This window comes from Lentzea sp. NBRC 105346 (assembly GCF_030269605.1).
GTDB lineage: Bacteria > Actinomycetota > Actinomycetes > Mycobacteriales > Pseudonocardiaceae > Lentzea.
Map to the genome: position 1 here is coordinate 77,601 of NZ_BSTQ01000008.1, position 55,961 is coordinate 133,561.

58 protein-coding genes and 1 riboswitch (1 of these 59 only partly in view) are annotated in these 55,961 nt (G+C 69.8%); of the genes, 37 read left to right on the forward strand and 21 right to left on the reverse strand.

What is annotated here, in order from left to right; translation table 11 throughout:
* The first annotated feature begins 258 nt into the window (after positions 1-258).
* Positions 259-900, forward strand: coding sequence for an HAD family hydrolase (locus QSK35_RS18575; RefSeq protein ID WP_502881686.1), 642 nt, complete (start codon positions 259-261; stop codon positions 898-900).
* Here the strand turns inward: QSK35_RS18575 and QSK35_RS18580 are convergent.
* The 3 genes from QSK35_RS18580 to QSK35_RS18590 all read right to left on the reverse strand — a co-directional run bounded on the left by QSK35_RS18580 (position 883) and on the right by QSK35_RS18590 (position 2,727).
* A complete protein-coding gene (locus QSK35_RS18580) occupies positions 883-1,617 on the reverse strand; it encodes a CbtA family protein (RefSeq protein WP_285747759.1) in 735 nt (244 codons plus the stop codon). The genes QSK35_RS18575 and QSK35_RS18580 overlap by 18 nt on opposite strands.
* A 13-nt stretch (positions 1,618-1,630) precedes the next feature.
* Entirely contained in the window at positions 1,631-1,819 is a 189-nt protein-coding gene (locus QSK35_RS18585; RefSeq protein WP_285747761.1) for a CbtB domain-containing protein, read from the reverse strand.
* 29 nt (positions 1,820-1,848) lie between these two features.
* Positions 1,849-2,019, reverse strand: a riboswitch (cobalamin riboswitch).
* Positions 2,020-2,067: 48 nt separating this feature from the next.
* Complete coding sequence (locus tag QSK35_RS18590; RefSeq protein WP_285747763.1) at positions 2,068-2,727, reverse strand: (2Fe-2S)-binding protein; 660 nt, start codon at positions 2,725-2,727, stop codon at positions 2,068-2,070.
* A gap of 83 nt (positions 2,728-2,810) precedes the next feature.
* Between QSK35_RS18590 and QSK35_RS18595 the strand changes: the two genes are divergently transcribed.
* On the forward strand, positions 2,811-3,104 hold the full coding sequence (locus QSK35_RS18595; protein ID WP_285747764.1) for a holin: 294 nt from the start codon (positions 2,811-2,813) through the stop codon (positions 3,102-3,104).
* Here QSK35_RS18595 and QSK35_RS18600 read toward each other — a convergent pair.
* Positions 3,024-3,863 (reverse strand): phosphotransferase, encoded by an 840-nt coding sequence (locus QSK35_RS18600; protein WP_285747765.1) that lies wholly within the window; start codon positions 3,861-3,863, stop codon positions 3,024-3,026. The genes QSK35_RS18595 and QSK35_RS18600 overlap by 81 nt on opposite strands.
* A gap of 40 nt (positions 3,864-3,903) precedes the next feature.
* Here QSK35_RS18600 and QSK35_RS18605 point away from each other — a divergent pair, with 40 nt between their 5' ends.
* The 3 genes from QSK35_RS18605 to QSK35_RS18615 are packed head-to-tail and all read left to right on the forward strand — an operon-like array spanning position 3,904 to position 5,326.
* Complete coding sequence (locus tag QSK35_RS18605) at positions 3,904-4,167, forward strand: phosphoribosyl-ATP diphosphatase (protein ID WP_285747766.1); 264 nt, start codon at positions 3,904-3,906, stop codon at positions 4,165-4,167.
* 14 nt (positions 4,168-4,181) lie between these two features.
* Positions 4,182-5,042 carry an ATP phosphoribosyltransferase gene (hisG, locus tag QSK35_RS18610; RefSeq protein WP_285747768.1) on the forward strand — a complete coding sequence of 287 codons (861 nt, stop codon included), beginning with the start codon at positions 4,182-4,184 and terminating at the stop codon, positions 5,040-5,042.
* Positions 5,039-5,326 (forward strand): antibiotic biosynthesis monooxygenase family protein, encoded by a 288-nt coding sequence (locus tag QSK35_RS18615; protein WP_285747771.1) that lies wholly within the window; start codon positions 5,039-5,041, stop codon positions 5,324-5,326. The genes hisG and QSK35_RS18615 overlap by 4 nt, the downstream gene beginning before the upstream one ends.
* Here QSK35_RS18615 and QSK35_RS18620 read toward each other — a convergent pair.
* The 3 genes from QSK35_RS18620 to QSK35_RS18630 form a co-directional block, all read right to left on the reverse strand.
* Positions 5,311-5,922, reverse strand: coding sequence for a phosphoribosyltransferase (locus QSK35_RS18620; protein ID WP_285747773.1), 612 nt, complete (start codon positions 5,920-5,922; stop codon positions 5,311-5,313). The two genes, QSK35_RS18615 and QSK35_RS18620, sit on opposite strands and share 16 nt — an antisense overlap.
* Positions 5,922-6,707, reverse strand: a complete 786-nt coding sequence (locus QSK35_RS18625) for a thioesterase family protein (protein WP_285747775.1) — start codon at positions 6,705-6,707, stop codon at positions 5,922-5,924. The genes QSK35_RS18620 and QSK35_RS18625 overlap by 1 nt, the downstream gene beginning before the upstream one ends.
* Positions 6,708-6,780: 73 nt before the next feature.
* Positions 6,781-7,650: a RecB family exonuclease gene (locus QSK35_RS18630; RefSeq protein ID WP_285747777.1), complete on the reverse strand. Its 870-nt coding sequence runs from the start codon at positions 7,648-7,650 to the stop codon at positions 6,781-6,783.
* Positions 7,651-7,811: 161 nt separating this feature from the next.
* Here QSK35_RS18630 and QSK35_RS18635 point away from each other — a divergent pair, with 161 nt between their 5' ends.
* Positions 7,812-8,945, forward strand: coding sequence for a site-2 protease family protein (locus QSK35_RS18635; RefSeq protein WP_285747779.1), 1,134 nt, complete (start codon positions 7,812-7,814; stop codon positions 8,943-8,945).
* Between the two features lie 17 nt (positions 8,946-8,962).
* Positions 8,963-9,790 (forward strand): tRNA (adenine-N1)-methyltransferase, encoded by an 828-nt coding sequence (locus QSK35_RS18640; RefSeq protein WP_285747781.1) that lies wholly within the window; start codon positions 8,963-8,965, stop codon positions 9,788-9,790.
* A 15-nt stretch (positions 9,791-9,805) separates the two neighbouring features.
* Here QSK35_RS18640 and QSK35_RS18645 read toward each other — a convergent pair whose 3' ends face one another.
* Complete coding sequence (locus tag QSK35_RS18645; protein ID WP_285747783.1) at positions 9,806-10,450, reverse strand: Rv0361 family membrane protein; 645 nt, start codon at positions 10,448-10,450, stop codon at positions 9,806-9,808.
* Between the two features lie 195 nt (positions 10,451-10,645).
* Between QSK35_RS18645 and QSK35_RS18650 the strand changes: the two genes are divergently transcribed.
* The gene (locus QSK35_RS18650; protein ID WP_502881687.1) at positions 10,646-11,773 is read left to right on the forward strand and encodes an IS30 family transposase; all 1,128 of its coding nucleotides are present in this window, start codon (positions 10,646-10,648) and stop codon (positions 11,771-11,773) included.
* A gap of 51 nt (positions 11,774-11,824) precedes the next feature.
* On the opposite strand, the gene QSK35_RS18655 is transcribed toward QSK35_RS18650, so the two are convergent.
* Positions 11,825-12,565 carry a hypothetical protein gene (locus tag QSK35_RS18655; RefSeq protein ID WP_285747785.1) on the reverse strand — a complete coding sequence of 247 codons (741 nt, stop codon included), beginning with the start codon at positions 12,563-12,565 and terminating at the stop codon, positions 11,825-11,827.
* A 47-nt stretch (positions 12,566-12,612) separates the two neighbouring features.
* Positions 12,613-13,335: an Rv0361 family membrane protein gene (locus tag QSK35_RS18660; protein ID WP_285747788.1), complete on the reverse strand. Its 723-nt coding sequence runs from the start codon at positions 13,333-13,335 to the stop codon at positions 12,613-12,615.
* 569 nt (positions 13,336-13,904) lie between these two features.
* On the opposite strand from QSK35_RS18660, the gene arc reads away from it, so the two are divergent.
* Positions 13,905-15,704, forward strand: a complete 1,800-nt coding sequence (arc, locus tag QSK35_RS18665; protein ID WP_285747789.1) for a proteasome ATPase — start codon at positions 13,905-13,907, stop codon at positions 15,702-15,704.
* Positions 15,705-15,751: 47 nt separating this feature from the next.
* Here arc and QSK35_RS18670 read toward each other — a convergent pair whose 3' ends face one another.
* A complete protein-coding gene (locus QSK35_RS18670) occupies positions 15,752-16,387 on the reverse strand; it encodes a response regulator (protein ID WP_285747791.1) in 636 nt (211 codons plus the stop codon).
* Positions 16,388-16,395: 8 nt separating this feature from the next.
* Positions 16,396-17,436: a sensor histidine kinase gene (locus QSK35_RS18675; protein ID WP_285747793.1), complete on the reverse strand. Its 1,041-nt coding sequence runs from the start codon at positions 17,434-17,436 to the stop codon at positions 16,396-16,398.
* 112 nt (positions 17,437-17,548) lie between these two features.
* Between QSK35_RS18675 and QSK35_RS18680 the strand changes: the two genes are divergently transcribed.
* The 5 genes from QSK35_RS18680 to QSK35_RS18700 all read left to right on the forward strand — a co-directional run bounded on the left by QSK35_RS18680 (position 17,549) and on the right by QSK35_RS18700 (position 21,774).
* Positions 17,549-18,268, forward strand: coding sequence for an ABC transporter ATP-binding protein (locus QSK35_RS18680; RefSeq protein WP_285747795.1), 720 nt, complete (start codon positions 17,549-17,551; stop codon positions 18,266-18,268).
* Entirely contained in the window at positions 18,265-19,014 is a 750-nt protein-coding gene (locus tag QSK35_RS18685; protein WP_285747798.1) for an ABC transporter permease, read from the forward strand. The genes QSK35_RS18680 and QSK35_RS18685 overlap by 4 nt, the downstream gene beginning before the upstream one ends.
* Positions 19,015-19,123: 109 nt before the next feature.
* Entirely contained in the window at positions 19,124-20,176 is a 1,053-nt protein-coding gene (locus QSK35_RS18690) for a glycoside hydrolase family 5 protein (protein WP_285747800.1), read from the forward strand.
* A 56-nt stretch (positions 20,177-20,232) separates the two neighbouring features.
* Entirely contained in the window at positions 20,233-21,120 is an 888-nt protein-coding gene (locus QSK35_RS18695; protein WP_285747802.1) for an aldo/keto reductase, read from the forward strand.
* Between the two features lie 39 nt (positions 21,121-21,159).
* Positions 21,160-21,774 carry a hypothetical protein gene (locus QSK35_RS18700; protein WP_285747804.1) on the forward strand — a complete coding sequence of 205 codons (615 nt, stop codon included), beginning with the start codon at positions 21,160-21,162 and terminating at the stop codon, positions 21,772-21,774.
* Here QSK35_RS18700 and QSK35_RS18705 read toward each other — a convergent pair.
* On the reverse strand, positions 21,740-22,231 hold the full coding sequence (locus QSK35_RS18705) for an NUDIX hydrolase (RefSeq protein ID WP_285748279.1): 492 nt from the start codon (positions 22,229-22,231) through the stop codon (positions 21,740-21,742). The two genes, QSK35_RS18700 and QSK35_RS18705, sit on opposite strands and share 35 nt — an antisense overlap.
* 112 nt (positions 22,232-22,343) lie before the next feature.
* Between QSK35_RS18705 and QSK35_RS18710 the strand changes: the two genes are divergently transcribed.
* The 8 genes from QSK35_RS18710 to QSK35_RS18745 all read left to right on the forward strand — a co-directional run bounded on the left by QSK35_RS18710 (position 22,344) and on the right by QSK35_RS18745 (position 30,293).
* Entirely contained in the window at positions 22,344-24,716 is a 2,373-nt protein-coding gene (locus QSK35_RS18710; RefSeq protein WP_285747806.1) for an FtsX-like permease family protein, read from the forward strand.
* A gap of 120 nt (positions 24,717-24,836) precedes the next feature.
* Positions 24,837-26,330 carry a depupylase/deamidase Dop gene (dop, locus tag QSK35_RS18715; RefSeq protein WP_285747808.1) on the forward strand — a complete coding sequence of 498 codons (1,494 nt, stop codon included), beginning with the start codon at positions 24,837-24,839 and terminating at the stop codon, positions 26,328-26,330.
* A gap of 80 nt (positions 26,331-26,410) precedes the next feature.
* On the forward strand, positions 26,411-26,605 hold the full coding sequence (locus tag QSK35_RS18720) for a ubiquitin-like protein Pup (RefSeq protein ID WP_285747810.1): 195 nt from the start codon (positions 26,411-26,413) through the stop codon (positions 26,603-26,605).
* Between the two features lie 45 nt (positions 26,606-26,650).
* Positions 26,651-27,496, forward strand: coding sequence for a proteasome subunit beta (gene prcB / locus QSK35_RS18725; protein ID WP_285747812.1), 846 nt, complete (start codon positions 26,651-26,653; stop codon positions 27,494-27,496).
* 43 nt (positions 27,497-27,539) lie between these two features.
* Positions 27,540-28,301 (forward strand): proteasome subunit alpha, encoded by a 762-nt coding sequence (prcA, locus tag QSK35_RS18730; RefSeq protein WP_285747814.1) that lies wholly within the window; start codon positions 27,540-27,542, stop codon positions 28,299-28,301.
* A gap of 170 nt (positions 28,302-28,471) precedes the next feature.
* Complete coding sequence (locus QSK35_RS18735; RefSeq protein WP_285747816.1) at positions 28,472-28,855, forward strand: FAD-dependent oxidoreductase; 384 nt, start codon at positions 28,472-28,474, stop codon at positions 28,853-28,855.
* On the forward strand, positions 28,843-29,526 hold the full coding sequence (locus QSK35_RS18740; RefSeq protein WP_285747818.1) for an FAD-dependent oxidoreductase: 684 nt from the start codon (positions 28,843-28,845) through the stop codon (positions 29,524-29,526). Before QSK35_RS18735 ends, QSK35_RS18740 begins: the two co-directional genes overlap by 13 nt.
* Positions 29,523-30,293 (forward strand): bestrophin-like domain, encoded by a 771-nt coding sequence (locus tag QSK35_RS18745; protein ID WP_285747820.1) that lies wholly within the window; start codon positions 29,523-29,525, stop codon positions 30,291-30,293. Before QSK35_RS18740 ends, QSK35_RS18745 begins: the two co-directional genes overlap by 4 nt.
* A gap of 96 nt (positions 30,294-30,389) precedes the next feature.
* On the opposite strand, the gene QSK35_RS18750 is transcribed toward QSK35_RS18745, so the two are convergent.
* Genes QSK35_RS18750 through QSK35_RS18765 form a run of 4 tightly spaced genes read right to left on the reverse strand, consistent with a single transcriptional unit; the run spans position 30,390 to position 34,964 of the window.
* Positions 30,390-33,056: an FtsX-like permease family protein gene (locus tag QSK35_RS18750; RefSeq protein ID WP_285747822.1), complete on the reverse strand. Its 2,667-nt coding sequence runs from the start codon at positions 33,054-33,056 to the stop codon at positions 30,390-30,392.
* Positions 33,053-33,760: an ABC transporter ATP-binding protein gene (locus tag QSK35_RS18755; RefSeq protein WP_285747824.1), complete on the reverse strand. Its 708-nt coding sequence runs from the start codon at positions 33,758-33,760 to the stop codon at positions 33,053-33,055. The genes QSK35_RS18750 and QSK35_RS18755 overlap by 4 nt, the downstream gene beginning before the upstream one ends.
* Positions 33,757-34,308, reverse strand: a complete 552-nt coding sequence (locus QSK35_RS18760) for a PadR family transcriptional regulator (RefSeq protein ID WP_285747826.1) — start codon at positions 34,306-34,308, stop codon at positions 33,757-33,759. The genes QSK35_RS18755 and QSK35_RS18760 overlap by 4 nt, the downstream gene beginning before the upstream one ends.
* A gap of 26 nt (positions 34,309-34,334) precedes the next feature.
* Complete coding sequence (locus QSK35_RS18765) at positions 34,335-34,964, reverse strand: maleylpyruvate isomerase family mycothiol-dependent enzyme (RefSeq protein ID WP_285747828.1); 630 nt, start codon at positions 34,962-34,964, stop codon at positions 34,335-34,337.
* A gap of 75 nt (positions 34,965-35,039) precedes the next feature.
* Between QSK35_RS18765 and QSK35_RS18770 the strand changes: the two genes are divergently transcribed.
* The 3 genes from QSK35_RS18770 to QSK35_RS18780 all read left to right on the forward strand — a co-directional run bounded on the left by QSK35_RS18770 (position 35,040) and on the right by QSK35_RS18780 (position 38,551).
* Positions 35,040-35,474: a MarR family winged helix-turn-helix transcriptional regulator gene (locus QSK35_RS18770; protein WP_285747830.1), complete on the forward strand. Its 435-nt coding sequence runs from the start codon at positions 35,040-35,042 to the stop codon at positions 35,472-35,474.
* Positions 35,475-35,483: 9 nt separating this feature from the next.
* A complete protein-coding gene (locus tag QSK35_RS18775) occupies positions 35,484-36,350 on the forward strand; it encodes a hypothetical protein (protein ID WP_285747832.1) in 867 nt (288 codons plus the stop codon).
* Between the two features lie 524 nt (positions 36,351-36,874).
* Positions 36,875-38,551 carry a PfkB family carbohydrate kinase gene (locus QSK35_RS18780; RefSeq protein WP_285747834.1) on the forward strand — a complete coding sequence of 559 codons (1,677 nt, stop codon included), beginning with the start codon at positions 36,875-36,877 and terminating at the stop codon, positions 38,549-38,551.
* Here the strand turns inward: QSK35_RS18780 and QSK35_RS18785 are convergent.
* The 4 genes from QSK35_RS18785 to QSK35_RS18800 all read right to left on the reverse strand — a co-directional run bounded on the left by QSK35_RS18785 (position 38,537) and on the right by QSK35_RS18800 (position 43,231).
* Entirely contained in the window at positions 38,537-40,051 is a 1,515-nt protein-coding gene (locus tag QSK35_RS18785) for a glycerol-3-phosphate dehydrogenase/oxidase (RefSeq protein ID WP_285747836.1), read from the reverse strand. The two genes, QSK35_RS18780 and QSK35_RS18785, sit on opposite strands and share 15 nt — an antisense overlap.
* Positions 40,052-40,126: 75 nt before the next feature.
* Complete coding sequence (locus QSK35_RS18790) at positions 40,127-41,026, reverse strand: bifunctional helix-turn-helix transcriptional regulator/GNAT family N-acetyltransferase (RefSeq protein ID WP_285747838.1); 900 nt, start codon at positions 41,024-41,026, stop codon at positions 40,127-40,129.
* Positions 41,027-41,042: 16 nt separating this feature from the next.
* Positions 41,043-41,849, reverse strand: coding sequence for an alpha/beta fold hydrolase (locus QSK35_RS18795; protein WP_285747840.1), 807 nt, complete (start codon positions 41,847-41,849; stop codon positions 41,043-41,045).
* Positions 41,846-43,231, reverse strand: a complete 1,386-nt coding sequence (locus tag QSK35_RS18800) for a bifunctional phosphatase PAP2/diacylglycerol kinase family protein (RefSeq protein WP_285748281.1) — start codon at positions 43,229-43,231, stop codon at positions 41,846-41,848. Before QSK35_RS18800 ends, QSK35_RS18795 begins: the two co-directional genes overlap by 4 nt.
* Positions 43,232-43,344: 113 nt before the next feature.
* On the opposite strand from QSK35_RS18800, the gene pafA reads away from it, so the two are divergent.
* From pafA to QSK35_RS18860, 12 genes are all read left to right on the forward strand, one after another.
* The gene (gene pafA / locus QSK35_RS18805) at positions 43,345-44,703 is read left to right on the forward strand and encodes a Pup--protein ligase (protein WP_285747842.1); all 1,359 of its coding nucleotides are present in this window, start codon (positions 43,345-43,347) and stop codon (positions 44,701-44,703) included.
* Positions 44,704-45,156: 453 nt separating this feature from the next.
* Positions 45,157-46,188, forward strand: a complete 1,032-nt coding sequence (locus QSK35_RS18810; protein ID WP_285747844.1) for a beta propeller repeat protein — start codon at positions 45,157-45,159, stop codon at positions 46,186-46,188.
* A gap of 9 nt (positions 46,189-46,197) precedes the next feature.
* Positions 46,198-47,049 (forward strand): alpha/beta fold hydrolase, encoded by an 852-nt coding sequence (locus QSK35_RS18815; protein WP_285747847.1) that lies wholly within the window; start codon positions 46,198-46,200, stop codon positions 47,047-47,049.
* 48 nt (positions 47,050-47,097) lie between these two features.
* The gene (locus QSK35_RS18820; RefSeq protein WP_285747848.1) at positions 47,098-48,063 is read left to right on the forward strand and encodes a helix-turn-helix transcriptional regulator; all 966 of its coding nucleotides are present in this window, start codon (positions 47,098-47,100) and stop codon (positions 48,061-48,063) included.
* The gene (locus QSK35_RS18825; protein ID WP_285747851.1) at positions 48,050-49,021 is read left to right on the forward strand and encodes a helix-turn-helix transcriptional regulator; all 972 of its coding nucleotides are present in this window, start codon (positions 48,050-48,052) and stop codon (positions 49,019-49,021) included. Before QSK35_RS18820 ends, QSK35_RS18825 begins: the two co-directional genes overlap by 14 nt.
* An 18-nt stretch (positions 49,022-49,039) precedes the next feature.
* Positions 49,040-49,303, forward strand: coding sequence for a bacteriophage holin (locus QSK35_RS18830; protein WP_285747853.1), 264 nt, complete (start codon positions 49,040-49,042; stop codon positions 49,301-49,303).
* Positions 49,296-49,583, forward strand: a complete 288-nt coding sequence (gene tatA / locus QSK35_RS18835; protein ID WP_285747855.1) for a Sec-independent protein translocase subunit TatA — start codon at positions 49,296-49,298, stop codon at positions 49,581-49,583. The genes QSK35_RS18830 and tatA overlap by 8 nt, the downstream gene beginning before the upstream one ends.
* Before the next feature lie 113 nt (positions 49,584-49,696).
* Positions 49,697-50,572, forward strand: coding sequence for a twin-arginine translocase subunit TatC (tatC, locus tag QSK35_RS18840; protein WP_285748283.1), 876 nt, complete (start codon positions 49,697-49,699; stop codon positions 50,570-50,572).
* Positions 50,569-51,438 (forward strand): diacylglycerol/lipid kinase family protein, encoded by an 870-nt coding sequence (locus QSK35_RS18845; protein ID WP_285747857.1) that lies wholly within the window; start codon positions 50,569-50,571, stop codon positions 51,436-51,438. The genes tatC and QSK35_RS18845 overlap by 4 nt, the downstream gene beginning before the upstream one ends.
* A 55-nt stretch (positions 51,439-51,493) precedes the next feature.
* The gene (locus QSK35_RS18850; protein WP_285747860.1) at positions 51,494-54,235 is read left to right on the forward strand and encodes a DEAD/DEAH box helicase; all 2,742 of its coding nucleotides are present in this window, start codon (positions 51,494-51,496) and stop codon (positions 54,233-54,235) included.
* Positions 54,236-54,318: 83 nt separating this feature from the next.
* Entirely contained in the window at positions 54,319-54,993 is a 675-nt protein-coding gene (locus QSK35_RS18855) for a DUF4333 domain-containing protein (RefSeq protein WP_285747862.1), read from the forward strand.
* Positions 54,994-55,047: 54 nt separating this feature from the next.
* Positions 55,048-55,961, forward strand: the 5' portion of a protein-coding gene (locus QSK35_RS18860; RefSeq protein ID WP_285747864.1) for a GNAT family N-acetyltransferase. 250 nt of this gene lie beyond the right edge of the window; only the first 914 of its 1,164 coding nucleotides appear in the window; it begins with the start codon at positions 55,048-55,050; its stop codon lies off the right edge, out of view.

Sequence of the window (55,961 nt, forward strand, 5' to 3'; positions counted from 1 at the left end):
CCTGGCGCTCGCCCGACGTGTGACCTGGCGCTCGCCCGACGTGTGACCTGGCGCTCGCCCGACGTGTGACCTGGCGCTCGCCCGACGTGTGACCTGGCGCTCGCCCGACGTGTGACCTGGCGCTCGCCGGCCGGAATTGTCGGTGCTGTCTGGGAGAATGGAATCAAGGGGGACCCCCTTCGCCGGGGGACGCCCGATTGAGCGTGTCGTGACTTGGGGAGTGTGTCCGTGGTTCGTCCTGCCGCCGTCCTGTGGGACATGGACGGAACGCTGCTGGACTCGGAGAAGCTGTGGGACATCCCGCTCTACGAGTACGCCGAGAAGCTCGGCGGCCGGCTGTCGCTGGCGACCCGGCAGAAGATGGTCGGCACGAACGTGCCCACGACGATGTCGCTGCTGTTCGGCGAGGTCGGCATCACGCCGACCGCGGACGACCTGGCGGACGGCGCCGCGTGGATCCTGCGGCGCACGGAGGAGGTGTTCCGGTCCGGGCTGGTGTGGCGGCCGGGCGCCCAGGAGGCGTTGCGGACCGTGCGCGCGTCCGGCGTGCCGATGGCGCTCGTGACGTCGACCGACCGCGGGCTGACCGAGATCTGCCTCGACACGATCGGGCGTGAGCTGTTCGATGCGACGGTGTGCGGTGACGAGGTCGACGGGCTGAACAAGCCGCTGCCGGAGCCGTATCTGAAGGCCGCGCGGTTGCTCAATGTCGAACCGCGTTCGACAGTGGCGATCGAAGACTCTCCGACGGGCGTGCGTTCCGCGGTCGCGGCCGGGTGCACGGTGCTGGTGGTGCCGTGTGACGTGCCCGTGGACGAAGGCGAGCGCCGCGTGTTCCGCGACTCGCTGGTCGGTCTGGAACTCGCGACGCTCGCTTCGCTGCTAGACGGTCGTCTTTAGCTTCCGGACGGCCGGGTCGACCAGGAGGCCGAACACCAGCCCGAGGCCCACGTACATCGTGGCCGTCTCGGCCAGCGACGAGAGCCGGAACTGCCACAGCACCGCGGTCGGCATGTCCGCCGGAATCGCGTCCGGGGACGCCGGGAACACCAGCAGCACGATCGCCGTCGCGGCCACGACCGCGAGCAGCACTGCCGTGGTGCGGACCGGTGCGGCGAGGTGCTGCAGCCGTGCCGCGAGCCGGCTCGCCCCGTAGACGATCACCAGACCCGCGGCGATCACGCCGAGGTAGAGGACCGTGCGGAAGTCGACCGTGTCCGGGTCGCCGACCGCGGGCGGGTTGGGCGGGTACTTGAGGAACGGCAGCAGCGCGGCCGCCCCGAACACCGCGACGCCCAGCGAGAGGCTGCGGCTGAACGGCGTTCGATCCACGAACCAGCGGTTCGCCATGGCGTACGCGGTGGCGAACACCAGGCCGATCGCGAGGCCGACGATCACCGGTGCGAGCACGCCGCCGACCAGCTGCAGCGGCCGGCTGACCAGTGCTTCCTCATGGGAGTGCTCGCCACCACCGGTGTGCTGGCGGGACTCCTCGACGGCCAGCGCCGCGCGGATCGGGATCTCGACCAGGAGGAGACCGACCAGGCCCGCGGCGAGCCCGGAGATCCCTCCGGCCGCGACCCCGCGCAGCGCCAGAGACCTGTATGTGGTTGTCATGCGGGCCCCGGGATCAGTGGCAGGGAACGCCGAGCGCGTGCCGGCCGTCGTGGAAGAACTCGTGCAGCAGTTCGGATGAGGCGCCGAGCGCGAGTCCGTTCTCCTGCAGCACCAGGTAGGTGACCAGAAGACCGAGCAGTGCGACGGCGAACGCCCACTTCGGTACCTGGACGGCGGACAGATGGGCAGCGGGGCTCGTCATGACGGGCTCCTCCATACCTCGTGGAAGGTCAACTGTTCAGCGCCGCAGCCGGTCTCCTGACTCCCGGATCGACACCGCCCCCGCGTCTTCCCAGCCCTTCGGCCAGTGACGTGCTCGGCGGGGTTGGCTCCCCGGTCACAGTGGCGAGGACCGCGCCGGATTTTCACCGGCTTCCCGTCACTGCGGCGCCCGAACCGTACGGGTTTTCGCCGGGAATGCACAACCGGCCATAAGAGTTGTCGCGTTGATCACTTCGTCAGTGGACAGTCGCCGCAGGTCCCGCCGCCCTCGAGGCGGTAGTACAGACAACAGCTGCGGCGCCGGAACGCCACCTCACCGGGAAACGCGATGAACTCTCCGGTTCCGTTCCACGGTGCCTGTTCGAGTACGTGCTCACCCCGTTTTGTGGCTTCTTCCGCGCTGATCGTGTTCGTGACCGCCATGGTGCGCAACGCGCCCGCGATCGCCGACACGGCGTTGCCCCACAGCAGTCCACGTGCGACCGGAACGATCTTCCGGATCGCGTCGATGATCGGTGCGAGCGCTTCCGCGGGCTCCGGACCCTGCTGCGGTGTGTCGATGCGGAGGGAGAGTCCGCTGCCGTCGTAGCGCCACCAGAGGTTGCCCGGCCGGATGTCCGGTGTGATGCCGTCGAGCGCGTTCGTCGCCGTGACCGGGCACAGCAGGCGCGCGGTGTAGCTCAGGAAGAACAGGCTCGCGGCCACTCGTGGTTCGTTCGTGCGATACCGCCGCGCGATCGTCTCGATGGTTTCGGCGAGGAGGGGGCCTTCGAGCAGAGCGGTGCCGGGGTGCCAGGAGTCGTCCGGGCGGCCGACGTCGAGCACGAAGAACGGGCTGATGCCGCGCACCTTGCGCAACGACGCGAGGGTCTCGCCGAATTCGGACACTTTTCGCTACTCCGTGTATCTCGGGCGCTCTGCCGCCGCTCTCATCCAGTAACAATGCACCATCATCCGGGGGGATGATCATCATGACCAGCAAGGAGTTCTGGCGAGACACCGCTGAGCGTGCCATCCGCACCTTCCTGCAGACGTTCGCCGCGATGTTCAGCGCCGGCGGGCTCGGCCTGCTCGACGCGCCTTGGGTGACCGCGCTGTCGACGGCCGGGATGGCCGCGCTGCTGAGCGTCATCAACTCGGTGCTCGCCTCGCCGTTCGGGCGGGAGAACTCGGCGAGCGTCCTGTCAGATCCGGTTCGCCGCGACCTGCCGCGCCGCCAGGGCACGGACGCGGCGGCGGACGAGACTGTCGGGGCGGGGCGCTAGGAACTGCGCCAGGCTCAACAGGTCCAGCCGTCTCCCGCGGTCGAGGGCGTCCTCGTCGGCTCCGGTCGCTTCGAGGACGCCCATCTCGAACGGCGTTCGACAATGTCGGTGTTCGAAGCGCAACAGGTTGCCCAGGTCCGTCTCGCGCGGACCGGCGAACGTGAACTCCCAGTCGAGTAGCGCCGCGACGCTTCCGTCCGGTTTGAGCAGGACGTTCTTCGGGTTCAGGTCGGCGTGCACGCGCACCGGGTCCGTCTCCAGGTCGACCGCGTGTTCGGCGGCGAGCTCGCGCCATCCCGGCGGGGCGTCGGTCGCCTGGGTGAGCAGCTCGTTCAGCATTGTCGAACCGTCCGCTGGCCACGGCGTGATCTGCCAACCGTCGTTCGACCATGTCAACTCACCGGCGCTCGGACGCTTCCGTTCCCACACGCTGTTCGCCAATTCGCCCAATGTCCGGCCGAGCGTTCGACCATGTCGAACGGTGTCCGCGCGCACACCGTCCACCCAGGACAGCACGGCCCGATCTCCGGACGCGGCAAGCACTTCCGGCACCGGGACGCCGTCCTCGCGAGCTTCCCGCAACGCCGCGATCTCCAGGCTCGCCACACCGGGCCGGGTCCATCGGCGCAGCACCACCCGTCCGTTCACCCGCAGCACGTCGTTGATGTATCCGCCCGACACCCGTTCGACATTGTCGACCCGTGTGATGCCGGCGGTCCTGAGCAGCTCGACGTCCACGGGTTGGAACTCAGTGCCCACGTTGCAAGCGTCCGTTCGGGGGATGGGAGGATGCGGAGCCGTGAAGACCTTCGACGAGCTGTTCGCCGAACTCAGCGAACGCGCCCGCACCAAGCCAGAGGGATCAGGCACCGTTGTAGCACTCGAGGCCGGCGTTCATGCGCAGGGCAAGAAGGTGCTCGAGGAGGCCGGCGAGGTGTGGATCGCGGCGGAGCATGAGAGCGACGAGCGGCTGGCCGAGGAGATCTCGCAGCTGTTGTACCGGCTGCAGGTGTTGATGCTGGGCCGCGGGCTGACCCTCGACGACGTCTACAAGTACCTGTGACTGGAGACCGGAAGATGCTGCGCGTAGCGGTTCCGAACAAGGGTGCGCTCGCCGAACGCGCCTCCGCCATGCTCACCGAGGCCGGCTACCGCCAGCGGCACGAGCCGCGGGACCTGACGGTGCTCGACCCGTCCAACGACGTCGAGTTCTTCTTCTTGCGCCCCAAGGACATCGCGATCTACGTGGCGTCCGGCGACCTGGACCTCGGCATCACCGGCCGCGACCTCGCCGAGGACTCCGGCGCCGACGAGAACGGCGACGCCGTCGAGGAGCTCCTCGCGCTCGGGTTCGGCGGCTCGACGTTCCGCTACGCCGGTCCGCGCGGGACCGACTGGAAGGTCGAGGACCTCGAGGGCAAGCGCCTCGCCACGGCCTACCCGAGGCTGGTCGGCAAGGACCTGCGCCGGCGCGGCATCACCGCCAAGGTGATCCGCCTCGACGGAGCCGTCGAGATCTCGATCCAGCTGGGCGTGGCCGATCTGATCGCCGACGTCGTCGGGTCCGGCCGGACGCTGCGCCAGCACGACCTGGTGCCGTTCGGTGAGCCGATCTGCGAGTCCGAGGCCGTCCTCGTGCACCGGCGGGGGTCCGACCTCTCGGCGGCGAAGCAGCAGCTCACGGCACGCCTGCAGGGCGTCGTGTTCGCGCAGCAGTACCTGATGCTCGACTACGACTGCCCGCGCTCGCTGCTGGAGAAGGCCATCGCGCTGACCCCCGGCCTCGAGTCGCCCACCGTCGCGCCGCTCGCGCACGAGGACTGGGTGGCCGTGCGGTCCATGGTGCCGCGCAAGGACGCCAACCAGGTGATGGACGAGCTGGCCGCCCTGGGAGCGAAGGCCGTGCTGGCGTCGGACATCAGGTTCTGCCGCCTGTGATCCTCGAAGTCGCCCCGCTCGACGTCGTCCCCGGTCGCGAGGACGACTTCGAGCGGGCCTTCGCCGAGGCCAGGGAGTTGATCTCCGCGTCGCCGGGTTTCGTCGATCTCGAGCTGCAACGATGCGTGGAGCGGCCCAACCGGTACCTGCTGCTGGTGCGGTGGGAGACGCTCGAAGATCACACGGTCGGGTTCCGGCAGGGGCCGCTGTACCCGAAGTGGCGGGAGCTGCTGCACCACTTCTACGACCCGTTCCCGACGGTCGAGCACTACAGGAGTCTCTGAACCTCGCGGTCGGCGACCTGGTCGAAGCTGTCGTACCAGCGGCTGACCGCCCCGAAGTGGTGCGGCGCGTGGACGGCCACCACCTCGTCGGTGAACGCGGTCATCGAGTCCGCGGCCGCGACCGGCACGGCCAGCACGATGCGCGCGGGCTCGTGCCCCCGCACCCACTCCACGGCCGCGTGCGCGGTGACGCCGGTGGCGAGCCCGTCGTCGACGATGATCACGTCGCGCCCCGCGAGCCGCAGGGCCGGCCGGTCGGCCCGGTAGAGGTCCATGCGCCGCCGCGCCTCGGCGCGTTCCTGCTCGCAGACGGGCCGCAGGCCTTCGCGCGTGAGGCCGAGCGCGCGCAGGGCGCGGTCGTCGTAGATCGGGTCGCCGTCGGCGGTCACGGCGCCGACGCCGTACTCGGGGTGCCCAGGCACGCCGATCTTGCGGGCCACGACGACGTCCAGCTCGGCGCCGATCGCGTCGGCGACCGCGCGGGCCACCGGGACGCCGCCTCGGGGGAGTCCCAGCACGACCGGGTCCGTCCAAGCCCGCCGGGCGAGCAGCTCGCCCAGTCGCTGGCCTGCGTCGGCGCGGTCGGAGAATCTCATCAGCTGCCTCGGTTACCCCTTTCGCGGACGAACAACGCCTGTGCGGTGCGGCCGACCGGGCCCGTGAGGTCGTGCAGCACGCTGGAAGCGACGCCGGCGCCGTCCGGCCCGATGACGGTGTTCGCCTCCAAAGCGAACCACTCACCCTCGGGCTGGCGGAACAGGTGCACGGACAGATCGGTGTTGATCGCGAACCACTTGCGGATGTCCAGCCGGCTGGACACGCCACTCGCCGAGTCCGCGATGGAGAAGAGCTTCTGCAACGGCGTCGACTCGTCTCCCTCGACCGTCTCGACCTTCGGGCGGCCCCACACGACCGCGTCGCCGGGCGCGAAGATGCCCCCGCTCAGCGACAGCCACTCGATGGCCGCCAGGTAGCCGCCCGACCACCCCTCGGGCACCAGCATCGGTTCCGCGTCCGAAGGCGGCCCGACCGCGGGCGACGCCCCGCCCCGCACCGCGTCGGTGTCGCCGACGCTGATCCGCCACGCCTTCGCGGTCATCACCGGCCGGCCTTCGTGGCTCAGCGTGCCGGTCAGGAGCTCGACGCTGCGGCCCGGCCGTTCGACTGCCGCCTGCACCTCGAGGTCGGCGACCGGCACCGGTCCCAGCACCTCGAACGTCACACGCGCCAAGTGCGCGTCGCGCGGTTCGGTGCGCTCGAACTCGCGCACCAGCAACGCCGAGGGCGGGCCCAGGTGCTGACTCTCGTTGTTCCACGGGCCGATCGTGTGCTCGGTCGACCGGTAACGGCTGCCGCCAAGGGGAACGAAGAAGGCGTTCATCGCGCGGCCCCATCGAAGATCGTCACTCCGGCTGGCCGGGGTGTGGTGCCGGAGGCGGGGCGGAAGGCGCGCATCAGTCGGCCCGGTCCAGGATCGTCTCGTCCTCCTCGGGCTCCGGCCAGCCCGGATACGGCGGAGGAGTGCCGTCGAACGCGGGACACAACGCCTTGTGGTCGCAGTAGTCGCACAACCGGCTCGGGCTCGGCCGGAAGTCACCCGTCGGCGCCGCGCGCATGATCGCCGCCCAGATCGCCTCCAGCGTCCGCTCGAACCGGCGCAGCTCCGCCTCGTCCGGCTGGTACGCGAGCGCCTGCCGGTCCGCGAGGTACATCAGCCGCAGCTGCCGGGGCACCTCGCCGCGCAGCCGCCACAGCACCAGCGCGTAGAACTTCATCTGGAACAGCGCCTTGGCCTCGCCGACCTCACGCGGCGCCGCGCCCGTCTTGTAGTCGACGACCCGGATCTCACCCGTCGGCGCGACGTCCACCCGGTCGATGTACCCGCGCAGCAACACGCCGCTCGGCAGCTCCGACTCGACGAGCAGCTCACGCGACTCCGGTTCCAGCCGGCGCGGGTCCTCGAGTCCGAAGTAGCCGTCCAGCAGGGACTCCGCCGAGCGCAGCCACTCCAGTTCCTCCGCCGACTCGGAGAACAGGTCGGCGAACTCGGGCCGTTCCGCACGGACCCGTTCCCACGCCGGGGCCAGGAGTTCCTTGGCACGGTCGGGAACCCGTTCGGCCGCGGGCAGAGTGAAGAGGTCTTCGAGCACCGCGTGCACCACGGTGCCGCGCACCTGGGCCTGGGTGGGTTTCTCGGGCAGGCGGTCGACGGCGCGGAACCGGTACAGCAGCGGGCATTGCTTGAAGTCTCCGGCCCGGGAAGGCGACAGGGCCGGTCGTCGAAGAGGCCGCGTCGCAAGATCCGCCTGCAGTGGTTCCGCCATGCCGAGAAGGCTAGGGGAAGGGTCTGACAGTGTTCGATTGCCGCGCCTCCGGCGCGGCGGCGAGGTCGCCGGGCCGCGCGAAATGACTCGGTCCAGACACCGACGCGACCTCGCGGGGCGAGATCACTGCGGCCCTACACCCGCCCACCTAGGCTGTTCGGGTGGCCACGACGGGCAGTTGGCGGCGGCAGGTCGACCGGGACGGCGGTCTGCTGCTGTTCCGCGCCGCCGGCGTCCCCGTCCTCCTCGCCCCCTCGTGGTGGCTGGGCAGCCTGGTGGTGATCGCCCTCTACGCCCCACTGGTCGACGACCTGGCCCCCGGCACCCCACCACTCATCGGCCTGGCGATGGCCGTGAGTTTCGCGATCTTCCTGGCGCTCAGCGTCCTGGCCCACGAGCTGGGCCACTGCCTGGCCGCGATGCGCCTGGGCATCCCGGTGCGCCGGCTGCGGCTGTTCCTGCTCGGCGGCATCTCCGAGATGCGCACCCCCGGCGTTCCGGGCCACGAAGGCGCCGTGGCGGGCGCGGGCCCGGCGGTGTCGATCGGGCTCGCACTGGTCTTCGGGGCCGGCGCACTGGTGATGGAGCCGAACAACGTCATCTGGCTGCTCGTCGCCCAGATCGCGGCGGCGAACCTCGCGGTGGCCGTGTTCAACCTGCTGCCGGGCCTGCCGCTGGACGGTGGGCGCATCCTGCGGGCCGGCGTGTGGGCCGCGACCGGGCAACGCGGCACGGGCACGCGCGCGGCGGTGTTCGGCGGCGTGCTGGTGGCGTTCGCGCTGGTGCTGTGGGCGCTGATGGGGCTCGCGGAGGGCAGTGAGGACCGCTGGCTGCGGTTCGGCGTGTGCCTGCTGACCGCGTGGTTCGTGTTCGCGGGCGCGCGCGGCGAGCTGGCGGCCGAGCAGCGGCGGACGTGGCCGGCGGGCGTGCGGCTCGCCGACCTCATGCGGCCGGTGCTGCAGCTGCCCGCGGAGAGCCCGGTGTGCGACGCGCTGAGCACGTCCGCCGGGCGTGGGGTGGTGCTGGTCAGAGCGGACGGCATGGCCGCCGGATTGCTGGACACCGAGGCCGCGCAACGGCTCGCGGCCGACTCGCCGTTCGCGCCCGCCGAGCTCGCGGCGGAGCCGATCCGGCCGGACACCGTGCTGCTGGAGAACGAGCCCGGCGAGCAGATCGTCGAACGGGTGCAGGGCACGGCGGCCTGGCAGTTCCTCGTGGTCGACCTGGAGGGGCGGCCGAGCGGCGTGCTGCACCGCGACGACCTCAAGAGGGCCATTGAAGAAGCCCGGCGCTGATCTGCGAAGATTTCGCGGTGAACAGCGTGAGTGGCCCGTTCCAGCCGGGCGATCGGGTGCAGCTGACCGACCCGAAGGGCCGGCACTACACCGTGGTTCTGGAGCCGGGCAAGGAGTACCACACGCACCGCGGCGCGATCCCGCACGACGCGTTGATCGGGCAGCCCGAGGGATCCGTGGTCGCCTCCGTCGGCGGCACGTCGTTCCTGGCCCTGCGGCCGTTGCTGGCGGACTACGTGCTGTCCATGCCGCGCGGCGCGCAGGTGATCTACCCCAAGGACGCCGCGCAGATCGTCATGTACGGCGACATCTTCCCCGGCGCGCGCGTGCTGGAGGCCGGTGCCGGGTCGGGTGCGCTGTCGTGCTCGCTGCTGCGGGCCGTGGGGGAGAAGGGCAGCGTCACCTCCTACGAGGTGCGGCAGGACCACGCGGACCACGCGATCCGCAACGTCGAGCAGTTCTTCGGTGAACGGCCGGGCAACTGGTCCATCACGGTCGACGACGTCAAGAACCACCAGGGCGAGGTCGACCGGGTCATCCTCGACATGCTGTCGCCGTGGGACGTTCTGCCGACCATCGCGAAGAACCTCATCCCCGGCGGCGTGCTGGTGGTCTACGTGGCCACGACGACGCAGCTGTCCACGGTCACGGAGGCGCTGCGCGAGCAGACCTGCTGGACCGAGCCGCACGCGTGGGAGACGCTCGTGCGCCCGTGGCACGTCGTGGGACTGGCGGTGCGGCCGGAGCACCGGATGATCGCGCACACGGCGTTCCTGCTCACCACCCGCAAGCTCGCGGATGGCGTCGTGGCGCCCAAGCCGCAGCGCCGCCCCAGCAAGGGTTAGTACGGCAAGGGCTGATCAGCCGGTACCGGAGAGGTAGGACGGGTCGCAGAGCTGCCAGTCGGACCCGTTCTTCTTCCACGTGTAGGTGACGTCGCGGTTGACCGGCTGGTCGGCGACGGTGCCCTCGATGTGGAACGTGACGCGCGCCGAGTCGCCGTTGTCCTGGACGTCCTTGACCGTCGCGGTGGTCTTGCTCTCCCGCTTGATCTTGTCCAGCTGTTCCTTGGTGCGCGGGTTGCTGTTGGCCTGCTCGAGGGCCTTGTCGACCTGCGACTTGATCTCCGGGCACAGCATGGACATGTACTTGGACTCGTCCTTGTTCGTGACGGCCGTCGCGTACTGCTCGGCGGCGCCACGGGCACCGCCTCCGGTGAGCAGGAAGAACGCCGCGATGCCGCCACCGACGAGGACCAGCGCGCCGACGATGATGCCGATGATGAGGCCGGTCTTGCCCTTCTTCGGTTGCGGCGCCCCGTATCCGTAACCGGGCGGTGGTCCGTATCCGGGCGGGGGCTGCTGCCCGTACTGGCCCGGCATGCCGGTACCGGCCGGGGGACCCTGTTGGGGCGTTTGACCCGGCTGACCGTACGGCCCTGGCTGCTGAGGCGGCTGGCCGTACGGGCCCGGCTGCTGTGGCGGCTGTTGCGGGGGATACGTCATGGGGCCACGTTGCCGCATTCCGGGCTTGTTCGCCTGACGAAACGGCCCCGCCACGCCGGGCTTGGGTTCTAGGGGTCGTTGCAACACCTGAGTTCAGGGGTTGCAGTGTTCGAGATCCGCGAGGACCGGTCGCCGCAGGGACGTAAGAAGTTGGTGGCGGAACGCCGGCAATATCTTGATCTTGTGGCGAAGGGTGTGGGCGCCGCCGAGGCGTGCCGGGTGGTCGGGATCAACCGGCGGACCGGGTACCGGTGGCGGTACGGACGAGCAAGTAAGGCCAAGGCCGGACGGAAGGCGAACCTGCCTCCCGCCCGGCCTGAGCCGTCCTCGGGCCGGTTCCTGACGGTCGACGAGCGGATCGTGATCGCCGATGGGCTGCGAGCGGGCCGCTCGCAACGGTCGATCGCGGTCGAGCTGGGCCGCCCGCCGTCCACGATCAGCCGGGAGATCGCCCGCAACTCTCATCCCGGCTCGGGTGACTACCGGCCGCACGCGGCCCAGGACCGGGCCGAGCAGCGGCGCCCACGGCCCAAGATCGGCAAGATCACCGCCTGCCCCGAGTTGCGCGATCTCGTGCAGGGCATGCTGGACGACCGGTGCAGCCCTGAGCAGATCAGCCGCCGGCTGCGCCGCGACCATCCCGACCGGCCGGAGCTGCACGTGACCCACGAGACGATCTACCAGACTCTCTACCTGCAAGGCCGCGGCGAACTACGCCGCGAGCTCGCACGAGCGCTGCGCACCGGCCGCACCATCCGCAAGCCCCGCCGTGCACCAGAGCGGCGCCAGCCCCGGTTCACCCACCCGATGATCATGATCAGTGAACGGCCCGCCGAGGCCGAGGACCGCGCCGTCCCCGGCCACTGGGAAGGCGATCTGATCATCGGCGGTGGCGGCACCTCGGCAATCGGCACCCTGGTCGAACGCGCCACCCGCTACGTGCTGCTCGTGCATCTGCCCGAACGTCATGACGCCGAGACCGTCCGCGACGGCCTCATCCACACGATCTCCACCCTGCCCACTCATCTGCGGCAGTCCCTGACCTGGGATCAAGGCTCGGAAATGGGTCGCCACCACGAGTTCAGCGTCGCTACCGGCATGCCCGTCTACTTCTGCGATCCCCACAGCCCCTGGCAGCGTGGTTCCAACGAGAACACCAACGGCCTGCTACGCCAGTACTTCCCCAAAGGCAGCGACCTGTCCGTCCACACCCCCGACGAGCTGGCCGCCGTCGCCGCCCAGCTCAACCGCCGCCCACGCAAAACGCTCGGCTGGGACACCCCAGCCGAGCGCTTGACCAAGCTCCTGGCCGAAGCCAGTTGACCACCTGTGTTGCAACGACCCCTGGAATTCGCCGGGCGGGGCCGTTCGCGTTCAGCGTGACGCCGTCGTCGAGGGGGCCGTGGAGGTGGCAGCCGCGTCGCCGCACACGTACCACTTGCCGCCCTGCTTCTCCAGCTTGTAGTCGGAGTCCTTGTCCGCCCTGGGCTTGCCGTCGTCCTCGACCGCGCCGGACAGCTTCATCCCGAACGTGCCCTTGTCGCCCGACGTCTTCACGTCGTGCACCTCGGCCTTCACGCCGGTCTGCGGCTTGCCCGTCCTGGCGTCGCCCTTGATCAGCGAGTCGCACACGACGCCCCGGAAGTCCTGGGGGTCGATCTTGCCCGCGTGGATGCCGTCGACGAACGTGTCGGCGAACTTCTGCGCCACCTGCTTGGCGGCACTGTCGCTGCCGCTCGAGCTGTTCGAGCTCGTCGTGGGCTTGCCGCTGCTGGTCGTCGGCGCGCTGCCGGTGCTGGAGCTCGTGGCCGACGCGGTGTCGTTCTTGTCGTCCTTGAACACGAACACGGCCGCGATGCCACCGCCGACGAGCACGAGCACGCCGACGATGATGCCGATGATCAGGCCGGTCCGGCTCTTCTTCGGCGGCGGGGCGCCGTAGCCGAAGGGCTGCTGGAAACCGGGCTGCGGCTGGCCGTACGGGCCCTGCTGGGCGGCGTACGGATCGGGCTGCGGCTGGCCATAGCCGGGCTGTGGCTGCTGACCGTAAGGCTGCTGCCCGTAGGGGCCGGGTTGCTGCCCATACGGTCCGGGCTGCTGCGGCGGGTACGTCATCGGGCTCCCCCCAGTGCGGACATGGTGATCACTCGCACGCTATGAGATCACTTCGGGAGCCCCGGCGTCTTGATGTCGGCCGCACGGGTGCAGTACTGCCAGTCGCCCGACACCTTCTTGAACTTGAAGTCCGTGTCGAACGTCTGGTCCGAGCCGCCGAAGCTCGACTTCAGGGTCACCGCGACGGTCGCGGTGTCGCCGGAGACCGAGGCGCTCTTCACGGTCACCTGGGGCACCGGAAGCGTCTTGGCCTTCTCGGCCATCTCCTTCTGCTCCGGCGTGAGGTTGCGCTTGGCCTGCTCGTACTCGTCCCAGACCTCCTTGCAGGTCAGCGACTTGACCTTGCTCTCGTTCCGCGACGCCGACGCGGCGAAGTACTCCTCGGCGGCCTGCTTGGCGTCGGCGTCGTCACTGCCACCGGAACTGTTGGAGTTGGTGTTCGTGCTGCCGCTGTTGCCGGACGCGCTGCTGCCGGACCCGCCGTCCGAGTTCATGGCGACGACGCCGATGACGCCACCGACCAGCACCAGCACGCCGATGATCACACCGACGACGAGACCGGTGTTCGTCTTCTTCGGCGGCGGGCCGTAGCCGTAGGGCGGCTGGCCATACCCCTGCGGCGGCTGCTGCTGGCCGTAGCCGGGCTGCTGACCGTAAGGCTGCTGACCGTAGGGCCCCGGCTGCTGGGGCGGCTGGCCATAGGGCTGCTGCCCGTAACCGGGCTGCGGCTGCTGGCCGTAGGGCCCCGGCTGCTGTGGCGGGTAGGTCATCGAATCTCCCCCGATTTGGTGTGCTGGCAGTGATAACGATTGGGCCAACCTCGGGTCTCCGACGGGCGGTCACCGGGAGGTGGGCCGGATGCGCGGCCAAAACCACCCGGTTGGCCGCACGGTCGCTGACCGTACTGGCCCTGTCTGTTCGAGTGGGATGCGACCCGTCCGACAGCTCGTCCTCGCTGTCGGTGACGGCCGGCTCGGCGGGCTTTGGTCCACTCTGTGGGAATCCGGCGGCTACGGGCACGTTGTGGCCTTGTACCACGGGAAAACGGGACGTTCGTCCGTTGCGCTGCGTGCGGAACCCGGTCCCCGCACCGGCCGAACATCCGATCTCCCCAGCCTTTCCGCAGGTTGCGGGCGTGTTACGAGATCGACACGGCGCCGCGAGTTACCGGACGCACCGTAGTGGGTATGCCCACGCCCTCGACACCGAGATGGAGCAGTTCACCCGCCGAGCGGGGGGATTGTTGCGTTACACGCCCGAAGATGATGTTGTGGGTGGCCCATTTTGTCGGTGATCGCCGGTACCGTAACTGGTACGAACACGGGAGGAGGGTGCCGACATGCAGCACGGTCATCCCGGCAGCCAGCCCGACGAGGGCGGCGAGCTGAACCAGGGCAACAATTCTGAGCTCACGGCGCAGATCAGGTTCCTCGAGGACGAGATCGCGCTGCTGCGCCGCAAGCTGACGGAATCACCTCGACACGTCCGCTTGCTGGAGCAGCGTTTGGCTGAGGCGTCGGAGCGCGTCAGCCAGCTGACCGAGCGCAACACGAAGCTCATAGACACCCTCCGCGAAGCACGAAGCCAGTTGCTCGCGTTGCGTGAGGAGGTCGACCGGCTGGCCCAGCCACCCAGCGGGTACGGCGTCTTCATGGCGCGCTTCGACGACGGGACCGTGGACGTGTTCACGTCCGGTCGCCGCATGCGCGTCGCCGTTTCCCCCGCGGTGGAGGCCGACAGCCTCTTCTTCGGCCAGTCCGTGCGTCTCAACGAGGCGCTCACGGTGGTCGAAGGCGGCGGCTATGAGCGCTCCGGTGAGGTCTGCGCGTTGCGCGAGGTCCTCACCGACGACGGAGCCCCCGAGGGCTCCATCGCACGGGCGCTCGTGGTCGGGCACGCCGACGAGGAGAGAGTGGTCTGGCTCGCCCAGCCGCTGCTCGACTCGCCGCTCAAGCCCGGCGACTCGCTCCTCGTCGACACCAAGGCGGGCTTCGCCTACGAACGGGTGCCGAAGGCCGAGGTCGAGGACCTGGTGCTGGAGGAGGTGCCGGACATCGACTACAACGACATCGGCGGCCTCTCCCGGCAGATCGAGCAGATCCGCGACGCGGTCGAGCTCCCGTTCCTGCACGCCGACCTGTTCCGCGAGTACCAGCTGCGGCCGCCGAAGGGCGTCCTGCTCTACGGCCCGCCCGGCTGCGGCAAGACGCTCATCGCCAAGGCGGTGGCGAACTCGCTGGCCAAGAAGGTGCAGGAGGCCCGCGGGGAGACCGACAAGCAGGCGAAGTCGTACTTCCTCAACATCAAGGGCCCGGAGCTGCTCAACAAGTTCGTCGGCGAGACCGAGCGGCACATCCGGCTGATCTTCCAGCGGGCGCGCGAGAAGGCGTCCGAGGGCACCCCGGTGATCGTGTTCTTCGACGAGATGGACTCGATCTTCCGCACCCGCGGATCCGGTGTGTCGTCCGACGTCGAGACGACGATCGTGCCGCAGCTCCTCTCGGAGATCGACGGTGTCGAGGGTCTCGAGAACGTCATCGTCATCGGCGCCTCCAACCGCGAGGACATGATCGACCCCGCGATCCTGCGGCCCGGCCGCCTGGACGTGAAGATCAAGATCGAGCGGCCGGACGCCGAGGGCGCCAAGGACATCTTCAACAAGTACCTGACGCCCGAGCTGCCGCTGCACGCCGACGACCTCGCCGAGTTCGGCGGGGACCCGCAGGCGTGCATCGAAGGCATGGTGCAGCACACCGTCGAGCGCATGTACGAGGAGTCCGAGGAGAACCGGTTCCTCGAGGTCACCTACGCCAACGGTGACAAGGAAGTCCTGTACTTCCGCGACTTCAACTCGGGCGCGATGATCCAGAACATCGTGGACCGGGCGAAGAAGGCCGCCATCAAGTCCCTGCTGGACACCAAGCAGCCGGGACTCTCGGTGCGGCACCTGCTCGACGCCATCGTCGACGAGTTCGCGGAGAACGAGGACCTGCCGAACACCACGAACCCGGACGACTGGGCTCGCATCTCGGGCAAGAAGGGGGAGCGGATCGTGTACATCCGCACCCTCGTCACCGGGAAGAACCAGGAGTCGGGGCGGGCGATCGACACCGCCACGAACACGGGTACGTACCTGTAAGTGCTCTGCCACGAAGCCCCCGGTCCCGGCCGGGGGCTTCGTCGTACTCACCGGGCCTGCACGAGACCGGACTCGTAGGCGGCGATCACCAGCTGGGCGCGGTCGCGCGCGTGCAGCTTCGAGAGCAGGTTGCCGATGTGCGTCTTCGCCGTCCCTGGACTGATGTGCAGCGTGTCCATGATCTCGTTGTTGGACAGGCCCTTCGCGACCAACGTCAGCACCTCGCGCTCGCGCGTGGTCAGCAGTTCCAGCCCCCGCGGTTCGTTGTGCTCCGGCTGCCGGGCGAACTCGGCGATGAGCCGCCGCGTGACCGACGGCGCCAGCAACGCGTCCCCGGCGGCGACGACCCGGATGGCGCTGAGGAGCTCGACCGGGGGCGTGTCCTTCAGCAGGAACCCGCTGGCGCCCGCGCGCAGCGCGCCGTAGACGTACTCGTCGAGGTCGAACGTCGTCAGGATCAGCACGCGCGTGCCGGGCAGCCGGCGCGTGGCCTCGATGCCGTCGAGCTCCGGCATGCGGATGTCCATCAGCACGACGTCCGGTTTCTCCCGGTCCACCACGGAAACCGCCGACAGCCCCGTGTCCGCCTCGCCGACCACGGTCATGTCGGGCTCGTTGTCCACGAGCAGGCGGAAGCTTCCGCGCAGCAACGCCTGGTCGTCCGCGATCACGACTCGAATCATTGGTGGGGTCATCGGTACGGCAGCTCCGCTCGCACTCGGAATCCCCCGGCCGCGAGCGGCCCCGCCTCGAACGTACCGTCGTACACGGCCACGCGTTCACGCATGCCGAGCAGGCCGTGTCCCATGGGCGCCAACGAACCCGGCCCGTCGTCGGTCACCTCGACGCGCACCACGTCCGGCGTGATCTCCACGCGGGCCGTGCAGCGGGCCGGGGCGGCGTGCTTGATCACGTTCGTCACCGCCTCCTGCACGATGCGGTACGCCGACATGCCGACGCCTTCGGGCACATCCGTATCACCCTGCATCTCCAACGTCACCCGCACGCCGGCCATGGCCGCGCGTTCGACCAGTTCGGGCAGGCCCGCGAGGCCCGGCGCCGGGGCCAGTGCGGCGTCGGAACGCAGCACGCCCAGCAGGTGGCGCATCTCCGACAGGGCGTCGCGGCTCGTGGCGGCGATGACGTCCAACGCCTCGTAGGCGTCCTCCGGCGACCGGACGTGGGCGGCGGTGGAGGCCTGTACGGCGATGAGGGACAGGTTGTGCGCCACGATGTCGTGCAGCTCGCGGGCGATGCGCAGGCGTTCATCGGTGAGGGCCTGCTCGGCCAGCTGCGTGGCGGCGCGGGCCTCGGTCGCGCGGCGCAGCCGCGTCAGGTACCCGATCACCCAGATCGCGGCGAGGGCAGCGGCCGGGATCGCGCTGCCGGTCGGAACGGTCACCAGCGCGGCCGCCACCGCGGTGGTCAGGGACGTGCCGCGCGGGTGGTCGACGGCGATCGTGTAGATCGCGAAGCACAGCGCGGCCGCCGGCGCGCCCGCCGCCTCGACGGGCAGGGTGTGGGTGACTACCGCCGTCACCGTGGCGATCGCCGAGATTCCCAGCGCCGGGAACGGCCAGAACCTGCGCACCGCCACCGGCAGGCCGATCAGCGCGGCCAGCGGGACCACGAGCCACGGCGACGGGCTCTGCCGCTCCAGCATCGCGTAGCCGCTCAGCGTGGCGATCACCAGCGCGGACGCGGCGTCGAGCAGGTAGAGGTGCAGCTTCACGGGATCGACGTTATCGACGCCGGCCCGCCGGCGCCTCGGACCACGGTCCGATCCGGAGGATCGGAGCTTCGTCCGATCACGCGCGACGAGAAGCGGCGCATCGTTCCCAGGCATGATCGAAGTGCGAAACCTGACCAAGTGGTACGGCGCCGCGGCGGCCGTACAGGACCTGTCGTTCGTGGTCCGGCCCGGACACGTCACGGGGTTCCTCGGGCCCAACGGGGCGGGCAAGTCGACCACGATGCGCGTGATCGTCGGGCTGGATCGGCCCACCAGCGGCACCGCGCTGGTGAACGGGCACACGTACGCGACGCTCGGCACACCGCTGCGGCACGTCGGCGCGTTGCTCGACGCGAGCGCAGTCCACGGTGGACGGAAGGCGATCGACCACCTCCGGGTGCTGGCCGCTACCAACGGGATCAGCCCCAAGCGCCCGCGTGAGGTGCTGGAGCAGGTCGGGCTCGGGGGAGTGGGCGGCAAGCGGATCAAGGCGTTGTCGCTGGGCATGAAGCAACGGCTCGGTGTGGCGGCAGCGCTGCTCGGAGATCCGGGCGTGTTGATGTTCGACGAACCCGTCAACGGCCTGGATCCCGAAGGCGTGCGGTGGATCCGCGACCTGATGCGCGGGCTCGCGAAGGAAGGACGAACCGTGCTGGTGTCCAGTCACCTGATGAGCGAGATGGCGCTGACCGCCGACCGGGTGGTGGTCGTCGGACGCGGACGGCTGCTCGCGGAGACGTCCGTCGCGGAGCTGACGATGCACGGATCCTCTTTGGAGGACGCGTATCTGGCGTTGACGAGCGACAGCGTCGAGTTCCGGAGCGCGCGATGAACGCCGAGTGGCTCAAGCTGCGGACGGTCCGCGCGCCCTACGCGCTGGTGGCGGCGATCGGGGCCGTGCTGGCGATCGGCATGGTCATCTCGTGGTTGATGGTGCTGGACTTCGACACCTCGGCCGAACAGGCGAACTTCGCGTCCGCCGACAACAGCGTGATCGTCACGCCGTTCACCCAGTTCTGCGTCGCCGCGCTGGGCGCGTTGATCATCACGTCCGAGTACGCGAGCGGCATGATCCGGACCTCGCTCACCGCGGTGCCGAACCGAATGTCGTTCGCCGCAGCCAAAATCGCGGTCACCGGGGCGGTGTCGTTCGGCATTGCCGTCCTCTGTATGACATTGTCGTACGCGTCGAGTTGGCTGATCATGGGGGACCGGCCGCCGCCCGTCGCGCCGTGGGACACCGTCGGCGACCTGCTGCCGTCGGCGCTGGCGTCGATCGCGTCGATCACGGTCGCCGGGCTGCTCGGCCTGGGGCTGGGAATGCTGCTGCGCTCGTCGGCCGGCGCCCTCGTGACCATCGGGGCGCTGCTGTGGGTGCTGCCGTCGATCACCACACTGCTGCCCGAACCGTGGGGCACCAACGTCTCCGCGGTGATGCTGCCGTATCTCGTGCCGCAGCTGGCGGGCACGATTCCGGACGCGCCGCTGTCTACTTTCGGTGCGGGGCTTGCGATGGCCGCGTACATGATCATTACGCTGGGTGCCGGATCAGTGACGCTGGTGCGACGAGGTGCTTGACGATTCGTAACGGAAGTCACTAAAGTCCATATTACCCGCAAATGGTAAGGAAACTTACCTAACTAATCCGCCGCCGTGCACAACAGCAGTTTCCGAGAGGAGAAGCTGAATGGCATGGCAGAAGGGCCGCCTCAAGCTGGCGGTGGCGCTCGTCGCGGCATTGATGGTTCCGGCCACGATGGTTTCGGCCGCCGAGGCGGAACCCCAGATCGCGGCGGCCGCCGCCCTGCCACCGGGTTCGCCCGCGGCGGTCAACGGCCAGCTCAAGGTCTGTGGTGTCCGGCTGTGCAACAAGGACGGCAAGCAGATCCAGCTCCGCGGCATGAGCACGCACGGCATCCAGTGGTACAGCCAGTGCATCAAGACGGCCTCACTGGACGCGCTCGCCAACGACTGGAAGGCGGACGTCCTCCGCATCGCGATGTACATCCAGGAGGGTGGGTACGAGACCAACCCCCGGAAGTTCACCGACATGGTGCACGGCTACATCGAGGAGGCCACCAAGCGCGGCCTGTACGCGCTGGTCGACTTCCACCAGCTCTCGCCGGGCGATCCGAACTACAACCTGTCGCGCGCCAAGACCTTCTTCAAGGAGATCGCGGCCCGGCACAAGGACAAGACCAACATCATCTACGACATGGCCAACGAGCCGAACGGCGTGTCGTGGGCGAAGGTCAAGTCCTACGCGGAGGCGCTCATCCCGACGATCCGCGCGGAGGACCCGGACGGCCTGGTGCTCGTGGGCACCCACGGCTGGTCGACCTTCGGGCTGTCGGACGGCAAGAACCCGCAGGAAGTGATCAACAACAAGATCAACGCGACCAACCTGATGTACACGTTCCACTTCTATGCGAACTCGCACAAGCAGCAGTACATCGACACCCTGTCGAAGGTCGCCGACCAGGTGCCGGTGTTCGTGACGGAGTTCGGCACGCAGACCGCGTCCGGTGATGGCGGGAACGACTTCGCGACGTCGCAGAAGTACATCGACCTCATGACGCAGAAGAAGATCTCCTGGACCAACTGGAACTTCTCGGACGACAAGCGGTCGGGTGCGGTCTTCAAGGGCGGCACGTGTGCCGGTAACAACTTCACCGGCACTTCGATGCTGAAGCCGGCCGGCGTCTGGGTGCGCGAGCGCATCCGTCAGCCGCACAACTGATTCCCGCGGTACGACAGCGGCGGTCCCTCCGGGGGCCGCCGTTGTAGGTTCTGTCCATGGCACAACTCGCGCTCGGACTCGCGTCCCTCGGCCGTCCCGCGTACATCAACCTGGGGCGGGACGACGCGCTCCCCGCCGATCGGAGCGTCGAGGCCATGCGGGCGCAGTGCCATCGCGTCCTCGACACCGCCTACGAGGCCGGGGTGCGGTGGGTGGACGCCGCGCGGTCGTATGGCTTGTCGGAGGACTTTCTGGCGTCCTGGCTCTCCGACCGCGGGTACGACGACATCACGGTGTCGAGCAAGTGGGGCTACGCGTACGTCGCGGACTGGCGGCCCGACGCCGAGGTGCACGAGGTCAAGGAGCACTCGCTCGCGCGGTTCACCCGGCAGTGGCAGGAGACCCGAAACCTGCTCGGCGACGCCGTGTCGCTGTACCAAGTGCATTCTTTGACTGTGGACAGTCCGCTGTTCGACGATGTCGAACTGCAGGCGGCAATGTCGAACGCCGGCGTGCCAATCGGGTTCTCCACGTCGGGTCCGTTCCAAGCGGACACCGTGCGGCGGGCACTCGATCTGGGGATCTTCTCGGCTGTACAGTCCACTTGGAACGTACTGGAGACCTCGGTGGGACCGGCACTGGCCGAGGCTCACGACGCCGGGCTGAAGGTGCTCGTCAAGGAAGGGCTCGCGAACGGCAGGCTCGCCGTCACGCCACCCGCGCCGATCGCCGAAACGGCCCGGGAACTCGGGGTCGGACCGGACGCGGTGGCGCTCGCGGCCGTGCTGCGGCAGCCGTGGGTGGACGTCGTGCTATCCGGCGCGGCGAGCCCGGAGCAGTTGCTGTCCAATATGGACGCTCTGAACGTCCAGGCAGAGCTTCCATCGATGGCCGAATCACCCGAGGAGTACTGGACCACCCGCGCGGCCCTGCCGTGGGACTGACCGTTACCCTGATCACCTGGGTTGAGGGGAGTGCTTCAGGTGCGGCGGGCTGCGGTTCTTGTGGTGGTGGCGCTCGTGGTGTCCGGCTGTGCGAAACGGCCGCCGGAGCGGTGGTTCGCCGCCGAGGAGACCACCACGACGACCCCGTCAGGCCCTGAGGCGCGGCTCCTCGCGCCGGGAAGCACGGCTCCCACCAGCACGTCGACGAGGCCCGCACCGAAGCTGGAAACGTTCGTCCTCGGCACGTCCGTGCTAGCGGCCGACGGGCTGGAGACGCGGGAGTCGGCCGGTAGGACGGACGACAAGCTGGTCAACCTGTGCGGCCGGCCCGTCGACGAGGCCGAGCCGGGCCACTACCGGGTCGTCGTGAAGAGCGCGAGCGGCGCCAGCCGGCTGGAGCAGGAGATCGCGTCGACGCCCGGTCACGGCGGACTGGCGGCCGTGCGGCACGCGTCGTGTCCGGGTGCCGAGAAGATGACGCTGAGCGCGGACGACCAGGTCGGCTGGTGTCAGCCGACGACCGGTGGACGTGCGGCGTGCAACGTGCTGGTGGGCGACAACGAGGTCGTCGTGTCGCTGAAGCTGGAGACGATCTCGCTCGCGCGTGCCACCGAGGTGATCACGCGCCTCGCCGCAGCCACTCGAGCGCAATAGCCCGGCCGTCGGGCACCATCGGCCAGCCGGGATCGGCGAGCTTCGCCTTCAGCTCCTCGAACGGCATCCAGCCACCCCAGGCGACCTCTTCGGGCTGGTGCGTGAACGGGCCCTCGCTGCGGGCCTCGTAGACCCACGCGTGGTACCGGGTGTCGGAGTCCACGTAGATCGTCCTGAACAACGGCGTCAGCGGTGCCTCGACGCCGAGTTCCTCTTTGACCTCGCGGGCCGCCGCGTCGTCCGGCGTCTCGCCCGCGTCGATCACGCCGCCGGCCGCGCAGTCGTAGAGGCCGGGGAAGATGTCCTTGGTGTCAGTGCGTTTGTGCACGTAGACGCGTGATCCGTCGAACGATCGGACGACGATGACGACGCAGCCGTGCCACAGGTTCTCCGCGCGCATCCGCACCCGGCTCACCTCGCCGACCACCTCGCCCTCGGGCGAGTACCAGGCGATCATCTCCACCCGTTGATCCTCCTCCGGTCGTACGAAAGCGTGCTACCCGAGTCCGACGCCCGCTGACGGCCTTCCTTCATACGTTCACTCCCGAACGTACTTCGAGGGAGGATTCGTGTTCACATCGCTGCGGCTCGGTCTCGCCGAGTTCCGCGCCCGTCCCGGCCGCGCGCTGCTGCCCGGTGCCGCGCTCATCGTCGGTGTCGCCTGCCTGCTCGCCTCGCTCGTGCTGAGCGACGCGCTGAGCAAGGCGGTAGAGGAGGGTGCGCCCACCACACCGTCCACTGTGGACCACGTGGTGACGGTCGCACCCAGGGCGGAGGCGAAGCTCGACGACGCGGTGGTGACGCGGCTGTCCGGGGTCGCGCGCGCGGTCGCGGTGCAACGCGGGGAGGCCGACCTGCTCGACGCGAACGGGCGCGCCGGCGAGCACCGGGCCGAGGTCGACGTCGAACTGCCCGACCTGCGGCGGGTGCCGATCGCGGAGGGGCATGGGCCCGCGGCGGACGGCGAGGTCGCGGTCGACAAGCTCACCGCGTACAACCGCGGCCTGCGCCCCGGTGACCACATCCGGCTCGCCGACAAGTCCGGCCGGCCGATCGACGTGCTGGTCAGCGGCATCACGAAGCGCGGCGGCCTGGACTCGCGGCCGGTTCTGGTCGCCGGACCGGACCTGGTGCACCGGCTCGACCCCGAGCCGTCGACGCGGGAGATCTGGGTGATCGGCGGGCAGCGCGGTGCCGTCGAAACGGCCGCGGGCACCGGGTTCGACGTGTCCGCCCCCTCGCCGGACGCGGACTCCATCGGCAACGACATGACGACCCTGCTGCTGCCGTTCAGCATTCTGGCCCTGGCGACGGCGGTGTTCGTCGCGTCGGCCACGTTCCGCGCGGTCTACGCGCAGCGCCAGCGGCAGACGGCGTTGTTGCGCTGTCTCGGCGCGCAGCGCGGGCCGCTGGTCCGGCGCAACCTCGTGGAGGCACTGCTGACCGGCGCGTTCGCGGGTGTCCTCGGCGCGCTGCTCGCCGGTCCGACGGCATGGGTGCTGGCCCGGACGTTCGACGTGACCGGCATTTCGGGGCTGTTCGGCGCGGTGAAACTCAGCCCGGACCTGCTGCCGAACGTCGGGTACATCGTGCTCGGCGTGTGCGTCGCGGCCGCGCTGAGCGCCATGTCCGCGGTGCGGCCGGCGATCGGGGCGGCGCGCGTGTCGCCGCTGGCCGCGCTGCGTACGTCGGACAACGAGGTGCCGTCGCTCTCCGTTCGACGACTCCGAATGGCGTTCGGCATTGTCGTCACGGGCTTCGCGGGGCTGCTCGCGTTCGGTGCGGTGGCGGCGAAGGGGTCGACGGGGGCGTTCTTCTTCGCGGTGTTCTCGGCGATCTTCGCGGTGACCGGCCTGTTCTGGATCCTCGGCCCGGTGACCGTGCCGTTCGTGGCACGGTTGTTCGGCCGGATCGGCGGCACGCACTGGAAGCTCGCGGCGGCCGAGGTGCGCCGCATGCCGCAGCGGGCCGCGTCGGTGGCGCTGCCGTTGCTGCTGGCCAGCTCGATGGTGACGTTCTTCGTGGTGGTGCTCGGGACCGCCCAGAACCTGACGGACGACTTCGCCAACCAGGCGCGGCCGGACGTGACCGTGGTGGACGCGGGATCGCGGCCGCTGCCCGCGATCCCAGGGGCGCCTGGGGTCGCGGCGAGCGTCGCCGTGCACCAGAACGACGACCACGTCTACGGCGTCGATCCCGCAAGGTTCAACGAGTGGCTCAAGGCGCAGCACCTCGGTGCGGTGGACGGCTTCGGGCCGGGTACGGCACTGGCGCACGAGCGTTCGGGCTCCTCGGTGACCGTGGGCGGCAAGTCGTTCCGCGTCGTGGGCGCCATCCCGGACGGGATCGGCTATCCGTCCGCGGTCGTGGCCGACGAGTCGATCGGCCCGGTGAAGCAGGTGTTCGCCGCGTTGCAGCCGGGAACCGACCCGGCGGCCTACCGTTCGGCCATCCATTCGGCATTGTCGAACGCCCCTACGGTTGTGGTGCGCACGGCCGCCGACGAACGGGCCGAAGCCGACCGGTACCTGCATCTGGGGACGGTGCTGATGATGGTGCTGCTCGGGCTGTCCGTGGCGGTCGCGGTGACCGGAATCGGCACGGCTCTCACCATCTCGGTGCAGGAACGCCGCAAGGAGCTGGCGCTGCGGCGGGCGCTCGGCGTGACGCGGGGCGGCCTGCAGGGCGGTGTGGTCGCCGAGGCCGTGCTGCTGGCGCTGGTCGGGGTACTGGCGGGCGGTGCGCTCGGGTTCGCCTACGCGCAGCTGACGCTGGTCGCCACGGGTGCGTTCGACGACGCCAGTCCGCTGCCCGGCTTCCGGGTGCTGCTGCCGCTGCTCATCGGGGGCGCGATCGTGGTGACGCTGGCCGTGGTGGCGGCGTTCGGGCCGTCCCGGACCGCGTCCCGCATCCGTCCGGCCGCGGGCCTCGCCTCTGGCTGAACCGTTATGGCCACCTTCACGGACCTCACGTCCGTAAAGGTGGCCATAACGGCACCGTGGGGCACCCTTGGGGCAAGGGTGGCCTGACGGCGCCTTGGACTAGGTCATAGGGTGGCGGGTATGCGGCGGATCATGGGAACCGAGGTCGAGTACGGCATCGCGGTGCCGGGCGACGCGACCGCGAACCCGGTGCTCACTTCGACACAGGTGGTGCTCGCGTACGCGGCGGCGGCGGACATACCGCGCGCCAGGCGGGCGCGCTGGGACTACGAGGTGGAGTCCCCGCTGCGGGACGCCCGCGGGTTCGACCTCGGCGCACCCGGTGGTCACCCGGCCGACTCGGACGTCGAGGACCTCGGCGCGGCCAACGTCATCCTCACCAACGGCGCGCGGCTGTACGTGGACCACGCGCACCCGGAGTACTCGGCACCCGAGGTGACGAACGCGCGCGACGCCGTCATCTGGGACAAGGCCGGCGAGCGGGTGATGGAGGAGGCCGCGATGCGCGCCGCCACCGTGCCCGGCCAGCCGCGCCTGCAGCTGTACAAGAACAACGTCGACGGCAAGGGCGCGTCGTACGGCACGCACGAGAACTACCTGATGGCGCGCAGCACGCCGTTCACGGCCGTGATCGCCGGCCTGACGCCGTTCTTCGTGTCGCGCCAGGTCGTGACGGGGTCCGGGCGCGTCGGCATCGGCGCCGCCGGCGAGGAGGCCGGCTACCAGCTGTCGCAGCGCGCCGACTACATCGAGGTCGAGGTCGGCCTCGAGACGACGTTGAAGCGCGGCATCATCAACACCCGCGACGAGCCGCACGCCGACGCGGACAAGTACCGCAGGCTGCACGTCATCATCGGTGACGCGAACCTGGCCGAGTACTCGACGTACCTCAAGCTCGGCAGCACCTCGCTGGTGCTGGACATGATCGAGTCCGGGCAGCGGTTCGACGACCTGCGCCTGGTCGACCCGGTGCGCGCGGTGCACCAGATCAGCCACGACCCGACGCTGAAGACGAAGGTCGAGCTGACCGGCGGCCGCAAGTACACCGGCCTGGACATCCAGTTCGCCTATCACGAACGCGCCGCCGCCTTCGTCGATAAGGAGGGCATCGGCGACCGCGACGTGCTGCGCACGTGGGGCGAGATCCTCGACGCCCTGGCCCGTGACCCGAACGAGTGCGCCGACCGTCTCGACTGGGTGGCGAAGCTGCGGCTGCTCGAGGGCTACCGGCAGCGCGACGGCCTGGCCTGGGGTTCGGCGCGGCTGAACCTGGTCGACCTGCAGTACTCCGACGTGCGCCTGGACAAGGGCCTCTACAACCGGCTGGTGGCTCGTGGCTCGATGAAACGCCTGGTCAGCGAGGAGGAGGTCCGGGCGGCGATCCTCGCGCCGCCGGAGGACACGCGGGCGTACTTCCGCGGCCGGTGCCTCGAGCGCTACCCGACCTCCGTCGCGGCCGCGTCCTGGGACTCCGTGATCTTCGACCTCGGCCGGGAGTCACTCGTCCGCATTCCGACGCTTGAGCCACTTCGGGGCACGAAAGCGCACGTCGGAGCGTTGTTGGAGGCAGCGGACACCGCGGAACAGCTCGTGGACGCCCTCACCAGAGGGTGATCACGAAACCCGAGTGGCTGAGGACTTTTGTCGGTGCCGCTGGGTAGTGTTCTTGGCAGGGCGTAAGACCGGGAGGCGACATGTCCCAGGAACAGACGAAGAAGCAGGGCGGCGGCGACGGCGACGAGGGTGCCGATGGCGCGGCGCCCGCGGGCCAGGAGCGCCGCGAGAAGCTCGGTGAGGACGTCGACGCGATCCTCGACGAGATCGACGACGTGCTGGAGGAGAACGCGGAGGACTTCGTCCGCGCGTACGTGCAGAAGGGCGGTCAGTGAGCGTTTTCGCTGACTGACCATCGGGGACGGGAGAACAGCCAACACATGGACAACAGCTCGACCGGGCGCTATCCGGCCGCGGCGCTGCCCCCGGCGTACCTCACGCCGGGCACGTCGTCGTTCACCGATTTCCTCCGCGCCCAGGCGCCGGAGCTCCTGCCGATGAACAGGAAGTTCCCCGAGGGGACCGTGCAGGCACCGCACGGGACGACGATCGTGGCGGCGACGTTCAAGGGTGGCGTCGTGATCGCCGGTGACCGTCGCGCGACCATGGGCAACGTCATCGCCCAGCGCGACATGAAGAAGGTCTTCGTCACCGACGAACACTCGGCCGTCGGCATCGCGGGCACCGCCGGCATCGCGATCGAGATCGTCCGGCTGTTCGCGGTCGACCTGCGGCACTACGAGAAGATCGAGGGCGTTTCGCTGTCGCTGGACGGCAAGGCGAACCGCCTCTCGGCGATGATCAAGGGCAACCTCGACGCCGCGCTCGCCGGCCTCGCGGTGGTGCCGCTGTTCGCCGGGTTCGACACGGACGCGAAGGACCTGGACCGGGCGGGCCGCATCGTGTCCTACGACGTCACCGGCGGAAAGTACGAGGAGTCGGTCGGCTACCAGGCCGTCGGCTCGGGTTCGCTGTTCGCCAAGTCGGCGCTGAAGAAGCTCTACGACCCGGACGCGGACGCCGATGCCGCGATCCGCTCGGTCGTCGAGGCGCTGTACGACGCGGCGGACGACGACTCGGCCACCAGCGGCCCGGACCTCGTCCGGAAGATCTTCCCGATCATCGTCACGATCACCGCCGACGGCGCCATCGAGGTGCCGGAGGAGCAGACCGCGACGGTCGCCGAGGCAGTCGTGGAAAGCCGCAAGTCCCGCCCGGCGGGCTGATGTTGCCGGTTCCCCATCAGGTTCGACGTCAGGAGCACTACCAGTGACGATGCCGATCTACGCCTCGGCTGAGCAGGTGATGCGCGACCGCTCGGAGTACGCCCGCAAGGGCATCGCGAGGGGTCGTAGCGTCATCGTGCTCAAGTACGCCGACGGCGTGCTGTTCGTTGCGGAGAACCCCTCCAGCACGCTGCACAAGGTCTCGGAGATCTACGACCGCATCGGGTTCGCCGCGGTCGGCCGGTACAGCGAGTTCGAGAACCTCCGGCAGGCGGGCATCCGGTTCGCCGACGTCCGCGGCTACCAGAACGACCCGCGCGACGTCACGTCCCGGTCCTTGGCGAACGTCTACGCCACCACCCTGGGCACCTACTTCACCGAGCAGATCAAGCCCTTCGAGGTGGAGATCTGCGTGGCCGAGGTCGGGCGTTCACCCGAGCACGACACGATGTACCGGCTCACCTACGACGGTTCCATCGTCGACGAGCCGCAGTACATCGTGATGGGTGGTCAGACCGACGCCGCCAACTCGGCCCTGAAGGACGCCTACCTGGAGGGCATGGCGTTGGGCGACGCCGTGTCCGTGGCCGTGAAGGCGTTGTCAGTCGGGTCGCCTTCCACGGGCAATGGCGGGCCGGAGATCCTGCCCCTCAACAAGCTGGAGATCGCGGTCCTCGAACGCGACCGGCCGCGGCGCGCGTTCCGCCGCATCACCGGCGCCACCCTCAGTGCCCTGCTGCCGAAGTCCGCCGCGGGCAAGGCGGTCGTCGACGTGGACCTCCCCGAGGGCGAGTCCGAGTCCTGACCCTGTTTCTTCACCCATAAGGGGCGCCGGCAGTCAGCTGCCGGCGCCCCTTTCGGTATCTGCGCCAACTTCCGCGATACCACCGTTTCGGGTTACGCCTCTCCAGGTGGTCGCAGATACATCATTTAGACGATCGACACTAGTCCGTTTGGACGCAAAGCTTTTCGCTCATGACTGACATGGGCATTGGCCGCCGATCCTTTCTCGCCGGGGCCGGGCCGGCCGCCGCGGTTCCCGGAACCGCGCTGGCGGCGGCACCCGCCCGCGACGAGGCCCGCCGGCAGACCTGCCTCGGCCTCGCGAAGGACCTGTTGCCGGTCGGCCCGAAGGGCGAGGACCTGAAGCTCGAGTACCTGCGGATCCTGACCGACGACGGGCTGCCGAAGGCGCCCGAGCCGAAGAAGGTGGTCATCGTGGGCGCGGGGACCACCGGGCTGGTGACCGGCCTGTTGCCGAAGCAGGCCGGTCACCACGTCACGATCACCGAGGCCAACGAACCGTTCCGCGACCAAATCCCTACGCGGCGGCCGGGGCGATGCTGGTGGACGAGCTGAAGCGCCGGCTGTTCGACAACGTCGACATCAAGCGCGGCACCGGCCCGGTGAGGTCTGGCGGCGCGGCGCGGAGGCCACCACACCCGAGCATGCGGCGCCAGACGGGGTTGAACCTCAACCGCACGTTCGGTGTGCAACGGGACCGCACGGCGGCGCAGTTGCTCGACACAGCTCTCGACCCGGTGCGCGGCTACTCCACGGTCAACGCGAAGGGCGAGCGCGTCGACAAGCCCGCGCCGCAGTGGGTCGAGGGCTGCGCCAGCAGGATGATCCGGCTCGAGCACGGTTCCCAGGCAAAGATCGAGACCATCGCCGAGACCGATGGCAACGACGCCACCGCGGGCGCGTCCGACGAGGAAACGGAGTCGTTCACGGCGGACGTGGCGATCGTGACGAATCCCTTCTCCGCGTTGCGGCACGGTCTCGACGACGACGAGCGGTACGCGTACGCGTTGCGCGGCATGCAGGCAATGTCCGGCAAGCGCAACCGGTACGTGATCGGCGAGGCCGCGGTGTTCGCCCCCTGCCAGTTCACCGAACTGCACCCGCACATCCCCAGCCCGGTCGGGCGCGTGCATTTCGCGGGCGAGCACACGTCGTTGAAGCACTCCTGGATCGAGGGCTCGCCGGAGTCCGCCGTCCGCGCCGCACTGGAGGTGAACGCGTCATGACGGTGATGGACATGATCATCATCCTGGGGGCGGGCCTGGGCGCGGTGGTGGTCGGCTTGGTGCTGCACCGGGTTCCGGCCACCTGGCGGCCGGACTCGGAGAGCCCGACCGCCAAGGTCCTCGTCGACCTGAACAAGACGCTCTTCGCGTTCGTCATGGCACTCTCGATCGTGTCCGCGTGGGGCAGCCTGAAGGACGCGCAGGGCGGCTCCATCCGCGAGGCGAACGCGCTCGCGGACGTGTACTGGGTCGCCAGCGTGCTGCCCGACCCCGAGCGGTCGCGGTTCCAGCAGCTCGTCCGGGACTACACCAAGACCGTGGTCGAGGTGGAGTGGCCCGCGATGGCGGAGCGGCAGACCTCACCGGAGGCGGCCCGGTTGCTCGACACGTTGCGCCACGAGGTGAACCGGTACACCACCACCGGCGCGGACGAGGTGAAACGACGGGACACCCTCACCGCGGTGCGGGAGGCGATGGAGGAGCGGCGCGAACGCGTCCTGCGGCTGGACGAGGGCATCCCGGACTTCCTGTGGGTGGGCCTGTTGTTGTCCGCGGCGCTGATCCTCATCATGCCCGCGTTCCAGGGCGGGACGTTCGGCCTCAGCTGGGCGATGAACGCGTTCCTGCTCGGAGTGCTCGTGGCCGCTCCGATGACGCTCGTCGCCGAGCTGAACCACCCGTTCAGCGGGATCAGCGTCACCCCGGACGCGTTCGTGAAACTACTCGGGCGCTTCGACCAGATCACTTCGATCAAGACGGCGTCGTGACCGGGTACCAGCGGGATCAGCGTCACCCCCGACGGCTTCGTCAACCTGATCGCCCGCTTCGACCAGATCGCCGCGCCCACGACCGGGCCGTGATCGTCATTCGCGGCGTTCGATGGGCAGCCGGGAGCGGGTGAGCAGGCCCGCTCCCAGCATCGCCACCAGCGGTACGACGACCAGGGCCACCGCGACGTTCACCCACGGCACCGTGATCGGGTAGAGCGTCGGCGACGGCCACTGGTCGGCGAACCGCTGGTTCAGCGCCGTGAGCACGGCGACTGACGTTCCCAGCCCGGCGACGGTCCCCAGCACGGACCCGAGACCGGCGATCACCCCGGACTGACTCAGCGACAACAGCCGCCGCAACGAAGGCGAGGCGCCGACAGCGGCCAGGGTCGTCAGATCGGAACGACCGTCCGCCGCGGCGAGTCCGGTCGCCAGAGCCGCGGCGCCGAGGGTGATCACGGCGGCGACGATGGCGAGGATGGTCAGCATGCGCTGTACCTCGGAGGCCACCGCGCGCTGGATGCGGAGTTCGTAGTCGGCCCCGACCACGGCCTGCGCACGATCCTGCTCGTCCACGGTCGGCTCGCGGGTCGTGGTGGCGTACAAGGTGAAGGGCGTGGAGCCGAAGCCCAGACCGCGAGCGGTCTCCTGCGTGATCAACGCCATCGGCGCCTTGGTGCCGTGCGGCAGGACGAAACCGGGTCCGGTCACGGTGTGCCGTTGCGCCCCGGCCTTCGCCAGGCCGTACGCGATGGTGGCCACGCCGCGTTCGTCGAGGTACTTGGCGGAGTCGACGACGATCTTGCCCTCCCGCAGCGCGGTGGTGACCGCGGCGACGTCGGAGTCGGGCAGGTCCGCGACCGACCGGGCCGCCGCCGGGTCGATCACGAGCAGCACGCCCGCGAAGGAGCCGAGCGCGTTGAAGTACGTGTACACCTGGCCCACGCCGTCGCACCGGGAGTCGGCCTTCGCGGCCCGTTGCTCCTCCGCCGTCGGCTCGTGTCCGAGAATGTCGAACAGGTAGGGGCATTCCCGGCCGGCGGGTGGGACGGCGTGCGCGAAGCACGGGCCGTCGTCGCACGACAGCAGGCGGATCTCGTGGGCCTCCTTGATGGGCAGGGTGCCGCGGAGCGCGGCGACCACCGAGTCCGGAATGGACTCACCGACCTTCGGGGCCGACTCGTTGATCGCGTAGACGGCGACGTCACCGTTGTGGCCCGCCGACTCGCTCGCGTCGCGGGCGACGCCGGAGTTGATGACCAGGCCGACCGCGAGGCTGCTGATCACGACGGCCATCACCGCGGAGATGGCCGGTGCCGCGGCGGTGCGGTTGCGGGACGTGTCGCGCAGCGCGATCCGCACCGGGACCGGAAGCAGGCGGCCCAGGCGGGCGACCAGCCCGACCAGCGACGGCGTGATCAGCACCAGGCCGAGTTCGCCGATCGCCAGGCCGCCCAGGATGATCGTGAGCTCCACCTGCCACGCGCCGACGACCGCGACGCCCGCGCCGAGCGCGATCAGCACCAGGCCCGCGACCAGCCAGCGGCGGCGGGACCGGGTGATGCCGCGGCGGCCGGCCAGCGCCGTCACGACGTCCTGGCGCGCCGAGATCCACGCGGGTACCAGTGCCGCCAGCACGCCGGTGACCACGGCGAGCACCGCCAGCACCACCAGTGCCTGTGGGTAGAGCCGCAACGCCCCCGAGCGGGTTTCCAGGAAGCGTTCGATCAGCGGGACGCCAAGCACGGCGGTCACGACGCCGATCACCACACCGGCGACCGCCGCCACGCCACCGAACACGACGCCGTCGGCGAGCACGATCCGCCGGATGTGGGCGGGGGTGCCGCCACTGGCGGAGACGAGCGCGAGGTCGCGCCGGCGCCGGCGGGCACCGACCGCCAGTGCCGGCCCGGCGAGCAGCACGATCTCCAGTACGGCCAGGCCGCCGATCAACGCCAGCACACCCGCTTGGATCTGGCTGCCGTCGTGAATCTGGGGGTAGCGCTCGCTCATGGGCGGCGGGTTCGCGATCACCTGACGTGACAGCGCGCCGATGCCGTGCTGGTTGAGCTCCTTGACCTGAGCCCAGGTCAGGGGAGACGTGGCGAGCCAGCCCAGGCCGCCGCGTTCGGGGGTGAGCGCGCCCGGCCGCAGGACCACCGTGGTGTTGCCGGTCTTGTCGGGTTCTTCGACAATGCCGACGATCTTGTACGTCTTACCGCCCGTGGTGCGGATCGTGCCGCCAATGCCGGCACCCGTTCGGCTGACCGCCTTCTGGGTCAGCGCGACCTCGTCGTCCGAGGCCGGCGCACGCCCGGACACCTGGCGCAGAATGCCGCGCGCCAACGGGTTCTCGTAGTCCAGCAGCCGGGCGCGGACGCCGGCCGTGCCGTTCAGCGTGTGGATGTCGAGGGCCGTGATGTGGTTGGCGACCAACCGGGTTCCCGGCGGCAGCAACGCCTTCAGACGATCCTCGGTCGGCTCGGCCTGCTGCTCGGCGTTGCCGACGGGCATGGTGAACGCCCGGTCCGGTTCCTGGATGACCGCGCCGTTGTACGCCCAGGTGATCGCGGCCTCGGCCGTGCCCATCAGCCGTTCAGAGCGTTCCTGCGGCGTCAGGGTGAACGTGTCGTATCCGACCGCCGCGAACGACAGGCCCGCGACCGGCAGCGCGATCATCGCGATCACCAGTGCCGCGCGGCCCTTGGCGCGGCGCGCCTCCCGCCACGCGATGCGCAGCGCTGTTCGCCAGCCGCTCATGGCGCGTGCAGCAGTTCTTCGGGCTGGTCCAGCGGACCAGACGTGTCGATCACAATGCCGTCCCGCAGGAAGATCACCCGGTCCGCCCACGCCGCGTGCCGCGCGTCGTGCGTGACGAGCACGCCAGCCGCACCGGCGTCCACTTTGGACCGCAGCAGGCGCAGGACCGCTTCGCCGGTCTGGGAGTCCAGCGCGCCGGTCGGTTCGTCGGCGAGGACGAGCCGGCGTTCGCCGATCAACGCCCGCGCGATCGCGACGCGTTGCTGCTGACCGCCGGACATCTCGTCCGGGAAGCGGTCGCCATAGCCGTCGAGGTCGACCTCGTGCAGCGCGTCGAGCGCCTGCGTTCGACTATGCCGAACGCCGTCCAGATCGAGTGGCAGTGCCACGTTCTCCGCGGCGGTGAGGCTGGGCAACAGGTTGAGATCCTGGAACACATAGCCGATGCGCCGTCTGCGCAACGCTGCGAGCGCCTTGCGGTTGCACTCGCCGAGCACGGTGCCATCGACGACGACCTCGCCCCGTGTGGGACTGTCCAGGCCGCCCGCGAGGTTGAGCAGAGTCGACTTGCCGGATCCGGACGGGCCCATCACCGCGACGAGCTCGTGAGGGTGAACAACAAGCGTGATACCGCGTAACGCGTGCACGACCGTCTCACCGGAGCCGTGGGTCCGATGCACGTCGCGTAACTCGAGGACCGTCATCTCGGCACCTCGATCTCGGTGTCCGTGACGACGGGCTCGGGTGCTTCGTAGCGCGCGAGGCTGGCCTCGCAGTGGTCGAGCCACCGCACCTCGGCCTCCGCCTGGAAGATCATGTTGTCGAGGACGAGCAACCAGGGCAGGTCGTCCGCCTTGGTCTTCAACCGGGTGTATTCCTGCAGCGTGCGGACCGCCGCGGTGCGCTGCGTCTGCACGACGGCCCGAACGTCCACCCCCGGAGTGGTCATCGCGAGCGCCAGCTTGATCGCGAGCTCGTCGCGGGGACGGTCCGCGCGGCTGACGGGCGAGGAGAACCACTTGGCGAGCTCGGCGTGCCCCTGTTCGGTGATCTCGTACGGCCGCTGACCGGTGTCGTTCTCGGGCAACGGCCGTACGAGATCGTCGCGTTCCAGCCGCGACAGCGTTGTGTAGACCTGCCCGATGTTCAACGGCCACGTGCCGCCGGTGGACGCCTCGAAGGCGGCCCGCAGCTGGTAGCCGTACATGGGACCGCGTTCGAGAAGCGCCAGGAGACCATGTTTGACCGACATAGATACCGAGTATGCATACCCGGTATCTATGTGGCAAGCAGTGCCGGCACTCCGTCTCCGGTGAGCTGGGGGACGGTCGCGGTGCGGCCGGTCAGGAGCACGAGCAACGCGCCGATCGGGCCGCGAACCTCGGCGCCCTCGCCGACGCTCCAGTCGACGTCGGTCGCGACCAGGCGCATGCCGCGCAGCCGCTTCTGGGTGTGGAACGGGAAACCCATCTGCCACATGTGATCCGCGGCGACGACCGCCGGTTCGAGCGGGATCGGGCGCTGCCTGCCGAGCGGCAGGGCGACGTCCTGGCCGTGCACGATGATGTCCATCAGGCAGTCCTTGAGCTTCTGGCCCGGCGCCAGGCGGTGGTAGCCGACGGCCTGTCTGAGCATGGCGATCATGTCCTCGGTCGAGGTCCGTCGCGCGGCGTCGATGGACAGGTCGCGCACCATGCGGTTGAAGCTGCCTCTGGCCTTGACGAACCCCTTGAGCACCTCGCCGACCGAGGCGTACGGCGCGTACGACACGTGGGCGGCGACGTCGCGGACCGTCCAGGCGTCGCACAGGGATGGATACGTCCACTCGATGTCCGACAGCGACTCGAGCATGTCCGCGAAGCTCGCCCGCTGTTCGTCGATGACCTGCCAGATCTCTTCGCGATCCATGGTTCACCCCTCGGCGGATTTGGTACGATTCTCTGACTACTTTAATCAGAGACTCTGACTATCTCAAGGGGTGTCGTGGCCGAGGAGCTCAACGTGGGGCTGTTGATGTTCATCGCCCATCGCGCGATGGAGAACCGGGTCTTCGCGGCCGTCGCCAATGCCGGGTACGGCGACGTGACGATCGCGCAGGCGCGGCTGATGGCGCGGATCAGCTCGACCGGCTCGCGGCTGACGACGCTCGCCGAATCGGCTCAGGTGACCAAACAGACCGCGGGTTTCCTCGTCGACCAGCTGGAGCGGGCCGGCTATGTCGAACGGGTGCCGGATCCGGCCGACGGCCGCGCACGCCTGGTGCTGCTCACAGACAAGGCCAAGGAGGTCCTGCCGCTCGCCAACGGCGAGGCGGCGGCCGTCGAGGCCGAGTGGGAGAAGCACATCGGCAAGCGGCGGATGGCGCAGCTGCGGGAGACACTGACCATGCTGCGCGAGATCACCGATCCGTACCTGTAGGAGGGTGGCGTGCGCATCGTCCCGATCGACTTCCGGCCCGTCGCGCCGCACACCGCGGCGGTCTACCGCGTGGTGGACGGCGAACAGTCGTGGTTCGTGAAGATCCTGCAGTCACCCGAGCACTGGTCGATGCTCATGGGAATGCCGTCCGACATTGTCGAACGGCTGGTCGCCGAGTTCCCGTGGCGCGCGGAGGCGGACTTCCTGCTGTCCGGCTTCGAGCTACCGCCGGGCATGCGCAGGCCGCGCGTCCACCGGATCGACGAGCTCGGCCCCGGCCGGGTCGCGATGTGGCTGGAGTACGTCGAGTGCGCGGACGTCGGCTGGGATCTGCCCCGGTTCACGCGGGCGGCCCGCCTGCTCGGCCGGTGGGCGGGCAGGCGGTTCGGCGGCGAGCCGGGTGGCGCGCTGCGGTTCCTCGTCGACGGACTGATCGCCAACCACGAGTTCGACCATCCCGGTCTGTCCGACATTGTCGAACGGATACCGGAACTGCTCGACCGGCTGGACGCGCTGCCCCAGGCGTGTGGCCACAGTGACGCGTGCCCGCAGAACCTGTTGGTGCCGAAGGAGGATCCGGACACGTTCGTCGTGATCGACGTGACGTGGCAGGTGCCGGCGGCGGTCGGGTTCGACCTCGGCCAGCTGCTCATCGGGCTGGCGCACGACGGCACGCTGCCGGTCGCGGACTTGCCGCCGATCCGTGAGGCGATCATCGACGCGTACGTGTGCGGCCTGGCGGAGGAGGGCAGGCGCGTCGCGCGGGAGGACGTGGCGTTCGGGTGCGACGTGTCGATGCTGATCCGCAGTGGGTTCCACTCGGGGCCGGAGCTGACCGACTACGTCCTGGGACTGGTGCCGGTGCTGGGTGATTAGGTTTCTTCGGACTGTGGCAGCGGCGTCTGACGGGACGGTGCGGGTGGCGGATCTGTTGGTGTGTCGATGCTGGTCCGTAGCGGTTTCCGTTCGGCGGCGGAGTTGACTGACTTCGTCTTTGGGACTGGTGCCGGTGCTGGGCGATTGGTTTCTCCGGACTGTGGCAGCGGCGTCTGACGGGACGGTGCGGGTCGCGGGTCTGTTGGTGTGTCGAGGCTGATCCGTAGCGGTTTCCGCTCGGGGCTGGAGTTGACGGACTTCGTCCTGGGATTGGTATCGGCGCTGGGCGATTGGTTTCTCCGGACTGCGACAGCGGCGTCTGACGGGACGGTGCGGGTGGCGGATCTGTTGGTGTGTCGATGTTGATCCGTAGCGGTTTCCGCTCGGAGGCGGAATTGACCGACTTCATCCTGGGACTGGTCCCCGCGCTGGGCGATTAGTTTCCCCGAAATGCGACAAACCGCGCCCGACGGGACGTCAAGGTGGGTGTGCACGTACCCGTGTGGCGTGGAAAGGGGGGCGACATGACTTGGTGCGAGCCGATGCACCGGGCGTTGGTGGTGGTCGACGTGGAGAAGTTCGGTGATCCACGGCGGACCAACACCCACCAGCTGGTCGTGCGCGAGGCCATGTACCGCGCGCTCGAGGAGGCGTTCACCGAGGCGGGCGTTTCCTGGGCCGACTGCCGGTGCGAGGACCGCGGCGACGGCGCGCTGATCCTGGTGCCGCCGGACGTGCCGAAGTCCCGGCTCGCCGAACGCCTGCCCGGCCGCCTCGAAGTGGCGCTGCGCAGGCACAACGCCGGCTGCTCGCCCGAGACGGCCATCCGGCTGCGGATCGCGCTGCACGCCGGCGAAGTTCACCACGACCCGCACGGCGTCGTGGGCGAGACGGTCAACTTCGGGTTCCGGCTGCTCGACGCCCCGATCCTGCGCGCGGTGCTGAACGCGACCAAGGACGTGTGCGCGCTGATCGTCTCCGAGTGGTTCTACCGCGAGGTCGTGCGGCACGACCCGGCGATGCTGCCCGGCAGCTACCGTCAGGTTTCGGTGCTGGTGAAGGAAACCGACACCACCGCATGGGTGCGGGTTCCGGAGGCGCTGGGCGCGATGTTCTTCGAGAACGTCGACGTCGCGGGCGAACTGCACCTGCGCCTGGGCGCCACGTGGAAGCGTCCTTTCGACGTGCTGACGGTGACCGCGCACAACATGGACCACATCCACCAGGTCGACCTGATCGCGCCGGACCACGAGTCCGCCGCCGAGGCCCCGATGCGTCACCCCGGCGGTTCCGGGGCGAACACCGTCTCCGCACTCGGACTGCTCGGGTTGCGGGTCGCCGCCACGGGCGCGGTCGCCGACGACACCGACGGCCGCCTGCTCGAACAGGCGCTGCGCGCGGCCGGCGTGGACACGTCGATGATGCTGGTCGTGCCGCACGCGCGCAGCGGCCGGACGCAGATCTTCGCCGACCCCGAAGGCCGCTGCCTCAGTTACGTGCACCCCGGCGTCAACGGACTCTTCGCCCAGGAGCTCACCGCGCGCGGGCAGTACGGCTCGCTGGTCGAGTCGGTGACGCAGGCGCGGCTGCTGCACCTGACGTCGTTCACCGGGGCGCTCGAACGCCAGCTGCAGGAGGACATGGTCGGCGCGCTGGACGCGGACACCGTCCTGTCCCTCACGCCGGGGTCGATCTACGCGCGGCTCGGCGCCGACCGGCTCGGCCGGATCCTTGGGCGCACCAACCTGTTGTTCCTCTTCGAACAGCACCTCGACCAGCTGCTGGCCCACTCCTCGGCCGCGAAGCACGCGCGGCCAGACGCGCCGCTGACCGACAAGCTGGAGACGCTGTTCGCGTGGAAGGACCGCCGCGGCTACACCGAACCCCTTGTGGTGGTGGTGAAACGGCCTGAGGGCTACCTCGGGCTCGGGTGCGGGCGCCGCGCGCTCGACGAGTTCGTCCGCGCCGACGACTGCCATTCGCGCGGGCAGCGCCTCGACCGCACCGGGGTGGGTGACGCGCTGGCCGCGGGACTCATGCTGGGGCTGTTCTACCAGCGTCCGTTGAACGAGTGCGCGGACATCGCCTTCGCGATGGCGATCGCGGAGTCCGCCGCGTACGGGGCCAGGACGCACCTGCCGACGCTGGCCGATCTGCGTGGCAGGTGGTCCTGGCTGGAGCTGCCGTCAGGACGCCAGTAGTTCGCTGGTGCGGGCGCGGACCGACTCGGTGTCGAGTCCGCGCACGGTGACGGTGGTGCGGCGGCGCAGCACATCGTCCACTTCGGACGCCCACTCGTTGCGCCGCGCGTGCACGACCTGCGCCCAGATGTCCGGGCCGTCGGGGTGCACGCGTTCGAGCAGTGCGGGGTTCTCCAGGCCCAGCGCCACCACCTCGTGTGAAGTGGTGCCGTAGTGCGTGGCGAGGTGCTTGACCACGTCGTCGGGCAGCGCGTCCCACGCCGTGCCGAGCACCGCGCCGATCGACTCCGGCGTGGCGGCACCCGGCAGGGCGACGCCGTCCAGCGGACCCGTGGACGCGCGGCCGAGCTCGGCGTTGACGCGCGCCAGCACGGTGGCGCCGATCTTGCGGAACGTCGTCCACTTGCCGCCCGCGACGCTGATCATTCCGCCGGACCCGGCGGTGATCACGGTCTCCCGCTTGGCGTGCGAGGTGTCACCGGGGCCGCCGGGCAGCACCCGCAGACCCGCGAACGTGTAGGCCAGGTCCGCCCGCGACAGGCCGGTGACCGCGGTGCCCGCCTCGTCCAGGATCTGGTCGACGTCGGCGTCGGTGGCCGACACGGCGGCGGGGTCGCCGATGTACTCCTCGTCGGTGGTGCCGAGCAGCAGCTGGCCCTCCCACGGGATCGCGAACGACACCCGCACGTCGTCCACCGGGATGGTCAGCGCGGCCTGCCACGGCGCCTTGGTACGCATCACGAGGTGCGCGCCCTTGGACAGCCGGATGCTCGGGTCCGCGGCGGGGTTCTCCATGCGGCGCAACACATCCAGCCACGGGCCGGTCGCGTTTACGACCACGCGAGCGTCCACACCGAACTCACCGGCGGCGTCGCGCAGGTCGACACCCGTGACGCGCGAACCCGTCTTGCGCAGGCCCACCACGGAAATGTGGTTCAGCAGCACCGCGCCCGCCTCGGCGGCGGCGCGCGCGGCGGTGATCGCCACGCGGCTGTCGTTCATCTGGTGGTCGTAGTACATGGCGGCGCCGCGCAGGCCATCGACCTTCAGCTGCGGCACCATGTCGTACGCCCGCTTGGCGGACAGGACCTTGCCCATGCCGTCGCCGAACCCGGACAGCGCCGAGTACAGCGTCACGCCGGCGCCCAGGACGAACCGCGAGTGCGGGCCGCCCTTGTACACCGGCACCAGGAACGGCAGCGGCCGCACCAGGTGCGGCGCCAGCCGGTCGCCCAGCGCGCGGCGCTCCATGTGGTTCTCGCGCACCATGGGCACAGCGGACGGACCCATGGCCAGGTACCGCAGTCCGCCGTGCACGAGCTTGGACGACGCGGAGGACGTGGCCCCCGCGAAGTCGCCGCTCTCCACCAGTGCGACGCGCAGGCCGGACCGCGCCGCGGCCCAGGTCGTCGCGATGCCCAGGATGCCGCCGCCGATCACGACCACGTCGAAGCGGCCTTGCTGCAGTGCTTCCCTCGACAGCGCCCTCTGGTCGTTCATCATCGTCCCTCGTCGATTCAATCGAGACTCATGCGTTCCCTATTGTCCTCAACGGTGCGGGCGAGGGTTTCGATCTCAGTCGCCGATGAGATGAAGCTCCCAGTTCTGGCCGACGACGGGCAGGCCGAAGCGGTGTTGCGGGGTCTCGTCGACCAGCTGGAACCCGGCGCGTTCGTAGATCCGCCGCGCGTTGTCGAGACCCTTGACCGTCCAGAGCACCATGCGCTCGTAGCCCGCCTCTCGCGCGAACCGCAGGCACTCGTCGACCAGCCGGGTGCCGACACCCAGCCCGCGGGCTGACGGCTCGACCAGCAACAGTCGTAGCTTCGCCGTCCGGTCGTCGCCGGCGACACAGAAGATCGACCCGACGGGTTCGCCGCCGACCTCGGCGATCCACCCGGCCTCGCGCTCGCCGGGGCGGAAGTCCGCGACGACCTGGGCGACGAGCTGCTCGAACGTGACGTCGTAGCCGAACTCCTCGGCGTAGCGGGCGCCGTGCCGGTGCACGAGCCAGCCGAGGTCGCCCGGCCGCAACCCGCGCAGCACGATCTCGCGGTCACCGGGGCGCAGCACGCGCTCGATCGTGTGCATGGCGGCGACCAGGCGTTCGCGGTCCGCGGTGGACAGGGGCGCCAGCAGGCCGCTGATCTCCTCGCTCGACCGCCGGTCCAGCTCGGCGAACTCGGCCTGGCCCGCCTCGGTCAGCTCGACGAGCTGCTTGCGGGCGTCGGACGGCGACACTGAGCGGGCGACCAGGCCGGCGCGCTCGAAGCGGGTGAGCATCCGGCTCAGATATCCGGCGTCGAGCCCGAGGTCGCGGCGCAGCGCCACCACCTCCGCCGCCGGGGTGTGCGCGAGCTCGTAGAGCACCCGGACCTCGGTCAACGAGTACGGCGAGTCGAGGTAGCCGCGGTCGAGCACCCCGATCACGCCGGTGTAGAAGCGGTTGAACGCACGGACCTCGGTCACGGTCATCGCGGCACTCCTTTGACTAAGTCAAAGATAACGCCTCGAGCACCCGCTCGGGAACCTCCAGGGCCGGCCAATGTCCGGCGTCGGGCCACACCGTCACCGAGGTCTCGGGGCGCAGGGCACCCAGCCGCAGGGCCATGGCGGACACCGCGATCGGGTCCCGAGCGCCCCACAGCACGTCGAGCCGCCCGGCGAACGACACCAGCGCGCTGGTCCACTTGAGCTGGTGACGCCGTCGTTCGTGGACGTACCGGATCTGCTGCGGCAGCAGGCGATCGCCGCGCTGCCGCCGGATGAGCGACTCCATGGCGCGCAGGTCCACAGCGGACGGCTGCCGGGTGAACGTCGCGCGCAGACTCGCCCGCAGCACCGGGCCGGGCACGGGGAACGGCAGGCGCCGGTCGGGCAGCGCGAGCAGCAGTTTCTGGCCGCGGCTCAGGTGCACCAGGTCGGAGAAGATCGACCCGTTCGTCAGCACGACCCGATCGGCGGGGAACGACCGGTGCAGCAGCTCGGCGATCACCGTGTCGCCGATGTCGTGGCCGACCAGCGTGCACGCCCCGACCCCGAGCTCCTTCACCACCGACTCGACCAGGTCCGCCTGCCTGGTCAACGTCACCGGCAGCTTGTCCGACAGCCCGAACCCGAGCAGGTCGAACGCGATCACCCGGCGGTCCGGCGGCAGCACGTGCCGCCAGTCGTACGACGATCCCGGGAACCCGTGCACGAACACGATCGGCGCACCGGTGCCCCGGTCCACCACGAAGATCCGGTGCCCGTCGACCGTCAGGTACCGGCCGCCGGCCTCCCACTGGGTCAGGTTCACGGCCGGTAGATCCCGAGCGCGGCCGGACGGGAACGGAACACGAAGTGGTCGCCGGGCGCGCCGACCTCGCCGTCGGTGGCGATCGCGACGCGGCCGTCGAGCACCCGGACGTCCAGCGACCGCACCTCCGTGTGCTTGTAGGTGCGGGACTGTTCGAGCGACCCGAGCAGCGCGCCGAGGAAGAAGCGCAGCCGGGAGAACCGCCGGTCGGCGCGGATGTACCGCACGTCGAGCAGACCGTCGTTCAGGCGCGGCCGCATCGTCGGGGCGAAGCCCTTCGGCCGATACGGGCCGTTGCCGACGAACAGCATCCACACGAGGTGCTTCTCGCCGTTGATCTCCATGTGCAACGGCCGCGACGTGCGCAGCACTCTCGCGAGAGCGATCCCGGCCGCGGGCCACTTGCCCCACCGCTGCGCCAGCTTCTCGCGCAGCCGCACCATGTCCGGGTAGCCGCCGAGCGACGCGGTGTTGACGAACCACCGGTCGTTCACCGTGGCGAGGTCCACCCGCACGCCGAAGCCCTCCGCGACCGCTACCGCGGTGTCGTGCAGCCCGGTGATGCCGACGTCGCGGGCGAAGTGGTTGAGCGTCCCGGCCGGGATCAGCACCAGCGGGAGGTCGCGCTCGGCGGCGATGGCCGCGACCGCGGCGACCGTCCCGTCCCCGCCGGACACCCCCAGTGCCTTGGCGTGGGCCAGCACCTCCTCGTTCGGCAATGCCGAAAGCTGGTCGATCATGACGATCCGCGCCCGCGGCCACTCGGCGGCGATCGCCTCGGTCGGCTCGTCCCAGCCGAGCCCCGAGCTAGGGTTGACCACGACGACCAGCCCCTCGCCGTCGACCAGCGGCGTGAGGTCGGCGTGCTCGTACGCCGACGCGGGCTCGTGCACACCGAGCGGCCACCATCGCCTGGTCAGCAGCGCGGCGCTCACCCCAACGGCGGTACCGGCGGCGACGTCTGACGGCCAGTGCACGCCCGTGTGCACACGCGAGTACGCGACCGCCGCGGCGATGGGCGCGATCACCGCGGCCGTTTTCGGGGACTCCATGGCGACCGCGGTGGTGAACGCGGCGGCCGACGCGGAGTGGCCGGACGGGAAGGACGACGAGGTCGGTCGTTTGGACAGCCTTCGCGGCACGGGCAGCAGCTCGGCGGCCGGCCTGCGCCGCGGGAAGAGCGTCTTGCCGACCAGATTCGCGCTGGTCGAAGCACCCGAGATGGCGACGACCCCGCGAAGCGCGGCGCGCCGGGCGGGACCTTTCCTGATCGCCAGCAGCGCGGCGATGCAGAACCACAGCACGCTGTGGTTCGCGGCCCTGGTCAACCGCTTGAAACCAAGATCAGCCCAGGTGGGACGCAGCGCCGCGCTGCGTCGCATGAGTTCCTTGTCCAGCCTGCTCACGCGCCTCCACACACCAGGCAAGTTACCCAAACGGCGCGCCGCCCGAACGGATCACTGTTGAGGAGCGGAAAGTCGCCTACTGTTGAGGGATGCAGCGGCGGATCTTCGGCATTGAGACAGAGTTCGGGGTGACGTGCACCTTCCACGGGCAGCGTCGGCTGTCCCCGGACGAGGTCGCGCGTTACCTGTTCCGCCGGGTCGTGTCGTGGGGGCGTTCGTCGAACGTCTTCCTGCGCAACGGTTCTCGGCTCTACCTGGACGTCGGCTCGCACCCGGAGTACGCCACGGCCGAGTGCGACGACCTGGCCCAGCTCGTCACCCACGACAAGGCGGGGGAGCGGATCCTCGAGGACCTGCTGGTCGACGCCGAGCGCAGGCTGGCCGACGAGGGCATCGGCGGCGACATATTCCTGTTCAAGAACAACACCGACTCCGCGGGCAACTCGTACGGGTGCCACGAGAACTACCTGGTGGCGCGCGCCGGTGAGTTCTCCCGCATCGCGGACGTGCTGCTGCCGTTCCTCGTGACGCGCCAGCTCATCTGCGGCGCGGGCAAGGTGCTGCAGACCCCGCGCGGCGCGGTGTACTGCCTCTCGCAGCGCGCCGAGCACATCTGGGAGGGCGTGTCGTCGGCGACGACCCGGTCCCGCCCGATCATCAACACGCGCGACGAGCCTCATGCGGACGCCGAGCGCTATCGGCGCCTGCACGTCATCGTCGGCGACTCGAACATGTCCGAGGTGACGACGCTGCTGAAGGTCGGCAGCGCGAACCTCGTGCTGGAGATGATCGAGCAGGGCGTCCAGTTCCGGGACTTCTCGCTGGACAACCCGATCCGCGCGATCCGCGAGATCAGCCACGACCTGACCGGCCGCCGCACCGTCCGCCTGGCCGGCGGCAAGGAGGCCTCGGCGCTCGACATCCAGCGCGAGTACTACGAACGCGCCGTCGAGCACACGGCCAAGCGCTCCCCGGACCCGATGGCGCAGCGCGTCATCGAGCTGTGGGGCCGCACCCTGGACTCCGTCGAGTCGCAGGACCTGTCGAAGATCGACCGCGAGATCGACTGGGCCATCAAGCACCGGCTGATGGAGCGCTACCAGGCCAAGCACGACATGGACCTGTCCAACCCGCGCATCGCGCAGCTGGACCTGGCGTACCACGACATCCGGCGCGGCCGCGGCATCTTCGACCTGCTGCAGCGCAAGGGCCAGGTGGAGCGGGTGACCGACGACGGCGAGATCGAGGCCGCCAAGGACACGCCGCCGCAGACCACGCGCGCCAAGCTGCGCGGTGACTTCATCGCCGCGGCCCAGGCCGCCGGGCGTGACTTCACCGTCGACTGGGTGCACCTCAAGCTGAACGACCAGGCGCAGCGGACCGTGCTGTGCAAGGACCCGTTCCGGGCGGTCGACGAGCGCGTCGAACGGCTCATCTCCTCGCTCTGACTCATTGCTATGGGGGGAGCTTTCCCAGCCGTCAGCGCTGGGAAAGCTCCCCCCATAGCAATCACCAGTGCGCGTCCGGCGCCAGCGGCTCTCGCGGAATCCACGACGGCGCGCCGCCCTCGGAGTTCACGCCTTTCTCGACGAACGCGATGTTGTGGTAGACGTGCGCGCTCACGTGGCCGCCGTCGTCGATGACGATGTCGAACGGCCTTCGCCTGCCCAGGTCGTGGAGGAGCTGCCGGCGTTGCTGAACGGCTGATCGGAGGGGGCGCGGGCGGGCTCGGAGTGGCAGGTGGGCTGGACGACCCTCGTCTGGACCGCGCCCGCTACGCGGCTTGCGTTCGACGATGCCGAACGGCCTTAGCCTGCCCAGGTCGTGGAGGAGCTGTCCGCGCTGTTGAACCGCTGATCGACGGGTCCCACCGGCAAGATCGGAGTGGCAGAGTGCCGCGCATGAGGATCATCGCGGCACTCTGTTCGTTCGTCTTGGGTTCGCTAGTCCTGCTCCTCCCTGGGGTCGCACAAGCCGACGCGCCCTTCTGGGAGCTGAAGCCCACCGGTACCGACGCCCGCCTGCGCGGCCTGTCGGCCGTCAACAGCCAGGTCGCCTGGGTCAGCGGCAGCAAGGGCACCGTGCTCAGAACAACCGACGGCGGCCGGTCGTGGCAGTCCGTCGCCCCGCCCGACACCCAGACACTCGACTTCCGCGACATCGAGGCGTTCGACCGCGACACGGCGGTGGCGCTGTCGATCGGCGAGGGCGAGGCCTCGCGCATCTACCGCACGAACGACGGCGGCCGCACGTGGCGGGAGTCGTTCCGCAACACCGACCCCAAGGCGTTCTACGACTGCGTGGCGTTCTTCGACCGCTGGCGGGGTCTCGCGCTCAGCGACCCGGTCGACGGGAAGTTCCGGGTTCTGTCCACAAAGGACGGAGGTCGGTCCTGGCAGCTCGCACCGACCGAGATGCCGGACGCTCTCGAAGGCGAGTTCGCGTTCGCGGCCAGTGGGCAGTGCATCACCACGAGCGGCAACAGCGCGTGGATCGCTACCGGCGGCGGCGCGAAGGCCCGCGTCCTGCACTCGCGCAACGGTGGGCGCACCTGGGCGGCATCTGACACCCCGCTGCCCAGCGGGGCCGCGGCGGGTGTGTTCGCGGTGGCGTTCCGGACGCCGTGGCAGGGCGTCGCGATCGGCGGCGACTACCTCAAGCCCACCGATCCCACGCCGGCGCTCGCGCTGACGCGGGACGGGAAGACCTGGAACCCCACGAAGCAGGCGCCGGTCGGGTACCGGTCCGGTGTCGCCTACCAGGGCCGGTCGCTGGTCGCCGTCGGCCCGACGGGCACGGACGTCAGCCGCGACGGTCAGCACTGGAGCAAGGCCGACGACGGCAGTTTCGACACCGTGGACTGCTCGCACACGTGCTGGGCCGCGGGCGAGAAGGGGCGGGTCGGGCGTTTGTCGCGCGGCGCACTCGGGTAGATCACCGAGGTGTTCGACGGCTTCGAGCTGCGTCGTGTCGACGTCGGTGAGGCCGTGCTGCGGGTGAGGACCGGTGGTGTCGGGCCGCCGGTCCTCCTGCTGCACGGGCACCCGCGCACGCACACGACGTGGCACCGCGTGGCACCGCTGCTGGCGCGGACGCACACGGTCGTCTGCCCGGACCTGCGCGGCTACGGCGAGTCCAGCAAGCCCGGTGACTACTCGAAGCGCGCGATGGCCCGCGACCTCGTGCGGCTGATGAGCAGGTACGACTCGTTCGACATTGTCGGACACGATCGCGGTGGTTACGTCGCGACGCGGCTCGCGTTCGACCATCCCGAACGGGTTTCGAAGCTCATCGCGCTGGACGTGGTCCCGATCGGTGCCGCGCTGCAACGCTGCGACGCGACCTTCGCCAGCCGCTGGTGGCACTGGTTCTTCCTGGCGCAGCAGGACACCGCCGCACGCGTGATCAGCGCCGACCCGGACACCTGGTACCGCGCGAAGTACGCCGACAAGGCCGATCGGATGGGCGAGGAGAACTGGGCGGACTTCCAGAAAGCCATCCACGACCCCGAGACCGTGCGCGCGATGTGCGGCGACTACCGGGCCGGGCTGGAGATCGACGGACCGCTGGACCTGGCCGATCACGCCGCGGGCAAGAAGATCGAGTGCCCGGTGCTGGTGTTGTGGGCGTCGCGGGACGACCTCGGCGACCTCTACGGCGACGTGCTCGCGGTGTGGCGCGAATGGGCGGCCGACGTACGCGGCCGGAGCATCGACTGCGGGCACCACATCGCCGAGGAGGCACCCGAGGAACTCGTCGAGGCCATCGAGAACTTCGGGTCAACGGCCCGTTGACGACGAGTCCTCGCGTGAGTGAACGACGATCGGCGTTAGGGTCTGTGCGTGGCAATCGCACGCGCCGAGAGACTCGTCAACCTGGTGTTGTGCCTGCTGTCGACCCGCCAGTTCCTGACAGCCGAGCGCATCCGCGCCATCGTCCCGGGCTACGCCGACGCACCGACGGACGAGGCGTTCTTCCGCATGTTCGAACGCGACAAGTCCGAACTGCGCGACCTCGGCGTGCCGCTGGAGACCGGCAAGGGCGTCGACGGGACCTTCTCCGATGGGTACCGGATCGCGCGGCGCGACTACGAGCTGGGCGACATCGACCTCGAACCCGATGAAGCCGCTGCCGTGGCGCTGGCCGCGCGGCTGTGGGACTCGCCGCAGCTCACCGGCGCCGTGCACGGGGCGTTGATCAAGCTGCGGGCCGCGGGCGTGGACGTCGACGACGCCGCGCCCGCGGTCGTGGAGCCCAAGGTGCGCACGAGCGAGCCCGCGTTCCCGCCGCTGCTCGCGGCGGTGCAGAAGGCGCAGGCGGTGCGGTTCGACTACCGGCCGCCGCCGCCCGCGCAGCCCAAGACGCGGACCGTCGAACCGTGGGGTGTCGTCGCGTGGCGCGGGCGGTGGTACCTCGTCGGGCACGACCGGGACCGGGACGCGCCGCGCTGCTTCCGGCTGTCGCGCGTCGCCGGGGCCGTCCAGACCGTCGGCAAGGCCGGTGAGGTGCAGGTGCCCGAGGGGCTCGACCTGCTGAGCTTCGTGGCCCGCACGGAGGTCGCGCCGACGCCGAGCGCACCCGCGAAGCTGTGGGTGGCCAAGGACCGGGCGCACGGGTTGCGCAGGCACGCGACGATCGTCGACCGCCGGGACGACGGCGACGTCATCGAACTCGATCTCAAGTTCCCGGACAGCGCCGCCAAGTGGATCGCCGGCTTCGGGCCGGACGTCGTGGTGCTCGAACCGGAACTGCTCGCCAAGTCCGTCCGGGAACGACTGCTGGGGGTGCTCGAGAGTGAACGCCGCTAACGACCGGCTGCCGCGGTTGCTCGCGCTCGTGCCGTACCTGCTCAACCGGCCGGACATCGACGTCGCCGAGGCCGCCGCGGACTTCGGCATCACGCCGAAGCAGCTGCGCAAGGACCTCGAGCTGCTGTGGATGTGCGGCCTGCCCGGCTACGGGCCCGGCGACCTGATCGACATCACCTTCGAGGGCGACCGGATCACGGTCAGCTTCGACGCGGGCCTGGAGCGGCCGCTGCGGCTCACCGCGGCCGAGGCGGCCAGCCTGCTCGTCGCGTTGCGCGCGCTCGCCGAGACGCCCGGCGTCGTCGACACCGACGCCGTGCAGCGGGCGCTCGCGAAGATCGAGAAGGCCGTGGGCGACGCGCAGCCCGCCGGGCTCGCCGTGGGGCTGGGCCTGCGGGAACGCGCGGAGACCACGCAGATCCGCGACACCGTCTCGCACGCCGTCAAGCACGAGCGCGCGCTGCGGATCAGGTACTACTCGCAGGCCCACGACCAGATCAGCGACCGCGTGGTCGACCCGATGCGGCTGCTGCTCGTAGAGGGGCGCGGGTACCTCGAGGCCTGGTGCCGGTCGGCGCTGGGCGTGCGGCTGTTCCGCGTCGACCGGATCGACGAGGTGACCGAGCTGGACGAGCCGTCGGCGCCGCCACCGCACGCCGAACCGACCGATACATCGGAGGGGTTGTTCCAGCCGGAGGATGGCCAGCGGCTCGCCATCCTGACCCTGGAGCCCGACGCGCACTGGGTGGCCGAGTACTACCCGGTCGACCTGGTCACCGAGCTCGGCGACGGCCGCACGCGGGTGCTGATGCGGTACGCGGACACGTCGTGGATGGTCCGGCTGCTGCTCGGCCTCGGCGGTGAAGTGCACGTCGAGCAGCCGGAGGAGCTCGCGGCGCAGGTCAGGAGCCGCGCGGAAGAAGCATTGAGGCGGGCGGATCATCTTTTGTCCACCTAGGCCGTATACGGTTATGACGTGCCGTACACGCCGACACTGGTGCTGGTCGGGCTCGGACTGGTCGTGCTGGTTGCGATCATGGCCCGAGTCATCCGATCCTTGCGCCGATTCACCAGCACACGCACTCTGGTGAGTGACAGGGTCGGCGACGGCGTTGGTCTGCTCAAGGCGCGGTCCGCGGCGCTGAAGGTGGCCTTCGCCGAACGGCGTCCGGATCAGGCCCGCGAGGGCGGACCCCGCGTACGATCGATGCGGGGGAGACAGGAGGATCACCGTGCCTAACCTCGGACCCACCGAGCTGATCATCATCGCTGTGGTGATCATCCTGCTGTTCGGTGCGAAGAAGCTGCCCGACATGGCGCGTTCGCTCGGCCGGTCGGCCAAGATCTTCAAGGCCGAGACCAAGGGCCTGCGCGACCCCGACGCGTCGGACGAGCCCGCCCAGCAGCAGCCGGTTCAGCAGCAGCCCCAGCAGCTTCCGCCGGCCCAGCCGCAGGTTCAGCAGCAGCCGCAGGTCGCGCCGCCGATCGAGCAGACGCAGCAGAACAAGGCCAACAGCTGACCGTCTTCGGTTACTGACCTGTAAGGACGGTTAGCGAGGTGGCAAGTCCGTTCCGGTGGTTCGCCGAACGCCGGGAACGCGGCAAGCGCCGTCGGGGCAACCCCGACGGCACCATGTCGCTCAAGGAACACCTGTACGAGCTGCGTCATCGGCTCGGTGTCGCGTTGTTGTGGGTCGCCCTGGGGGCGGTGCTCGGGTTCCTCTGGTTCATGTTCAAGATCGGTCCGATCCCGTCGCTCGGGAAGCTGATGACCGATCCGTACTGCCAGCCGGACCTCAAGCCGTTCCGCGCCGACATCGGCGGCGAGTGCAAGCTGCTGCAGACGGAGCCGTTCGAGGCCTTCATGATCCAGCTGAAGGTCGGCACGGCGGCGGGCATGGTCATGTTCAGCCCGGCCTGGCTGTACCAGCTGTGGGCGTTCATCACGCCCGGCCTGTACGCGAAGGAGCGCAGGTTCGCGCGCACCTTCGTGTTCTTCGCGGCGATCCTGTTCTGCGCGGGCGCCGTGCTCGCCTACTGGGTGGTGCCTCAGGGCCTGAAGGTGCTGATGGGCTTCGGTGGCGACCAGTTCATCACCGCGCTCACCGGTGGCAAGTACATCTCGTTCGTGCTGTCCCTGCTGGTGATCTTCGGCGTGAGCTTCGAGCTCCCGCTGCTCGTGGTGATGCTGAACCGCGCCGGGATCATCTCGTACGAGAAGCTCAACAAGTGGCGGCGCGGCCTGATCATGGGCCTGTTCGTGTTCGCCGCGATCGCCACGCCGGGCACCGACCCGATCTCGATGGTCGCGCTGGCCGTCGCACTGACGGGCCTGTTCGAGCTCGCCATCCAGATCGCGCGCGTCCACGACAAGCGCAAGGCGCGGGAACGCAAGGACGACGGCTGGGACGGCCTCTCGGACGACGAGGCGTCGCCCGAGTACATCCCGTCCGACGCCGAGGGCAATCTCCCCGGCGAGAAGCGCGTCAACTACGACGAAGCCACGTGACGCGCGCGGCACTGCTGGTCGTGCCCGCCTCCGGTAAGGGGCGGGCCGCCAAGATGGCCGGCTCCACGGCTGCCGAACTGCGTTCGGCAATGTCGAACGTCGACCTGCTCGTGGCGTCCGACGCCGAGGGCACGCTGGCCCTGGCGCGCCGGGCGGTCGAGGACGGTGTGGACCTGTTGGTCGTGCTGGGCGGCGACGGAGCCGCCCACCTCGCCATGCAGGCGTGCGCGGGGACGCCCACGGCGCTCGGCATCGTGCCCGCCGGAACGGGCAACGACCTCGCCAAGGCCTGTGGCACCACTTCGGTCGACGATGTCGTACGCGGTTCGCGCCGGACGATGGATCTCGGCCGGCTCTCGACCGGCACCTGGTTCGCGACCGTGCTGTGCGCGGGATTCGACTCGGCGGTGAACGAGCGGGCCAACGCGATGCGCTGGCCGTCCGGGCCGCGGCGCTACGACCTCGCGGCGGTGGCCGAGCTGGCCGCGTTGCGCGCGGCACCGCTGGTCATCGAGACGGAGTCCGACATTGTCGAACTGGACGCGACATTGGTGGCCGTCGGCAACACGCGGTGCTACGGCGGTGGCATCCCGGTGTGCCCGGACGCGCGGGCCGACGACGGGCTGTTCGACGTGACCGTGGTGTCCAAGGTCAGCCGGTTCACGCTGGTCAAGACGCTGCCCACGTTGCGGACCGGGCACCACACCGAGCATCCCTATGTGCGGACGTTCCGGGCTCGTTCGGTGGCGTTGTCCGGGGACAACGGGTGGGTCGGGTACGCGGACGGGGAGCGGCAGGCGGAGCTGCCGTTGTCGATGGAGACGGTTCCGGACGCTCTCACGGTGGTCTCAATGACTTCAGTGTAGAGTGAAAACAATCATCGCGGACGCACCCGCTCGCCCGATGTGAAAGCCTTGAGGGGTGTCAGGTACCTCCTCGTCCCCCGCCGAGGCTTACGCGGCCTCCCGCCGCAAGGCGGCAAGGCCCAAGCTGGCCGATTTCGGCTCAGTGATCTCCTTCGAGCTCGACCCGTTCCAGCGGCAGGCTTGTGAGGCGCTGGAGGACGGCCACGGCGTGCTCGTGTGCGCCCCGACGGGCGCGGGCAAGACCGTGGTCGGGGAGTTCGCCGTCCATCTCGCGTTGAGCGAGGGCCGGAAGTGCTTCTACACGACGCCGATCAAGGCGTTGTCGAACCAGAAGTTCTCCGACCTGGTCAACCGGTACGGCGCGGACAAGGTCGGCCTGCTGACCGGCGACACGTCGGTCAACGGCGGCGCGCCCATCGTCGTCATGACGACCGAGGTGCTGCGCAACATGCTCTACGCGGGCTCCAGCACGCTCGATGGCCTGTCGTACGTCGTCATGGACGAGGTGCACTACCTCGCGGACCGGTTCCGCGGACCGGTGTGGGAGGAGGTGATCCTGCACCTGCCCGAGCACGTGCGGGTCGTCAGCCTCTCCGCGACCGTCAGCAATGCCGAGGAGTTCGGCGAGTGGCTGGTCGAGGTGCGCGGCGACACGACCGTCGTGGTCGACGAGCACCGGCCGGTGCCGCTGTGGCAGCACATGATCGTCGGCAACCGGATGCTCGACCTGTTCGAGGGTGATGAGCAGCGCGCGCGGATCAACTCGCAGGTGCTGCGGCAGACCGAGGAGCTGACGCGGTTCCACGTGCCGTGGAGCCGCGGGCGCAAGGGCAACGGCGGGCGCCCGCCGCGCAACAGCGGCTACAAGCCACCCAGCAGGATCGACATGATCCAGCGGCTCGACCAGGCCGGGCTGCTGCCCGCGATCGTGTTCGTGTTCAGCCGCGCCGGCTGTGACGCGGCGGTCGCGCAGACCGCGCGGGCCGGGCTGCGGCTCAACACCCCGGAGGAGACCGACCAGGTCCGGGTGATCATCGACGAGAAGACCCGCGACCTGCCCGAGGCCGACCTGATGGTGCTCGGGTACTGGGAGTGGCGCGAGGCTCTGGAGCGCGGCATCGCGTCGCACCACGCGGGGCTGCTGCCGGCGTTCAAGGAGACCGTCGAGGAGCTGTTCGTCCGCGGCCTCGTGAAGGTCGTGTTCGCGACCGAGACGCTCGCGCTGGGCATCAACATGCCCGCGCGCACGGTCGTCCTCGAGAAGCTCGTCAAGTACAACGGCGAGGCGCACGTCGACCTGACGCCGGGGGAGTACACGCAGCTCACCGGCCGCGCCGGCCGCCGGGGGATCGACGTCGAGGGGCACGCGGTCGTCGTGTGGCAGCCCGGCATCGACCCCAAGCAGGTCGGCGGTCTCGCGTCGACCCGGACGTATCCGCTCAGAAGCTCGTTCCGGCCGGGCTACAACATGGCCGTCAACCTGGTGCACCAGCTCGGTGCCGCCGCCGCGCGCGAGATCCTCGAGCAGTCGTTCGCGCAGTTCCAGGCGGACCGGTCGGTCGTGGGGCTGGCGCGGCGGATCGACCGCAACCGCGAGGCGCTGCACGGGTACAGCGAGTCGATGACGTGCCACCTCGGCGACTTCGAGGAGTACGCGACGCTGCGCAGGCGGATCGCGGACCGCGAGAAGACGTTGTCCCGGCAGAACACCAACGCGCGGCGCATCGAGGCCGCCAAGTCGCTGGAGAAGCTCCGCAAGGGCGACGTGATCGCCGTTCCGTCCGGGCGCCGGACCGGGCTGGCGATCGTCATCGATCCGGGGCTGGAGCCGCTCGGCGAGGCGCGGCCGCTCGTCGTCACCGAGGACCGGTGGGCCGGCCGCCTGTCGTCGGCGGACTTCCCGGCGCCGGTCGAGGTGCTCGGGCACGTCCGGCTGCCGCGGCAGGTCGACGTGCGGTCACCCCGGTCCCGGCGCGACCTGGCGTCGACGCTGCGCAACACCGGCATCGTGGCGCCGTCGGGGCGGCGCAAGAAGACGACCCCGGACGACGACGCCGAGCTGGCGACGCTGCGCCGGGCGTTGCGCGCGCACCCGTGCCACGGCTGCGAGCAGCGCGAGGACCACGCGCGCTGGGGAGAGCGCTACCACCGGCTGCTGTCGGAGACCGAGCAGCTGGAGCGCAAGGTGTCGGCGACGACGCACTCGCTGGCACGGCAGTTCGACCGCATCCGCGCGCTGCTGCGGCAGCGCGGCTACCTGAGCGAGGACGACGCGGTCACCGAGCACGGCAAGCGGCTGACCCGGTTGTACAGCGAGTCGGACCTGCTGGCCGCGGAATGCCTGCGGCACGGCGTGTGGAAGGGCCTCGGGCCGCCCGAGCTGGCGGCCGTGGTGTCGTCGCTGGTGTACGAGGCGCGCCGCGACGGCCCGGTCGACGCGGCGCTGCCGCAGGGCGCGGTGTCGGACGCGATGACCGCGACCATCCGGCTGTGGGCGGAGATCGAGGACGACGAGCGGGCCCACAAGCTGGAGCGCACGACGCGTCAGCCGGACCCCGGTTTCGCCTGGCCGGTGTTCCGCTGGGCGCGCGGCGAGTCGTTGGAGAAGGTGCTCAGCGCGGCCGAGGCCAGCGGCGCCGAGCTCGGCGCGGGTGACTTCGTGCGGTGGTGCCGGCAGGTGATCGACCTGCTCGACCAGATCCGGGACGTGGTCGGCGGGAAGGACCCGGTGGGCGCCGCTGCGGCAAAGGCCGTAGACGCGTTGCGCCGAGGGGTCGTGGCCATGGCCACGGTATGAGAAACGTTCGGGCGTCGGAGTGGGTGGCGCCCGATCAATGTGGTTGGATCGCGCCGAACTGATGTGAACACGGAGGTCGAGCAATGAGCAGCCCGTACGGACCGTCCGGAGGGAACGATCCGCAGCAGCAGTGGGGCCAGCAGCCCTACGGTGGCGGCTACCCGACCGGCACCCCGTCCGGTGGGTTCCCGGCTCAGAACCCGTACGGCCAGCCACAGCAGCCCCAGCAGCCTGGGCAGCAGCCGTACCCCGGCTACGACCCGAACCAGCCGCAGAGCAACCCCTACGGCCAGCCCGCGCAGCAGCCCTACGGTCAGCCCGACCCGTATGGCCAGCAGACGCAGCAGTACGGCGTGCCCGGTCAGCAGCCGGGTCAGTACGGCCAGCCCGGTCAGTACGGGGCGCCCGGTCAGTTCGGCGCGCCGCCCGCCCAGAAGAAGTCCAGCGCGATGATCTGGGTGATCGCCGTCGTCGTCGTGCTGGTCGTCGGCGCGGTGCTCTTCACCGGCTTCGTGTCGCCCGCGTTCTTCAAGAAGAAGATCTTCGACAACACCGCCGTGCAGAACGGCATCGTGAAGATCCTCAAGGACGAGTACAAGATCTCGGACGTCGGCAGCGCCAACTGCACCGGTGAGAACCAGGTCAAGCCGAACACCTCGTTCACCTGCAAGGTGCAGGTCGGCGGCAAGGACAAGACGGTCAAGATCACGGTCAAGACCGAGGACGGCGAGTACGAGGTCGGTCAGCCCACCGGCTGACATGTGACGGTAAGTCGGTCGCGTCCGCGTCCCTCCCGAGAGAGGATCGCGGGCGTGACCGAGATCCGCGTTCTCGACGAGACCCAGTACCGCGCCCACCACACGCTGTTCCGCGGCACGCTGCACTACGCGCCCGCGCCGGACGAGCTGTGGGAGGTCGTGCGCAAGTCGTACGAGCCGGGGCGCGCGCTGGGCGCGTTCGCCGACGGCGACCTGGTCGGCGCGGTCCAGACGTTCCCCTCCAGCCTGGTGGTGCCCGGTGGCGCCGTTGTGCCGCACGCGGCGGTGAGTCGCGTGGGCGTGCGGGCCGACCACACACGGCGCGGTGTGCTGAGCGCGTTGAAACGAGCCCAGCTGGAGGGACTCAGCGAGCCGGTCGCCACGCTGCGCGCCTCCGAGGGCCTGATCTACGGCCGCTACGGCTACGGCGTCGCCACCCGCGGCCGGACCGTCCGGATCCAGCGTGCGCGGGCGTCCGTGCCCGGCGACCCGGTGGGGCGGGTGCGGCTGATCGACCGCGACGGCGCGGCGAAGCTGCTGCCCGAGATCTACGACCGCATCGGCCTGACGCGGCCGGGTGCCATCGGGCGCTGGGCGGGGTGGTGGGAGATGAACATCCGTGGCGCCAAGCCGGACGAGCAGTTCGCCTACGCCGTCCACAGTGGACCGGACGGGGACGACGGGTTCGTCATCTACAAGGTGGAGCACAAGGAGAACTCGAAGCTGCTGCAGGTGTACGACCTCATCGCGCCGACGTCCGGCGCGTGGGCAGACCTGTGGCGGTTCCTGGTCGGCGTCGACCTGGTCGACGAGATCGAGGCGTGGCTGCGGCCCCTCGACGAACCGCTCGAGTTCCTGTTCGCCGAGCCCCGTACGGCCCGCACGACCGAGGTCGAGGACGAGACGTGGCTGCGGCTGGTCGACGTGCCGCGCATGCTCGCGGAGCGCACCTACGGCGATGGCGACCC

What these genes read in the sequence shown, in the direction of transcription:
- QSK35_RS18670 (WP_285747791.1), bottom strand. Translation starts at nt 16,387, where the DNA reads ATGATTCGAGTCGTGATCGCGGACGACCAGGCGTTGCTGCGCGGAAGC.
- QSK35_RS18580 (WP_285747759.1), bottom strand. Translation starts at nt 1,617, where the DNA reads ATGACAACCACATACAGGTCTCTGGCGCTGCGCGGGGTCGCGGCCGGA.
- QSK35_RS18790 (WP_285747838.1), bottom strand. Translation starts at nt 41,026, where the DNA reads ATGACCGTGACCGAGGTCCGTGCGTTCAACCGCTTCTACACCGGCGTG.
- dop (WP_285747808.1), top strand. Translation starts at nt 24,837, where the DNA reads ATGCGGCGGATCATGGGAACCGAGGTCGAGTACGGCATCGCGGTGCCG.
- QSK35_RS18735 (WP_285747816.1), top strand. Translation starts at nt 28,472, where the DNA reads ATGACTGACATGGGCATTGGCCGCCGATCCTTTCTCGCCGGGGCCGGG.
- hisG (WP_285747768.1), top strand. Translation starts at nt 4,182, where the DNA reads ATGCTGCGCGTAGCGGTTCCGAACAAGGGTGCGCTCGCCGAACGCGCC.
- QSK35_RS18690 (WP_285747800.1), top strand. Translation starts at nt 19,124, where the DNA reads ATGGCATGGCAGAAGGGCCGCCTCAAGCTGGCGGTGGCGCTCGTCGCG.
- QSK35_RS18780 (WP_285747834.1), top strand. Translation starts at nt 36,875, where the DNA reads ATGACTTGGTGCGAGCCGATGCACCGGGCGTTGGTGGTGGTCGACGTG.
- QSK35_RS18585 (WP_285747761.1), bottom strand. Translation starts at nt 1,819, where the DNA reads ATGACGAGCCCCGCTGCCCATCTGTCCGCCGTCCAGGTACCGAAGTGG.
- QSK35_RS18620 (WP_285747773.1), bottom strand. Translation starts at nt 5,922, where the DNA reads ATGAGATTCTCCGACCGCGCCGACGCAGGCCAGCGACTGGGCGAGCTG.
- QSK35_RS18695 (WP_285747802.1), top strand. Translation starts at nt 20,233, where the DNA reads ATGGCACAACTCGCGCTCGGACTCGCGTCCCTCGGCCGTCCCGCGTAC.
- QSK35_RS18645 (WP_285747783.1), bottom strand. Translation starts at nt 10,450, where the DNA reads ATGACGTATCCCCCGCAACAGCCGCCACAGCAGCCGGGCCCGTACGGC.
- QSK35_RS18855 (WP_285747862.1), top strand. Translation starts at nt 54,319, where the DNA reads ATGAGCAGCCCGTACGGACCGTCCGGAGGGAACGATCCGCAGCAGCAG.
- QSK35_RS18785 (WP_285747836.1), bottom strand. Translation starts at nt 40,051, where the DNA reads ATGAACGACCAGAGGGCGCTGTCGAGGGAAGCACTGCAGCAAGGCCGC.
- QSK35_RS18720 (WP_285747810.1), top strand. Translation starts at nt 26,411, where the DNA reads ATGTCCCAGGAACAGACGAAGAAGCAGGGCGGCGGCGACGGCGACGAG.
- QSK35_RS18680 (WP_285747795.1), top strand. Translation starts at nt 17,549, where the DNA reads ATGATCGAAGTGCGAAACCTGACCAAGTGGTACGGCGCCGCGGCGGCC.
- QSK35_RS18760 (WP_285747826.1), bottom strand. Translation starts at nt 34,308, where the DNA reads ATGTCGGTCAAACATGGTCTCCTGGCGCTTCTCGAACGCGGTCCCATG.
- tatC (WP_285748283.1), top strand. Translation starts at nt 49,697, where the DNA reads ATGTCGCTCAAGGAACACCTGTACGAGCTGCGTCATCGGCTCGGTGTC.
- QSK35_RS18800 (WP_285748281.1), bottom strand. Translation starts at nt 43,231, where the DNA reads ATGCGACGCAGCGCGGCGCTGCGTCCCACCTGGGCTGATCTTGGTTTC.
- QSK35_RS18810 (WP_285747844.1), top strand. Translation starts at nt 45,157, where the DNA reads ATGAGGATCATCGCGGCACTCTGTTCGTTCGTCTTGGGTTCGCTAGTC.
- QSK35_RS18745 (WP_285747820.1), top strand. Translation starts at nt 29,523, where the DNA reads ATGACGGTGATGGACATGATCATCATCCTGGGGGCGGGCCTGGGCGCG.
- QSK35_RS18750 (WP_285747822.1), bottom strand. Translation starts at nt 33,056, where the DNA reads ATGAGCGGCTGGCGAACAGCGCTGCGCATCGCGTGGCGGGAGGCGCGC.
- QSK35_RS18630 (WP_285747777.1), bottom strand. Translation starts at nt 7,650, where the DNA reads ATGGCGGAACCACTGCAGGCGGATCTTGCGACGCGGCCTCTTCGACGA.
- QSK35_RS18765 (WP_285747828.1), bottom strand. Translation starts at nt 34,964, where the DNA reads ATGGATCGCGAAGAGATCTGGCAGGTCATCGACGAACAGCGGGCGAGC.
- QSK35_RS18660 (WP_285747788.1), bottom strand. Translation starts at nt 13,335, where the DNA reads ATGACCTACCCGCCACAGCAGCCGGGGCCCTACGGCCAGCAGCCGCAG.
- QSK35_RS18655 (WP_285747785.1), bottom strand. Translation starts at nt 12,565, where the DNA reads ATGACGTACCCGCCGCAGCAGCCCGGACCGTATGGGCAGCAACCCGGC.
- QSK35_RS18575 (WP_502881686.1), top strand. Translation starts at nt 259, where the DNA reads ATGGACGGAACGCTGCTGGACTCGGAGAAGCTGTGGGACATCCCGCTC.
- QSK35_RS18755 (WP_285747824.1), bottom strand. Translation starts at nt 33,760, where the DNA reads ATGACGGTCCTCGAGTTACGCGACGTGCATCGGACCCACGGCTCCGGT.
- pafA (WP_285747842.1), top strand. Translation starts at nt 43,345, where the DNA reads ATGCAGCGGCGGATCTTCGGCATTGAGACAGAGTTCGGGGTGACGTGC.
- QSK35_RS18685 (WP_285747798.1), top strand. Translation starts at nt 18,265, where the DNA reads ATGAACGCCGAGTGGCTCAAGCTGCGGACGGTCCGCGCGCCCTACGCG.
- QSK35_RS18595 (WP_285747764.1), top strand. Translation starts at nt 2,811, where the DNA reads ATGACCAGCAAGGAGTTCTGGCGAGACACCGCTGAGCGTGCCATCCGC.
- QSK35_RS18705 (WP_285748279.1), bottom strand. Translation starts at nt 22,231, where the DNA reads ATGATCGCCTGGTACTCGCCCGAGGGCGAGGTGGTCGGCGAGGTGAGC.
- arc (WP_285747789.1), top strand. Translation starts at nt 13,905, where the DNA reads ATGCAGCACGGTCATCCCGGCAGCCAGCCCGACGAGGGCGGCGAGCTG.
- prcB (WP_285747812.1), top strand. Translation starts at nt 26,651, where the DNA reads ATGGACAACAGCTCGACCGGGCGCTATCCGGCCGCGGCGCTGCCCCCG.
- QSK35_RS18625 (WP_285747775.1), bottom strand. Translation starts at nt 6,707, where the DNA reads ATGAACGCCTTCTTCGTTCCCCTTGGCGGCAGCCGTTACCGGTCGACC.